This window comes from Streptomyces viridochromogenes, from assembly GCF_001270495.1.
Taxonomy (GTDB): Bacteria; Actinomycetota; Actinomycetes; order Streptomycetales; family Streptomycetaceae; genus Streptomyces; species Streptomyces viridochromogenes_A.
Genome location: NZ_LGUR01000219.1, coordinates 55,191 through 112,086 on the forward strand (window position 1 = coordinate 55,191; position 56,896 = coordinate 112,086).

At 71.5% G+C, this 56,896-nt stretch carries 50 protein-coding genes (2 of these 50 only partly in view); 32 read left to right on the forward strand and 18 right to left on the reverse strand.

Features of this window, described 5'->3' with window-relative positions; translation table 11 throughout:
• The 9 genes from ADK36_RS29995 to ADK36_RS30035 form a co-directional block, all read left to right on the forward strand.
• Positions 1-1,866: the 3' portion of a hypothetical protein gene (locus ADK36_RS29995; RefSeq protein WP_048581243.1), read on the forward strand. It extends 627 nt beyond the left edge of the window; the window shows 1,866 of its 2,493 coding nt (coding positions 628-2,493); the start codon falls outside the window, past its left edge; the stop codon is at positions 1,864-1,866.
• A 97-nt stretch (positions 1,867-1,963) separates the two neighbouring features.
• Complete coding sequence (locus ADK36_RS30000) at positions 1,964-2,758, forward strand: TIGR03084 family metal-binding protein (RefSeq protein ID WP_048581244.1); 795 nt, start codon at positions 1,964-1,966, stop codon at positions 2,756-2,758.
• On the forward strand, positions 2,755-4,458 hold the full coding sequence (locus ADK36_RS30005; RefSeq protein WP_048581245.1) for an acyclic terpene utilization AtuA family protein: 1,704 nt from the start codon (positions 2,755-2,757) through the stop codon (positions 4,456-4,458). Before ADK36_RS30000 ends, ADK36_RS30005 begins: the two co-directional genes overlap by 4 nt.
• The gene (locus ADK36_RS30010) at positions 4,455-6,053 is read left to right on the forward strand and encodes an acyl-CoA carboxylase subunit beta (RefSeq protein WP_048581246.1); all 1,599 of its coding nucleotides are present in this window, start codon (positions 4,455-4,457) and stop codon (positions 6,051-6,053) included. The genes ADK36_RS30005 and ADK36_RS30010 overlap by 4 nt, the downstream gene beginning before the upstream one ends.
• Before the next feature lie 10 nt (positions 6,054-6,063).
• On the forward strand, positions 6,064-7,908 hold the full coding sequence (locus ADK36_RS30015; protein ID WP_048581247.1) for an acetyl/propionyl/methylcrotonyl-CoA carboxylase subunit alpha: 1,845 nt from the start codon (positions 6,064-6,066) through the stop codon (positions 7,906-7,908).
• A 56-nt stretch (positions 7,909-7,964) separates the two neighbouring features.
• Positions 7,965-9,104 carry an acyl-CoA dehydrogenase family protein gene (locus ADK36_RS30020; RefSeq protein ID WP_048581248.1) on the forward strand — a complete coding sequence of 380 codons (1,140 nt, stop codon included), beginning with the start codon at positions 7,965-7,967 and terminating at the stop codon, positions 9,102-9,104.
• A gap of 59 nt (positions 9,105-9,163) precedes the next feature.
• A complete protein-coding gene (locus tag ADK36_RS30025; RefSeq protein WP_048581249.1) occupies positions 9,164-10,741 on the forward strand; it encodes a 4-coumarate--CoA ligase family protein in 1,578 nt (525 codons plus the stop codon).
• Positions 10,738-11,472, forward strand: a complete 735-nt coding sequence (locus ADK36_RS30030) for an enoyl-CoA hydratase family protein (protein WP_048581250.1) — start codon at positions 10,738-10,740, stop codon at positions 11,470-11,472. The genes ADK36_RS30025 and ADK36_RS30030 overlap by 4 nt, the downstream gene beginning before the upstream one ends.
• Positions 11,460-12,083 carry a TetR/AcrR family transcriptional regulator gene (locus ADK36_RS30035; RefSeq protein ID WP_048581251.1) on the forward strand — a complete coding sequence of 208 codons (624 nt, stop codon included), beginning with the start codon at positions 11,460-11,462 and terminating at the stop codon, positions 12,081-12,083. The genes ADK36_RS30030 and ADK36_RS30035 overlap by 13 nt, the downstream gene beginning before the upstream one ends.
• A gap of 11 nt (positions 12,084-12,094) precedes the next feature.
• On the opposite strand, the gene ADK36_RS30040 is transcribed toward ADK36_RS30035, so the two are convergent.
• On the reverse strand, positions 12,095-13,546 hold the full coding sequence (locus tag ADK36_RS30040; protein ID WP_078942747.1) for a serine/threonine-protein kinase: 1,452 nt from the start codon (positions 13,544-13,546) through the stop codon (positions 12,095-12,097).
• Between the two features lie 266 nt (positions 13,547-13,812).
• Positions 13,813-14,913, reverse strand: a complete 1,101-nt coding sequence (locus ADK36_RS30045) for a citrate synthase 2 (RefSeq protein WP_048581253.1) — start codon at positions 14,911-14,913, stop codon at positions 13,813-13,815.
• 322 nt (positions 14,914-15,235) lie between these two features.
• Here ADK36_RS30045 and pdxH point away from each other — a divergent pair, with 322 nt between their 5' ends.
• From pdxH to ADK36_RS30065, 4 genes are all read left to right on the forward strand, one after another.
• A complete protein-coding gene (gene pdxH, locus ADK36_RS30050; RefSeq protein ID WP_048581340.1) occupies positions 15,236-15,904 on the forward strand; it encodes a pyridoxamine 5'-phosphate oxidase in 669 nt (222 codons plus the stop codon).
• Between the two features lie 331 nt (positions 15,905-16,235).
• Entirely contained in the window at positions 16,236-16,646 is a 411-nt protein-coding gene (locus ADK36_RS30055) for a RidA family protein (RefSeq protein ID WP_048581254.1), read from the forward strand.
• Entirely contained in the window at positions 16,639-17,103 is a 465-nt protein-coding gene (locus ADK36_RS30060) for a GNAT family N-acetyltransferase (RefSeq protein WP_048581255.1), read from the forward strand. The genes ADK36_RS30055 and ADK36_RS30060 overlap by 8 nt, the downstream gene beginning before the upstream one ends.
• A gap of 175 nt (positions 17,104-17,278) precedes the next feature.
• Positions 17,279-18,727, forward strand: a complete 1,449-nt coding sequence (locus tag ADK36_RS30065; RefSeq protein WP_048581256.1) for a PAS domain-containing protein — start codon at positions 17,279-17,281, stop codon at positions 18,725-18,727.
• Between the two features lie 31 nt (positions 18,728-18,758).
• On the opposite strand, the gene ADK36_RS30070 is transcribed toward ADK36_RS30065, so the two are convergent.
• Positions 18,759-19,514: an SIS domain-containing protein gene (locus ADK36_RS30070; RefSeq protein WP_048581257.1), complete on the reverse strand. Its 756-nt coding sequence runs from the start codon at positions 19,512-19,514 to the stop codon at positions 18,759-18,761.
• Positions 19,515-19,896: 382 nt separating this feature from the next.
• Here ADK36_RS30070 and ADK36_RS30075 point away from each other — a divergent pair, with 382 nt between their 5' ends.
• Positions 19,897-20,589, forward strand: a complete 693-nt coding sequence (locus ADK36_RS30075) for a metal-dependent transcriptional regulator (protein WP_048581258.1) — start codon at positions 19,897-19,899, stop codon at positions 20,587-20,589.
• 671 nt (positions 20,590-21,260) lie between these two features.
• Entirely contained in the window at positions 21,261-22,148 is an 888-nt protein-coding gene (locus tag ADK36_RS30080; RefSeq protein ID WP_048581259.1) for an alpha/beta fold hydrolase, read from the forward strand.
• 132 nt (positions 22,149-22,280) lie between these two features.
• Here the strand turns inward: ADK36_RS30080 and ADK36_RS30085 are convergent, their stop codons facing one another.
• From ADK36_RS30085 to ADK36_RS30095, 3 genes are all read right to left on the reverse strand, one after another.
• A complete protein-coding gene (locus ADK36_RS30085; protein ID WP_053199668.1) occupies positions 22,281-23,882 on the reverse strand; it encodes a hypothetical protein in 1,602 nt (533 codons plus the stop codon).
• A complete protein-coding gene (locus ADK36_RS30090) occupies positions 23,879-24,649 on the reverse strand; it encodes an ABC transporter ATP-binding protein (RefSeq protein WP_048581261.1) in 771 nt (256 codons plus the stop codon). The genes ADK36_RS30085 and ADK36_RS30090 overlap by 4 nt, the downstream gene beginning before the upstream one ends.
• A 121-nt stretch (positions 24,650-24,770) precedes the next feature.
• Positions 24,771-25,433: a bifunctional DNA primase/polymerase gene (locus ADK36_RS30095; protein WP_107083686.1), complete on the reverse strand. Its 663-nt coding sequence runs from the start codon at positions 25,431-25,433 to the stop codon at positions 24,771-24,773.
• Between the two features lie 320 nt (positions 25,434-25,753).
• Here ADK36_RS30095 and ADK36_RS30100 point away from each other — a divergent pair, with 320 nt between their 5' ends.
• Positions 25,754-27,139: a hypothetical protein gene (locus ADK36_RS30100; RefSeq protein WP_048581262.1), complete on the forward strand. Its 1,386-nt coding sequence runs from the start codon at positions 25,754-25,756 to the stop codon at positions 27,137-27,139.
• A 202-nt stretch (positions 27,140-27,341) separates the two neighbouring features.
• Positions 27,342-29,219 (forward strand): hypothetical protein, encoded by a 1,878-nt coding sequence (locus ADK36_RS30105; protein WP_053199670.1) that lies wholly within the window; start codon positions 27,342-27,344, stop codon positions 29,217-29,219.
• A 46-nt stretch (positions 29,220-29,265) separates the two neighbouring features.
• On the opposite strand, the gene ADK36_RS30110 is transcribed toward ADK36_RS30105, so the two are convergent.
• Positions 29,266-30,579, reverse strand: a complete 1,314-nt coding sequence (locus tag ADK36_RS30110) for an ABC transporter substrate-binding protein (RefSeq protein ID WP_048581264.1) — start codon at positions 30,577-30,579, stop codon at positions 29,266-29,268.
• Positions 30,580-30,696: 117 nt separating this feature from the next.
• On the opposite strand from ADK36_RS30110, the gene ADK36_RS30115 reads away from it, so the two are divergent.
• Both ADK36_RS30115 and purU read left to right on the forward strand, forming a co-directional pair.
• A complete protein-coding gene (locus ADK36_RS30115) occupies positions 30,697-31,197 on the forward strand; it encodes an SCO4402 family protein (protein WP_048581265.1) in 501 nt (166 codons plus the stop codon).
• 85 nt (positions 31,198-31,282) lie between these two features.
• Complete coding sequence (gene purU / locus ADK36_RS30120; protein WP_048581266.1) at positions 31,283-32,164, forward strand: formyltetrahydrofolate deformylase; 882 nt, start codon at positions 31,283-31,285, stop codon at positions 32,162-32,164.
• 168 nt (positions 32,165-32,332) lie between these two features.
• Here purU and ADK36_RS30125 read toward each other — a convergent pair whose 3' ends face one another.
• A complete protein-coding gene (locus ADK36_RS30125; protein ID WP_107083687.1) occupies positions 32,333-33,796 on the reverse strand; it encodes an MDMPI N domain containing protein in 1,464 nt (487 codons plus the stop codon).
• Positions 33,793-34,377, reverse strand: coding sequence for a sigma-70 family RNA polymerase sigma factor (locus ADK36_RS30130; RefSeq protein WP_048581267.1), 585 nt, complete (start codon positions 34,375-34,377; stop codon positions 33,793-33,795). Before ADK36_RS30130 ends, ADK36_RS30125 begins: the two co-directional genes overlap by 4 nt.
• A gap of 369 nt (positions 34,378-34,746) precedes the next feature.
• Between ADK36_RS30130 and ADK36_RS30135 the strand changes: the two genes are divergently transcribed.
• Entirely contained in the window at positions 34,747-35,127 is a 381-nt protein-coding gene (locus tag ADK36_RS30135) for an STAS domain-containing protein (RefSeq protein WP_030048523.1), read from the forward strand.
• 151 nt (positions 35,128-35,278) lie between these two features.
• Positions 35,279-35,791 carry an EF-hand domain-containing protein gene (locus tag ADK36_RS30140; RefSeq protein ID WP_048581268.1) on the forward strand — a complete coding sequence of 171 codons (513 nt, stop codon included), beginning with the start codon at positions 35,279-35,281 and terminating at the stop codon, positions 35,789-35,791.
• Positions 35,792-35,845: 54 nt separating this feature from the next.
• Here the strand turns inward: ADK36_RS30140 and ADK36_RS30145 are convergent, their stop codons facing one another.
• Positions 35,846-37,351, reverse strand: coding sequence for a class I adenylate-forming enzyme family protein (locus ADK36_RS30145; protein ID WP_048581269.1), 1,506 nt, complete (start codon positions 37,349-37,351; stop codon positions 35,846-35,848).
• 193 nt (positions 37,352-37,544) lie between these two features.
• On the opposite strand from ADK36_RS30145, the gene ADK36_RS30150 reads away from it, so the two are divergent.
• The 3 genes from ADK36_RS30150 (at position 37,545) to ADK36_RS30160 (ending at position 40,527) form a co-directional block, all read left to right on the forward strand.
• Positions 37,545-38,678 carry an acyl-CoA dehydrogenase family protein gene (locus tag ADK36_RS30150; protein WP_048581270.1) on the forward strand — a complete coding sequence of 378 codons (1,134 nt, stop codon included), beginning with the start codon at positions 37,545-37,547 and terminating at the stop codon, positions 38,676-38,678.
• 3 nt (positions 38,679-38,681) lie between these two features.
• On the forward strand, positions 38,682-39,557 hold the full coding sequence (locus ADK36_RS30155; protein WP_048581271.1) for an acyl-CoA dehydrogenase family protein: 876 nt from the start codon (positions 38,682-38,684) through the stop codon (positions 39,555-39,557).
• Positions 39,558-40,065: 508 nt separating this feature from the next.
• Complete coding sequence (locus ADK36_RS30160) at positions 40,066-40,527, forward strand: ATP-binding protein (RefSeq protein WP_048581272.1); 462 nt, start codon at positions 40,066-40,068, stop codon at positions 40,525-40,527.
• A 369-nt stretch (positions 40,528-40,896) separates the two neighbouring features.
• On the opposite strand, the gene ADK36_RS30165 is transcribed toward ADK36_RS30160, so the two are convergent.
• On the reverse strand, positions 40,897-41,823 hold the full coding sequence (locus ADK36_RS30165; protein WP_048581273.1) for a cyclase family protein: 927 nt from the start codon (positions 41,821-41,823) through the stop codon (positions 40,897-40,899).
• A 95-nt stretch (positions 41,824-41,918) separates the two neighbouring features.
• Between ADK36_RS30165 and ADK36_RS30170 the strand changes: the two genes are divergently transcribed.
• The 3 genes from ADK36_RS30170 (at position 41,919) to ADK36_RS30180 (ending at position 45,171) form a co-directional block, all read left to right on the forward strand.
• A complete protein-coding gene (locus ADK36_RS30170) occupies positions 41,919-42,830 on the forward strand; it encodes an SDR family NAD(P)-dependent oxidoreductase (RefSeq protein WP_048581274.1) in 912 nt (303 codons plus the stop codon).
• 140 nt (positions 42,831-42,970) lie between these two features.
• A complete protein-coding gene (locus ADK36_RS30175; RefSeq protein ID WP_048581275.1) occupies positions 42,971-44,122 on the forward strand; it encodes an acyl-CoA dehydrogenase family protein in 1,152 nt (383 codons plus the stop codon).
• On the forward strand, positions 44,122-45,171 hold the full coding sequence (locus ADK36_RS30180) for a Zn-dependent alcohol dehydrogenase (RefSeq protein WP_048581276.1): 1,050 nt from the start codon (positions 44,122-44,124) through the stop codon (positions 45,169-45,171). The genes ADK36_RS30175 and ADK36_RS30180 overlap by 1 nt, the downstream gene beginning before the upstream one ends.
• Here ADK36_RS30180 and ADK36_RS30185 read toward each other — a convergent pair.
• Positions 45,161-46,219 (reverse strand): GlxA family transcriptional regulator, encoded by a 1,059-nt coding sequence (locus ADK36_RS30185; RefSeq protein WP_234329926.1) that lies wholly within the window; start codon positions 46,217-46,219, stop codon positions 45,161-45,163. The two genes, ADK36_RS30180 and ADK36_RS30185, sit on opposite strands and share 11 nt — an antisense overlap.
• Positions 46,220-46,290: 71 nt before the next feature.
• Between ADK36_RS30185 and ADK36_RS30190 the strand changes: the two genes are divergently transcribed.
• Entirely contained in the window at positions 46,291-47,601 is a 1,311-nt protein-coding gene (locus tag ADK36_RS30190) for an MFS transporter (RefSeq protein WP_048581277.1), read from the forward strand.
• A 105-nt stretch (positions 47,602-47,706) separates the two neighbouring features.
• Here the strand turns inward: ADK36_RS30190 and ADK36_RS30195 are convergent, their stop codons facing one another.
• The 6 genes from ADK36_RS30195 to ADK36_RS30220 form a co-directional block, all read right to left on the reverse strand.
• The gene (locus tag ADK36_RS30195) at positions 47,707-48,351 is read right to left on the reverse strand and encodes a flavin reductase family protein (protein ID WP_234329927.1); all 645 of its coding nucleotides are present in this window, start codon (positions 48,349-48,351) and stop codon (positions 47,707-47,709) included.
• 109 nt (positions 48,352-48,460) lie between these two features.
• Entirely contained in the window at positions 48,461-49,384 is a 924-nt protein-coding gene (locus ADK36_RS30200) for an enoyl-CoA hydratase/isomerase family protein (protein ID WP_048581344.1), read from the reverse strand.
• A gap of 25 nt (positions 49,385-49,409) precedes the next feature.
• Positions 49,410-51,635, reverse strand: a complete 2,226-nt coding sequence (locus ADK36_RS30205; protein WP_048581279.1) for an acetate--CoA ligase family protein — start codon at positions 51,633-51,635, stop codon at positions 49,410-49,412.
• Positions 51,636-51,791: 156 nt separating this feature from the next.
• Entirely contained in the window at positions 51,792-53,300 is a 1,509-nt protein-coding gene (locus tag ADK36_RS30210; protein WP_048581280.1) for a flavin monoamine oxidase family protein, read from the reverse strand.
• Positions 53,301-53,460: 160 nt separating this feature from the next.
• Positions 53,461-54,651, reverse strand: a complete 1,191-nt coding sequence (locus tag ADK36_RS30215; protein ID WP_048581281.1) for a flavin-containing monooxygenase — start codon at positions 54,649-54,651, stop codon at positions 53,461-53,463.
• Between the two features lie 181 nt (positions 54,652-54,832).
• On the reverse strand, positions 54,833-55,153 hold the full coding sequence (locus ADK36_RS30220; RefSeq protein WP_048581282.1) for a GYD domain-containing protein: 321 nt from the start codon (positions 55,151-55,153) through the stop codon (positions 54,833-54,835).
• Positions 55,154-55,355: 202 nt separating this feature from the next.
• Here ADK36_RS30220 and ADK36_RS30225 point away from each other — a divergent pair, with 202 nt between their 5' ends.
• From ADK36_RS30225 to ADK36_RS30240, 4 genes are all read left to right on the forward strand, one after another.
• Positions 55,356-55,784: a hypothetical protein gene (locus ADK36_RS30225; RefSeq protein ID WP_048581283.1), complete on the forward strand. Its 429-nt coding sequence runs from the start codon at positions 55,356-55,358 to the stop codon at positions 55,782-55,784.
• 154 nt (positions 55,785-55,938) lie between these two features.
• Complete coding sequence (locus ADK36_RS30230; RefSeq protein ID WP_048581284.1) at positions 55,939-56,385, forward strand: DoxX family membrane protein; 447 nt, start codon at positions 55,939-55,941, stop codon at positions 56,383-56,385.
• Positions 56,385-56,819, forward strand: a complete 435-nt coding sequence (locus tag ADK36_RS30235; RefSeq protein WP_048581285.1) for a Zn-ribbon domain-containing OB-fold protein — start codon at positions 56,385-56,387, stop codon at positions 56,817-56,819. The genes ADK36_RS30230 and ADK36_RS30235 overlap by 1 nt, the downstream gene beginning before the upstream one ends.
• A 23-nt stretch (positions 56,820-56,842) precedes the next feature.
• On the forward strand, positions 56,843-56,896 hold the 5' portion of the coding sequence (locus ADK36_RS30240; RefSeq protein ID WP_048581286.1) for a GNAT family N-acetyltransferase. 552 nt of this gene lie beyond the right edge of the window; 54 of the gene's 606 nt are visible here — the first part of the coding sequence; it begins with the start codon at positions 56,843-56,845; its stop codon lies off the right edge, out of view.

A 56,896-nucleotide genomic window follows, 5' to 3' on the forward strand; every position in this document is an offset into this window, starting at 1 on the left:
GACGAGGAGAGGGACAGGCAGGCCGAGGAGAACCCGCACCGGTTCCGCGGCAGCCCGCGGCGGCCCCTGGAGGTCCGCGGCTTCTGGGAGCACAACACCCGGGCAGAGGGCCTGACCACCCGGCACCTGTGTGCGGGACTGCTCACCGTGGCCATGCTGCTGGTGGTTCCTCCACTCCAGTACGACCTGCGCGAGGGCGACGCGACCGCGGCCATGACGGTGTTCGTGCTGACCCTCCTGATGGCTGTCCTCGTGGTGATCGACGGGCCGTACTTCCGGGTCAGGGGGTCCGAGGAGAGGCCGCGGCGCAGGCGCCGGTGGCCGCTGCGGCACGCGCGGGCCGCCGTCGGTGCCTGCGTGGTGGTGACGGCCCTCGCCATGCTGTGCTGCGCGGTACCGGAGCGGGACTGGGATGTCGAGCGGCTGCGTTCGGGCATGTTGCCCGGGATGGGCGCGGAGGCCAACTACGTCGTCATCGCCCAGGGCGTCGGGATCGGACTCATGGTCCTCGGCTGCCTCGCCATGATCGCCGCCAGGGACGGGACGGCGTCACGGACGACCTTGTACGGGCTGCTGGGGCCCGTGGTCGGGGTACTGGCCTGCTTCATCGGGTGGCTCTATACGGCGGCGTTCTCCGTGTGGGCCCAGGGCTGGCTCACCCCGGACGGTGATCCGTACGCGGCCGCCATCCCGCGCGCGGTCCAGGTGATCGCCGGTGCCTTCCCGGTGGTCGTGCTGGTCGGCGCGGTGGTGGGCGGGGTCGCCGCCGCGGTGACGGCCGTACGCCGACCCTGGACGAAGGGGACCGCTTCCGCCCCTGGAGCCGCCGGAGCCGGCCAGGATCCGGACACCGGCCGCCACACGGAGCACGATCCCGACGACGCGGACGACAACCGCCGACAGCGGCGGACGCTCCAGTTCGCGGAGTACGCGGGCACCCGGGGCCTGAACTGGTACGACCGGGGCCTGGCCACCCTGGCGGTCCTCGTCGTGCTGCTGACCTGCGCGATGTACGGGGCGTACTGGGTGGGCGACGGCTCCCTGCTGCTCGGCGTCCGCGAGAGGACGGTCGGCGCGCTGAAGCAGCTGACGACCCTCGGGGCGGTCATCCTGGCGGGTCTGCTCGTCGTGGCCGTGTTCGCGGTACGGGCCATCGTGCTGAGGCCGGAGATGCGCAGGAACGCGGGGCTCGCCTGGTCGTTCGGGGCGTTCTGGCCGCGTGCGGCGCACCCGTTCACCCCGGCGGCCTGGGCTGTGCGCACGGTTCCCGAACTGGTGCACCGTATCGAGTACCTGCTGGGCGAGAACGACCGCAGGCGCATGCTGATCCAGGCGCACTCCATGGGATCCGTGATCGCCGTGGCGGCCCTGTGGCAGGTACGGCCCGAACTGCGCTGGCGCATCGCCCTGCTGACCACCGGCAGCCCCGTCGGCGCGGTGTTCCGCCGCCACTACCCGGGCTACGCCCCCGCAGCGTCGATCCAAACCCTGGCCCAGGGCCGGCCCGACCTCTGCCCCCTGCACGCTTGGATCAACGTCCACCGCACCACCGACCTGCTGTCGGGACCCGTCTTCGAGGGGATGCCGGAGGGCAGTGGCTCGAAGGACGAGGCATGGCAGGACGGTGTGAACCCGATGGCGGTGCCCACCCCGACCGGACCGCAACGCACCCCCGCCCAGCCGGTCTTCTGGCCGCTGGAGCGCCACAACGGCTACCGCCGCGCCCCTCGGTTCCAGGAGATCCGGACCGACCTGCTCACCGCACTGCGGCAGGCACAGCCCCCGCCCCCGCCTCCGGCATCGGGCCTTCCGGCTTCCCGTCGGCCGGGGGAGGCGACCGGGCCCGAAGCGGCGACGCGGACCTGATTAATGCAAGCATGCTTGCTTGTTTCTGCTCCCGCTGCCATGCTCCTCACCACGCCGCACCACCCCGCAAACCGCCGTGCCCCGAGGGGAGCGCACCGTGTCCGATCCGACGTCCGTGTTCGACGATCTGCGCGAGGAGAGCGAGGAACTCGACCGATTGATAGCCGAGTTGAGCGCCGATCAGTGGGCGCTCGCCACTCCGGCACCCGGTTGGAGCGTCGCCCACCAGATCGCACACCTCGCCTGGACGGACCACTCGGCGCTGCTGTCGGTGACCGACGTGGAGGCGTTCCACACACTGGTCGAGAAGGCGCTGGTGACGCCGGGGTCGTTCGTCGACGAAGGGGCGGAGGAAGGGGCCGCTCTCCCGCCCGCCGAGCTGCTGGCGCGGTGGCGGGAAGGGCGGGCCGCTCTCGACACGGCGTTGCGTGACGCGCCGCAGAGAGGCCGCTTCCCCTGGTACGGCCCGCCCATGTCCGCCGCCTCCATGGCCACGGCCCGACTTATGGAGACCTGGGCCCACGGTCTGGACGTCGCCGACGCACTGGGTGTGGTGCGCACACCCACCGACCGGCTGAGGCATGTGGTGTGGATCGGGGTGCGGACCCGCGACTTCGCCTTCGGGGTACACGGGCTCCCGGCGCCGCTCGACGACTTCCGCGTCGAACTCGTCTCGCCCTCCGGTGAGGTGTGGGCATACGGCCCCGAGGACGCCCCGCAGCGTGTCACCGGCCCGGCCCTCGACTTCTGCCTCCTGGTCACCCAGCGCGCCCACCGCTCCGACCTCGCCCTGCACGCCGAAGGCGCTGACGCCGACCGCTGGTTCGACATCGCCCAGGTCTTCGCCGGTCCGCCGGGCGAGGGCCGCGGGCCGAAGGGGGCCGCGCGGTGACCTCCGCGCCCCGTGCGCTGCGGATCGGCAACGCTTCCGGCTTCTACGGCGACCGCTTCGACGCCATGCGCGAGATGCTCACCGGCGGCGAACTGGACGTCCTCACCGGCGACTACCTCGCCGAACTGACCATGCTGATCCTCGGCCGCGACCGGCTTAAGGACCCCGGCGCCGGATACGCCCGCACCTTCCTGCGGCAACTGGAGGACTGCCTCGGGCTGGCGCAGGAGCGGGGTGTCAGGATCGTCGCCAACGCGGGCGGGCTCAATCCGGCCGGACTGGCGGACGCCGTACGGCAGTTGGCGGATCGTCTCGGCATCCCCGTCAGGGTCGCCCACGTCGAGGGCGACGACCTCACCGCCGCCCACCCCGGCAGCCTCGCCGCGCACGCCTACCTCGGCGGCTTCGGGATCGCGGCCTGCCTGCGCGAGGGCGCCGACGTGGTGGTGACCGGGCGGGTGACCGACGCGGCCCTGGTGACCGGGCCCGCCGTCGCGTACTTCGGGTGGGGGCAGGAGGAGTACGACCGGCTCGCGGGCGCCGTCGTCGCCGGACATGTGCTGGAGTGCGGGGCGCAGGCGACCGGCGGCAACTACGCGTTCTTCCACGACGGGGCCCATGACCTCGGGAAACTCCGTCGCCCCGGCTTCCCCCTCGCCGAGCTCCACGACGACGGCACCTGCGTCATCACCAAGCACCCCGGCACCGGCGGCTTCGTCGACGTCGGCACGGTGACCGCCCAGCTGCTGTACGAGACGGCGGGCGCCCGGTACGCGGGACCGGACGTCACCGCCCGTCTGGACACCGTACGGCTCACCCAGGACGGCCCAGACCGGGTACGGATCGACGGCGTACGGGGCGAGGCCCCGCCTCCGGCCCTCAAGGTCGGCGTCAACCGCCTCGGCGGCTTCCGCAACGAGGTCACCTTCGTGCTCACCGGCCTCGACATCGAGGCCAAGGCCGCGCTCGTGCGCGAGCAGATGACCGACGCGCTCGCCAAGTCGCCGCCCGCCGAGATCCGCTGGGACCTCGTCCGCACCGACCGGCCCGACGCTCCGGCCGAGGAGACGGCGAGCGCACTGCTGCGGCTCGTCGTGCGCGACCGGGATCAGCAGGCCGTCGGACGGGCCCTGAGCGGGGCCGCGATCGAGCTGGCACTCGCCAGTTACCCCGGCTTCCATGTGCTCGCGCCACCCGGAAAGGGCTCGCCCTATGGGGTCTTCAAGGATGTGTACGTCCCCCATGGTGTCGTCGACCATGTGGCCGTCCTCTATGACGGACGCCGGGTTCCTGTGACGCCGGCCCACGACACCGCCGTACTCGACGACGTGCCCGCACCACCCCTGCCCCAGCCCCTGCCATCCGGCCCGACCAGGCGCGCCCCCCTCGGTCTCGTCGCGGGTGCCCGCAGCGGGGACAAGGGCGGGAACGCCAACGTCGGTGTCTGGGTGCGGACGGACGACGCCTGGCGCTGGCTCGCGCATGAGCTGACCGTCGAGCGATTCCAGCAGCTGATCCCCGAAAGCGGTCCGCTGAAGGTCACCCGGCACGCACTCCCCGACCTCCGCGCCCTCAACTTCGTCGTCGAAGGAATCCTCGGCGAGGGCGTCGCCGCCCAGCACCGCTTCGACCCGCAGGCCAAGGCCCTCGGCGAATGGCTGCGCAGCCGCCACCTCGACATCCCGGAGATCCTCCTGTGACCGTCCTCGCCTCTTCCCTGGACCCGAAGAGCCCCGAACAAACGGCCAACCGCGAGGCCATGCTCGCCAAGCTCGCCGAACTCGACACCGAACACGCCAAGGCCCTGGCCGGCGGCGGCCCCAAGTACGTGGAACGCCACCGCAAGCGCGGCAAGCTCCTCGCCCGGGAGCGCGTCGAGCTGCTCCTCGACCCGGACACGCCGTTCCTCGAGCTGTCGCCGCTGGCCGCCTGGGGCAGCGACCACACGGTCGGCGCGTCACTCGTCACCGGCATCGGGGTCGTGGCGGGCGTGGAGTGCCTGATCACCGCCAACGACCCGACCGTGCGCGGCGGAGCGAGCAACCCCTGGTCACTGAGGAAGGCCCTGCGCGCCAACGACATCGCCCTCGCCAACCGCCTGCCCGTCGTCAACCTCGTGGAGTCGGGCGGCGCCGACCTGCCGTCCCAGAAGGAGATCTTCATCCCCGGGGGCGCGATCTTCCGCGACCTGACACGGCTGTCGGCGGCCGGGATCCCCACCGTCGCGGTCGTCTTCGGCAACTCGACGGCAGGCGGAGCGTACGTCCCCGGCATGTCCGACCACGTGATCATGGTCAAGGAGCGCGCCAAGGTGTTCCTCGGCGGCCCGCCCCTGGTGAAGATGGCGACCGGCGAGGAGAGCGACGACGAGTCGCTGGGCGGGGCGGAGATGCACGCGCGCGTGTCGGGTCTCGCCGACTACTTCGCGGTCGACGAACCGGACGCCCTGCGCCAGGCACGCCGCGTGGTCGCCCGCCTCAACCACCGCAAGGCGTACGGCGATCCGGGCCCGGCGGCCCCGCCCAAGTACGACGAGGACGAACTCCTGGGCATCGTCCCCGGCGATCTGCGCACCCCCTTCGACCCGCGCGAGGTCATCGCCCGCATCGTCGACGCCTCCGACTTCGACGAGTTCAAGCCGATGTACGGCACGAGCCTGACCACCGGCTGGGCAGCCCTGCACGGCTATCCGATCGGCGTGCTGGCGAACGCCCAAGGGGTCCTGTTCAGCGAGGAGTCCCAGAAGGCGGCCCAGTTCATCCAACTGGCCAACCAGCGGGACATCCCCCTCCTCTTCCTGCACAACACCACCGGCTACATGGTCGGCAGCCAGTACGAGCAGGGCGGCATCATCAAACACGGCGCGATGATGATCAACGCGGTCAGCAACAGCCGCGTGCCCCATCTCTCCGTCCTCATGGGCGCGTCCTACGGTGCCGGCCACTACGGCATGTGCGGCCGCGCCTACGACCCCCGGTTCCTCTTCGCCTGGCCCAGCGCCAAGTCGGCCGTCATGGGCCCCCAGCAGCTCGCCGGGGTGCTCTCGATCGTCGCCCGGCAGTCGGCGGCCGCGAAGGGGCAGCCGTACGACGAGGAGGGCGACGCGGCGCTGCGGGCGATGGTGGAGCAGCAGATCGAGTCCGAGTCCCTGCCGATGTTCCTGTCCGGGCGGCTGTACGACGACGGCGTCATCGACCCGCGCGACACCCGCACGGTCCTCGGCATGTGTCTGTCCGCCATCCACACCGCGCCCTACGAGGGCGCGCGCGGTGGCTTCGGCGTCTTCCGGATGTGAGGGATCACCAGTGATCACTTCTGTGCTCGTCGCCAACCGGGGCGAGATCGCCTGCCGGGTCTTCCGCACCTGCCGTGAGTTGGGAATCCGGACGGTCGCCGTGTACTCGGACGCCGACGCGAACGCCCTCCACGCACGCGTGGCCGACACAGCGGTACGGCTGCCGGGGGCGGCGCCCTCCGACACGTATCTGCGCGGCGACCTGATCGTGAAGGCGGCGCGCGCGGCCGGCGCGGACGCCGTGCACCCCGGCTACGGCTTCCTCTCCGAGAACCCCGGCTTCGCCCGCGCGGTCCTCGACGCGGGACTCACCTGGATCGGGCCGGCCCCCGAGGCGATCGAGGCGATGGCGTCCAAGACGCGCGCCAAGGAGCTGATGGGCATCGAGCCGCTGCGCGAGGTCACCGAGGCGGACCTGCCGGTGCTGGTGAAGGCGGCCGCGGGCGGCGGTGGGCGCGGTATGCGCGTCGTACGGCGGCTCGCGGACCTGGACGCCGAACTCGGGGCCGCGCGTGCCGAAGCCCACAGCGCCTTCGGTGACGGCGAGGTGTTCGTCGAGCCCTACCTGGAGGACGGCCGCCACGTCGAGGTGCAGATCCTCGCCGACACCCACGGCACGGTGTGGGCGCTCGGCACCCGCGACTGCTCCCTCCAGCGGCGTCACCAGAAGGTGATCGAGGAGGCCCCGGCGCCCGGCCTGACCCGCGAACTCACCGACTCCCTCCACGAGATGGCCGTACGCGCCGCACGTGCCGTCGGCTACGTCGGCGCCGGAACCGTCGAGTTCCTCGTCGCCGGCGACACCGCGCACTTCCTCGAGATGAACACCCGCCTCCAGGTCGAACACCCCGTCACCGAGGCCGTGTACGGCGTCGACCTGGTCGCCCTCCAGATCCGGGTGGCCGAAGGCCACGCCCTCGAAAGCGAGCCCCCACGCGCGCGTGGCCACGCCGTCGAGGCCCGCCTCTACGCCGAGGACCCGGCCCGCGGCTGGGCCCCCCAGACCGGCACCCTGCACCGCCTCGCCGTCCCCGAAGGCGTCCGCCTGGACACCGGCTTCACCGACGGCGACGAGATCGGCGTCCACTACGACCCGATGCTCGCCAAGGTCGTCGCGCACGCCGCCACGCGCGGGGAGGCGATCCGCAGGCTGGCCGGTGCGCTGGCCGGCGCCGCCGTCCACGGCCCGCCCACCAACCGCGACCTCCTCGTCCGCTCCCTGCGGCACAAGGAGTTCACGGCCGCCCGTATGGACACCGGCTTCTACGACCGCCACCTCACCGAACTGGCCGAGCTCGCCCCCGACCCGCACGCGCCCCTCGCCGCGGCCCTGGCCGACGCCGGGACCCGCTCCCGCTTCGGCGGCTTCCGCAACGTCCCCTCCCAGCCCCAGACCAAGCGCTACGAGATGGCGGGGGAGGAGATCGAGGTCCGTTACCGCCACACACGCGCGGGCCTGGAGGCGGACGGGGTGCGCGTCGTACACGCCGACGCGCGTCTCGTCGTACTCGAAGCGGACGGCGTACGAAGGAACTTCGAGGTCACCCGCTACGGCGACGAGATCCACGTCAACACCACCCGCCTCACCGCACTGCCCCGCTTCCCCGCCCCGACGGCCCAGCACGCGCCGGGCTCGCTCCTGGCCCCCATGCCGGGAACGGTCGTCCGTGTCGCCGACGGCCTGACCGAGGGAACGTCCGTCGAGTCCGGTCAGCCCCTGCTGTGGCTGGAGGCGATGAAGATGGAACACAAGATCACAGCACCGGCCACAGGCACGCTGACGGCCCTGCACGCCATGCCCGGACAACAGGTGACGGTCGGCGCCCTACTGGCAGTGGTGCAGCCGACCCCATAGGCGCGCGGGGAACTGCGCGAGCAACCACCAACAATCCGCCGCCGGAAGGAGCCCCCATGCCCCCCGCTCTCGAATCCGAGGAACACAAGGCCCTCCGCGCCGCCGTCTCGGCCCTCGGCAAGCGCCACGGCCGCACCTTCGACCGTGAAGCCCTGTGGTCGGAGGCCGCGAAACTCGGCTATCTGGGTGTCAACCTTCCCGAGGAGTACGGAGGCGGAGGCGGGGGCGTCGCCGAACTCTCCATCGTCCTCGAAGAACTGGGCGCCGCAGGCTGCCCCCTGCTGATGATGATCGTCTCCCCGGCGATCTGCGGCACGGTGATCGCCCGCTTCGGCACGGACGAACAGAAACAGCAGTGGCTCCCCGGCCTCGCCGACGGCACCCGCACCATGGCCTTCGGCATCACCGAGCCCGACGCCGGCTCCAACAGCCACCGCATCACGACCACGGCCCGCCGCGACCCGGACTCCGGAGACTGGCTCCTCACCGGCCGCAAGGTCTTCATCTCCGGCGTCGACATAGCCGACGCGACCCTCATCGTCGGCCGCACCCAGGACGCCCGCACCGGCAACCTCAAGCCGTGCCTCTTCATCGTCCCGCGCGACACCGAAGGCTTCACGCGACGCCAGATCGACATGGAACTCGACGCCGCGGAGAAGCAGTTCGAGCTGACCCTCGACGACGTACGGCTCCCCGCCGACGCCCTCGTCGGCGACGAGGACGCGGGCCTCCTCCAGCTGTTCGCCGGCCTCAACCCCGAACGCGTCATGACGGCCGCCTTCGCGATCGGCATGGGCCGCTACGCCCTCGCCCGTGCCGTCGAGTACGCGCGCGAGCGGACCGTCTGGAAGGCCCCCATCGGCGCCCACCAGGCCATCGCGCACCCTCTCGCCCAGGCGCACATCGAGCTCGAACTGGCCCGCCTGATGATGCAGAAGGCGGCCCACCTGTACGACGCGGGGGACGACGTCGGCGCTGGTGAGGCCGCGAACATGGCCAAGTACGCGGCGGGGGAGGCCTGTGTGAAGGCGGTCGACCAGGCCGTGCACACCCTCGGCGGCAACGGCCTCACGCGCGAGTTCGGGCTCGCCTCGTTGATAACCGCGGCCCGCGTGTCTCGTATTGCTCCGGTGAGCCGGGAGATGATTCTCAACTACGTCTCCCACCAGACCCTTGGCCTGCCCAAGTCGTACTGACCGGTATTCGACCGGTGTCCGACCGGTATCGGACCGGCACCGTGTCGCGAGGAGGAACCGTGTTCCGCAGCGAGTACGCAGACGTCCCGGCCGTAGAACTCCCCATCCATGAAGCCGTACTGGGCCGGGCCGCCGAGTTCGGTGACGCACCCGCGCTCATCGACGGCACGGACGGCACCACCCTCACCTACGAACAGCTCGACCGCTTCCACCGGCGCGTCGCCGCCGCCCTCGCCGAGGCGGGCGTCCGCAAGGGCGACGTCCTCGCGCTGCACAGCCCCAACACGGTCGCCTTCCCGACCGCCTTCTACGCGGCCACGCGCGCGGGTGCCTCCGTCACGACCGTGCACCCGCTGGCCACCCCCGAGGAGTTCGCCAAGCAGCTGACGGACTCGGCGGCCCGCTGGATCGTCACCGTCTCACCGCTGCTGGAGGTGGCACGCCGGGCAGCCGAACTCGCGGGCGGCGTCCAGGAGATCTTCGTGTGCGACAGCGCGCCGGGACACCGCTCGCTCATCGACATGCTGGCCTCCGCCGCCCCCGAACCACAGGTCGACATCGACCCCGTCGCGGACGTCGCCGCCCTGCCGTACTCGTCGGGCACCACGGGCACCCCCAAGGGCGTGATGCTCACCCACCGCCAGATCGCCACCAACCTCGCCCAGCTGGAACCCACCATCCCGGCAGGCCCCGGCGACCGCATCCTGGCCGTGCTGCCCTTCTTCCACATATACGGCCTGACCGCACTGATGAACGCCCCCCTGAGGCTGGGCGCCACGGTCGTCGTCCTGCCCCGCTTCGACCTGGAGACCTTCCTCGCCGCCATCCAGAACCACCGCATCACCGGCCTGTACGTGGCCCCGCCGATCGTCCTGGCCCTCGCCAAGCACCCCCTGGTCGAGCGGTACGACCTCTCGTCCCTGAAGTACATCGTCAGTGCCGCCGCGCCCCTGGACGCGAAGCTCGCGGCCGCCTGCTCGCAGCGCCTCGGCCTGCCGCCGCTCGGCCAGGCGTACGGCATGACGGAACTGTCCCCCGGCACCCACGTCGTCCCGCTGGCCGCCATGCACGACGCGCCCGCCGGAACCGTCGGCAGGCTCATCCCCGGCACCGAGATGCGCGTCGTCTCCCTCGACGACCCCGACAAGGACCTCGGCACCGGCGAGTCCGGCGAGATCCTCATCCGCGGCCCCCAGGTCATGAAGGGCTACCTCGGCCGCCCCGACGCCACCGCCGCGATGATCGACGCAGACGGCTGGCTGCACACCGGCGACGTCGGCCATGTCGACGCCGAGGGCTGGCTGTTCGTCGTGGACCGCGTCAAGGAACTCATCAAGTACAAGGGCTTCCAGGTGGCCCCCGCCGAACTGGAGGCCCTCCTGCTCACCCACCCCGGCATCGCCGACGCCGCGGTCATCGGCGCCTACAACGACGACGGCAACGAGGTCCCGCACGCCTATGTGGTCCGCCAGCCCGCCGCCACCGGCCTCTCCGAAGGAGAGGTCATGATGTACGTCGCCGAACGCGTCGCCCCTTACAAACGCGTCCGCCAGGTCACCTTCATCGACGGCGTCCCGCGGGCCGCCTCCGGCAAGATCCTGCGCCGCGAACTGCGGGCACTGCGGGAGGACGCATGACGCTGGTCGGCCGCACGCGCGCGCGTGGCGTCGAAACCCTCACCCTCGACTCCCCGCACAACCGCAACGCCCTGTCGGCGGCGCTCGTGGGCGAGCTGACCGACGCGCTGACGGACTGCGGCAAGGACGCCGACGTACGCGCGATCGTCCTCACCCACACCGGCAACACGTTCTGCGCGGGCGCCGACCTGCGCGACCCCCCGCCCCCGGACGACCTGGTGGCGTTGCTCCGGCTGATCGTGGAACTGCGCAAGCCGGTCGTCGCCCGCGTCACCGGCCACGTCCGCGCGGGCGGCCTCGGCCTGCTCGCGGCCTGCGACATCTCGGCCGCGTCGGCACAGGCCACCTTCGCCTTCACGGAGGTGCACATCGGCGTAGCCCCGGCCGTGATCTCCCTCCCGCTGCTGCCCCGCACGGACGCCCGCGCCCTGGCCCGCTACTACCTCACCGGCGAACGCTTCACCGCCCCCGAGGCGGCCCGCATCGGCCTGCTCACGACCGAGGGTGACGACGTCGACGAGGCACTGGCCCCCCTCCTGGGCGGACTGCGCCGCGCCTCCCCCCAGGCCCTGGCCGAGACGAAGGCCCTGCTCACGGCTAAGGTGCTGGAAGCCTTCGACCGGGACGCGGCCGACCTGACCGCACTCTCGGCCCGGCTGTTCTCCTCCGCGCAGGCCCGCGAGGGGATGACGGCCTTCCTAGAAAGACGGGATCCGGAATGGGTGGTGTGAGCACAGTCGGCGACCGCGTGGACCGTACCGACCGCGTGCCCAAACAGGACCGCAGCCGCGCCACCCGGCAGCGGCTCCTGGAAGCCGCCGTGGCCTGTCTCGCCGAACACGGCTGGGCGGGCTCCACGGTCTCCGTCGTAGCCGAACGCGCCGGGGTCTCCCGAGGCGCCGCCCAGCACCACTTCCCGACCCGCGAGGACCTCTTCACCGCGGCGGTCGAGTACGTCGCCGAGGAACGCTCGACGGCCCTGCGCGCCCTGTTCCCGCAGGGCGCCGCGGGCGACCGGCGCGCGGTCGTCGCCGCCCTCGTCGACCTCTACACCGGCCCCCTGTTCCGCGCGGCCCTGCACCTGTGGGTGGCCGCCTCGAACGAGGAGCAGCTACGACCCCGGGTCACGGAGCTGGAGGCCCGCGTGGGCCGCGAGACCCATCGGATCGCGGTGGACCTGCTGGGCGCCGACGAGTCCGAGGCGGGCGTTCGGGAGACGGTCCAAGGACTCCTCGACATGGCCCGCGGGCTGGGCCTCGCCAACCTCCTCACCGACGACGCCGGTCGCCGGGAACGGGTGGTGGCGCAGTGGGCCCGGCTGCTGGACGAGGCGTTGGGCTGAGCAGGGGACAGTCAGTCGTCGCCCTCGCCGCTGTCGTCGCCGTCGTCGTCCTGCTGCACCGCGCGTTGCTGCTCCTGCTCCAGCCTCGCCCGCTCCTGCTCCCGCTTCTCGCGCTCCCGCCGCTCCTTCTCCTGCTTCTCGTCGTCCTGCCCTTCCTGACCGACGCTCGTCTCCACCGCGTCCGGGCTCGGGGAGGCGACCGGGGAGGGTGACGACTCCAGGGGGGACGCGGAGGCGGTCGCGGGTATGGGTGTGGGTGTGGAAGCGGACGGGCTCGGCGGGGCCTCCGATTTCGTGCCCTCCGCGCCGGTGTTGTCGGGAGAGAACCACAGCATGCCGATGAGCATCGCGGCCATGAAGAGCGCCGCTGCCGCTGCCGTGACCGCCACGCGGGTCCGGGACTGCGAGCTGGGCTTGGATCTCGATCCGGATCGGGGTCTGGCCCCGGGGCTGGTTCCGGGGCCGGCTCCGGGTCTTGTTCTGGTTCTGGATCCGGTTCTGGATCCTGCGGCGGACGCTGTCCCCTGGGCGGACGGCAGCATGTACGTAGTCGGGTTGCTGGTCTCACCCACCCGCTGCGATCCGGGGGCGGACGCCGCCGGAGCCGTCGCGTCGGGCAGTGGCTCGGGGCGCCCCTGCCAGGCGCCGTCGGCGAACCAGTCGGCGGCCCGCTGGGCGGCGGGCCGGTGCTCGGGCTCCTTGGCGAGCAGGCCGAGCAGGTAGCTCTCGAAGGCGGGCGGGAGGCCCGGGACGCCCAGCTCGCGGGGCGGCACGGGGACGGCGTCCAGATGCTGGTGCAGGATCGCCACCGCGGTGTCGGCCTGGAAGGGCGGGCGGCCGGTGAGGAGTTGGTAGAGCACACAGCCCAGCGCGTAGACGTCGGAGGCCGGGCCCGCCGGCTGCCCCAGGGCGCGCTCGGGGGCGAGGTACAGACTCGTGCCGACGATCTGGCCGGTGGCGGTCAGCGCGGCGCCGGGATCGTCGAGGAAGCGGGCGATCCCGAAGTCACCGATCTTGAGGGTGCCGTCGGCGTCCAGGAGCAGGTTGCCGGGCTTGATGTCCCGGTGGACGATGCCCTGCCGGTGCGCGGCGGCCAGTCCCGCGGCGGCCTGGGCGGCGATCCGGGCCACGCGTTCGGCGGGCAGCGCGCCGGACCGCACCAGCGTCGTGGCGAGGCTGTCGCCCCGGACGAGCTCCATCACCAGGAAGAGCCGGTTGTCGTACTCGCCGAAGTCCCGGACGCCCACCACGTTCGGATGGTCGATCCGCGCCGCCGTCTGCGCCTCCAGCCGGAACCGGGACGTGGCGGTGGGGTCGGAGTCCTGGGGCAGCAGCAGCTTGACGGCCACATCCCGGGCGAGCGACTCGTCGTAGGCCCGCCAGACCTCCCCCATCCCCCCGCGCCCGATCGGCTCGCTCAGCCGGTAGCGGCCCGCTATCAGCACCTGATCCCCATCCCTCATGCCGTGACGTCTCGATCGCCGCAGGCCGCAACTCACCACGTGGGGACGGGTGATGGTGGGATGCCGCAGCCGCCCCAGCATACTGGCGGAGTGGATCAGTCACGTTCCGTACGGCGTCGGCACCGGACAGCGTTCCGGCCGCCGCCGAGCGGCATCACGCGGAGCTGACCGGCTCCGCGTGATGACCGGCCCGCCGGAGGGGATCCGGGGATTCGTGGGCTGCCGGGGCTGGGTGAGGACTGGTGACGCTGGTGAAGGCCGGGGGATCAGTGCGCGATGTCGGCGTAGCCCTCGACCTCGCGCGGGTCGCGCGGGCCCGGGCCGATGTAGCGCGCGGAGGGGCGCACGAGCCGGCCGGTGCGCTTCTGCTCCAGGATGTGCGCCGACCAGCCCGCCGTACGGGCACAGGTGAACATGGACGTGAACATGTGCGCCGGGACCTCCGCGAAGTCCAGCATGATGGCGGCCCAGAACTCCACGTTGGTGGCCAGGACCCGGTCCGGGCGCCGGTTGTGCAGCTCCTCCAGGGCCGCCTTCTCCAGGGCCTCGGCGACCTCGAAGCGCGGGGCGCCCAGCTCGCGGGCGGTGCGGCGCAGGACCCGGGCGCGCGGGTCCTCGGCGCGGTAGACGCGGTGGCCGAAGCCCATGAGGCGTTCGCCCTTGTCGAGCGTCTGCTTCACATACGCCTCGGCGTCGCCGGTGCGCTCGATCTCCTCGATCATGTGCAGAACACGGGAGGGGGCGCCGCCGTGCAGCGGGCCGGACATGGCTCCCACGGCACCGGAGAGCGCCGCGGCCACGTCGGCGCCGGTGGAGGCGATGACGCGGGCCGTGAAGGTGGAGGCGTTCATGCCGTGCTCGGCGGCGGACGTCCAGTACGCGTCGACGGCGGCCACGTGCTTGGGGTCGGGCTCGCCGCGCCAGCGGATCATGAAGCGCTCGACGACGGACTGGGCCTTGTCGATCTCGCGCTGCGGAACCATGGGCAGGCCCTGGCCGCGCGCGGACTGGGCGACGTAGGAGAGGGCCATGACGGCGGCGCGGGCCAGGTCGTCCCGGGCCTGCTCCTCACCGATGTCCAGGAGGGGCTTCAGCCCCCACACCGGGGCCAGCATGGCGAGCGCGGACTGGACGTCGACGCGGATGTCGCCGGAGTGCACGGGAATCGGGAAGGGCTCGGCGGGCGGCAGACCGGGCCGGAAGGCGCCGTCCACGAGCAGTCCCCAGACGTTGCCGAACGAGACATGACCGACCAGATCCTCGATGTCGACGCCCCGGTACCGGAGTGCGCCGCCCTCCTTATCCGGTTCGGCGATCTCCGTCTCGAACGCGACGACTCCCTCGAGTCCGGGTACGAAGTCGGACATCAGGCGGCTCCTCGTGAGGTGTGCGACGGATGGGGTTGTGGGTGGAACGACCACACGTCGGTCGACAGAGATGGGCGTACGCCGGTGGTTCCACGGTCACGGACTCGGAATCCGGCCCTTGCCGGTCTCCGGGCCTCGGCGGACTCGCGGTCCGGGGCGTATCCGTGTGATGCCCCGTTCGGCCGACGGTCATCCAATCGAAACAACAACAGCACGATAACCCCGAGTGCCACCCTCCGGGAGGTCTTGCGGCACTCAGTGCCACCCCGTGACGAAGGACACCGTCCCGGACGGCGCCCGCCGCATACGGCAAGATGACGGCGTGACCGACCGAGACGCCGTCCCCCTCGACCCCGCCGCGATGCGCAAGCAGTACCGGGCCGAGGGCCTCGCCGAGAACGACCTGGCCGCCACTCCGGTGGAACAGTTCGCGCGCTGGTTCAAGCAGGCCGCGGCGGAGGCCCACCTCTTCGAGCCGAACGCGATGATCGTCTCCACCGCGGACGCCGAGGGCCGGCCCAGTTCCCGTACGGTCCTGCTGAAGCAGTTCGACGAGCAGGGCTTCGTCTTCTTCACCAACTACGGCTCCCGCAAGGCCCGCGACCTCGCCGAGAACCCGTACGTCGCCCTGCTCTTCCCCTGGCACGCGATGGCCCGCCAGGTCGTCGTCACGGGCGTGGCGCGGCGGACCGGGCGCGACGAGACCGCCGCGTACTTCCGCACCCGCCCGCACGGTTCCCAGCTGGGAGCCTGGGCCAGCGCCCAGTCCTCGGTCGTCGCCACCCGCGCCGACCTCGACGCCTCGTACGCCGAGCTGGCCGCGCGCTATCCCGAGGGCGAGCAGGTGCCGGTGCCGCCGCACTGGGGCGGCTTCCGGGTGGCGCCGCAGGCGGTGGAGTTCTGGCAGGGGCGGGAGAACCGGCTGCACGACCGGCTGCGGTACGTGGCGGAGCAGGACGGGAGCTGGCGGGTGGAGCGGCTCAGCCCGTGAGGGCGGCGCCGGCTCCGCGAACGCAGACGACCCGCGAACTCGGGTCCCTCCGCCGGGGCGGAGGAGCCGGCCGGACGTTACCGGCGAGCTCGCGGGTCGGGTGACTGCTGGGATTGGGCCGGCTGCACGCGTCTGTCACGTGCTGGTCCGGCACCGCACTGGGTGGGGTGACGGGCCGCTAGCCCGCAGCCACCTCACGCGTCCGGTATTCATACATCTGCCGAACCACCTCCCTTCTCGTGTACCGCACACCCTAAGAAGTGGCTCTGCCCCGATCAACCGCTTTTTTCGTGATGGACGTATCAGCACCCTCGCACCTAGCGTTCCGATCATGACGGAGCAGCATGTGGGGCGGGTCGCGATTCTCAGTGGTTCGACCTTCGAGGAGCAGATCGGGTACGCGCGTGCCGTGGTCGACGGGGACTGGGTGCATGTGTCGGGGACTACCGGGTTCGACTACGCGACGATGACGATCTCCGAGGACGTGGTGGAGCAGGCCGAGCAGTGTCTGCGGAATGTGGGGGCCGCGCTGGCGGAGGCGGGGGCCTCGTTCGCGGATGTGGTGCGGGTGCGGTACCTGCTGCCCGAGCGGGAGGACTTCGAGCCCTGCTGGCCCGTGTTGCGGCGTTACTTCGGGGAGGTGCGGCCGGCGGCGACGATGATGATGTGCGGGCTCGCGGATCCACGTATGAAGATCGAGATTGAGGTGTACGCGAGGAGGGGAAGCGGGTCTCATGTCTGATCTTCGGATCGTGCCGGTGGACGGTGACGTCATGCTTCGGGAGTGGCGGCACGTCCACAACGTGATCGTGCCGCCGGACGAGCTGAGCCTCGACGAGGTACGCGAGCGCGGTGGGCGGCATCAGCTGCGGAACGCGTATGCCGGGGACGCGCTCGTGGGCTGCTCGACCGTACGGCCGCCGGAGGGCGACGAGGGCGTGGCGACCGTCATCGCGCGCGTGCTGCCCGAGTACCGGGGCCGGGGGTTCGGGTCCGCGCTGTACGAGGACGGGCTCACGCACGCGCGCGTGCTTGGTGCGCGGGAGATCCGGACCGTGGTCCTGACCGCCAACGGGGACGGGCTCCGGTTCGCCGAGAAGCGGGGGTTTGTGGAGGTCGACCGGTATGTGGCGCCGGAGGACGAGAACGAGGTGTGGCTGACGTTGCGGTTGGCGGGCTACGAGGTCAGCGGGGCGTGATGGTGGGGCGGGGCGCGTGCGGCCGGTTTCCCGGGATTTCCGCCGTACAACGATTCCTTCAATCTTGTGGGAACTCGGTGTGTGCTGCGTCACGTTCCAGTTAGATGATTGCGAGTGAGCGCACCGACGCGTCGTACGTGCGGACGCAGCTTGGCAGGCTTGGCAGGGGGTCCAGGTGAGTGCTTCCCGGCGTAGTGGGACCACCGACGAGCTGGGGCCGGACGAACCCGAGCGGGACGGTCCGGAGGGTTCGGCGGGTGGTTCGGAGGGTTCCGCAGGCGGTTCTGATCTGCTGGCCGCACTGCTGGACGGGATGGACGCTGCCCTGTGCGCCTTCGACGCGGACGGGGTCGTCACCCATTGGAACCGTGAGGCGGAGCGGATCCTCGGGTGGAGTGCGACCGAGGCCGTGGGGCGGCGCGGGTTCGCCGGGTGGGCGGTGCGCGAGGCCGACGCCGAGGAGGTCGAGGCGCGGCTGATGTCCGCCATGGACGCTCCCGGGCGGCAGGTGCACGAGTTCGCGCTGCTGACCAAGGACGGCGGGCGGGTGCTCGTACGCACGCAGTCGGCGGCCGTACACGGTCCGGACGGGAAGCCGGCTGGGGTGTACTGCGCTTTCAGCGAGGTGCACGCGCAGATCGATCTGGAGAGGTCGATCGCGCTGAGCGAGGCGTTGTTCGAGGACGCGTCGTGGGGTGTGGTGCTCGTCGACGCGGATCTACGGCCGGCCGTGGTGAACGCTCACGCGGCCCGTGCGCTGGGTATCGGGCGCACGTCCGTGCTCGGGCGGCCGCTCGGGGATCTGCTCGCCCAAGGAGTCGAGGAGTTGGAGAGCGCGCTCACCCATGTGCTGGCGGAGGGTGCGCCGCCCGCGCCCGCCGAGATCTGGGTGAGTGTACGGACGCCGGAGGGCGAGCGGCGGCGGTGCTGGCGGTGCGGCTTCGTACGGCTGGCCTCGCCGCTCGCGGAGGAGCCGGTGCCGTTGGGGGTGGGCTGGCTCTTCCAGGACATGACCGAGGCCAAGCAGGCCGAGCAGGAGGCGGCCCTGCTGCGGTTCCGGGCCAATCAGCTGCATCGGGCGGCGCGGGCCGCCTCGGAGTGCGAGGACCCGGCGGACGCGGCGACCGTGCATCTGGACTTCGCGCTGGCCGGGTTCGCCGATCATGCGCTGATCGACCGGGTCGCGGGCGGGGCGGTAGCGGATCCGCATATGGACGAGGATGCGGAGCCCGCCGGGCCGGTACGGCTCGTCCGGGTCGCCGTGACTCCCTCCGGTGCGCCGGGGCCGAGTCTGCTCGGCGGGGAGGCCGGGTTGCCGGTGCGGTACGCCGAGGGGCATCCGGCGTTGCAGTGCGTGGCGCGGGCCGGGTCGGTGCGGGCCGACGCGGGCAGCATGTCGGCGGAGCAGGCGCGGGCGTGGGCGGCGGGGCGGCAGTGGCCCGCGGACGCGGTGCACGCACTGTGCGCGGTGCTGCGGAGCCGGGGGCGGACGCTGGGGGTCGTGACGTTTCTGCGGGGCGCGGGGCGGAGTGCGTTCGAGCGGAGCGACGCGGTGTACGCGGAGGATGTGGCGGTGCGGATCGCTTCCGCGCTGGATCTCGCGGGGGTGCTGGGCCCGGAGTAGCGCGGCTCCGGGCCGGGCGGCGCCTCCCGCCCTATCGGCGGTAGAAGATCCTGTCGCCGTACTGTTCGAACACCCGGTTGTTCCAGTCGAGGCCGCCGTCGACGTTGCCGGAGCGCAGGAGCGGGGGCTCGATGCCGCGGGCGGCCAGGGAGGCGGCCGCGGTGGCCGTGACGGCCTGGAGGAGGGCCGTCGTGACGACCGTGGAGGCGGGGGCGAAGGGGGCCGGGATCGTGTCGAGGGTGAGTTCCGCGTCGCCGATCGCGATCTTCGAGTCGAGGACGATGTCGCAGTGGTCCTTGAGGTAGGTGCCGGAGACATGGCGGGACTTCGTCTCCGAGGCGTACGCCACCGAGGTCACGCCGATGACCCGGACGCCGAGGGCGCGGGCGTTCATGGCCATCTCCACGGGGAGGGCGTTGCGGCCGGAGAGGGAGATGATCACCAAGGCGTCGCCGTCGCGGAGCGGGGAGCTGTCGAGCACCGCGCTCGCGAGGCCGTCGACGCGTTCGAGGGCGGAGCCGAGGGTGGCGGGCATGACGTCGACGCCTACGGCGCCGGGGACCGCGAGCAGGTTCATCAGAGCGAGGCCGCCGGCGCGGTAGACGAGGTCCTGGGCGGCGAGGGAGGAGTGGCCGGCGCCGAAGGCGAAGAGCCGGCCGCCGGAGGCGACGGTGTCGGCGAGCAGGGTGCCGGCTGCCTCGATGTTCTCGGCCTCCTCGGCACGGACCCGCTGGAGGAGGCCGATCGCGGCGTCGAAGAACTGGTCGGCCGGCTTGCTGTCGCTCATGCGGGGCCCTCCGGGGTGGCGGGGTGCTGGGGTGGGGGTGCGTTGCGGATCACCGTGCGGTCTGGACCAGTGTGGTGTCAATACGGGGGTGCCTGTGGCGGCCTGGTGCCGGTGCGCGGGGGTTCGCGGCTGTGTCTGCGGCGCCTGCGCGGGTTCGGTGGGGGTGCGCGTAGAGCCTGCGGGCGGCCCTCCGACACGTCCCCTCACCGCCGTACGCGGCTGCCGCGCCGTGGGGGCGATGGGCGCTGGGAAATCGCTGGTTTCGGCGGCGCGGCACGGTTGTCCGTGGTATCCGGCAGAATTGAGTACAGGGCCAGCGCACGCGCCGTGGAGCTGTCTCGCTTCCGGCTGAGCTAATCGCAGAGCTAATCGAGGGGCACGTATGTCCGGACTGATCGACACCACGGAGATGTATCTCCGCACCATCCTCGAGCTGGAGGAGGAAGGCGTGGTCCCCATGCGCGCCCGTATCGCCGAGCGGCTGGACCAGAGCGGGCCCACCGTCAGCCAGACGGTGGCGCGGATGGAGCGTGACGGGCTGGTGTCCGTGGCGTCCGACCGGCATCTGGAGCTCACCGACGAGGGGCGGCGCCTGGCCACCCGCGTCATGCGCAAGCACCGTCTCGCCGAGTGTCTGCTCGTCGACGTGATCGGGCTGGAGTGGGAGCAGGTGCACGCCGAGGCGTGTCGCTGGGAGCACGTCATGAGCGAGGCCGTGGAGCGGCGTGTGCTGGAGCTGCTGCGGCATCCGACCGAGTCGCCGTACGGCAACCCCATCCCGGGCCTCGAGGAGCTCGGCGAGAAGGACGGCGCCGATCCGTTCCTGGACGCGGGCATGGTCTCGCTGGCTGATCTGGACCCGGGGGTCGAGGGCAAGACGGTCGTGGTCCGGCGTATCGGCGAGCCGATCCAGACCGACGCGCAGCTGATGTACACGCTGCGGCGGGCCGGTGTGCAGCCCGGCTCGGTGGTGAGTGTGACCGAGTCGGCGGGTGGTGTGCTCGTGGGCAGTGGTGGTGAGGCGGCCGAGCTGGAGGCGGACGTCGCCTCGCATGTGTTCGTCGCGAAGCGCTGAGCCAACGGCCTTTCCTTTCGTGTAACTCCCGGCGGGCGAACGGGAGTTGTGGCGATCCGTCGATCTCGCCCATTCCAAGATCCAGTACGCCGAATCGCAGCGCTCCGCCGATTCGCGTGCCAGTCTGTCGCGTGAGGCATACGACCTGAGAGCTCTTGGCCGTGATGGACAGCGATGCGTCCGGCCGGGGAAGGGGCGGGCGGATGTGCCGTGGACATGGAGAGGGCCCCGGCGCCGTGTGGCGCCGGGGCCTGTCCTCCCCTGTGTTGACCCGGAGCCCCGAGCTCTCAGGGTCATTCCCCTCGGACCGGTTTCCCCGAGCGGTCCGCCTCCCGGTGAAGATCTCCCCTCGGCGGTGCCGATCAATCCTTGGGAGGGGTCACTCGAATGAGGGGTGTTGGCCGCGGAGACGGCATTTTCGAATAGGGGTTCGATAGTCTGCGGGTGACGGGTCAGGCGGAACGTGCGCTTCATGGGTGTGCGCATAAGATCACGTCAGACACACAGGACATACACATCGTGTGCGACGGCACCGCCGACGCCTGCACCGCAGGTGGCGAGCGGTGCTCGCACGAGCGACGGCAGATACGGCAGATACGGCAGGCAGGACACGGTTCACAGGACCGGCCGGCTCGAGCGGTCCGAGCGGAGCTAGGGGGGTGCCAGGACCAATGGCGCGGCGCATCGACGTGACCGGGAAGGGCGGGGTACGTCTCGCGGCCTGGGAGTTCGGCGACCCTCCCAAGACCGACCCCGCCAGGGAACCCGACGGCACGCCAGGCGTGCTGTTACTGCACGGCCTCATGGGCCGCGCCTCGCACTGGGCCTCCACCGCCCGCTGGCTCTCCGAGCGGCACCGCGCCGTCGCGCTGGACCAGCGTGGCCACGGCCGTAGCGACAAGCACTCGCAAGCCGCCTTCACGCGTGAGGCGTACGTCGACGACGCCGAGGCGGCCCTCGAACAGCTCGGTCTCGCCCCGGCCGTCCTCATCGGCCATGCCATGGGTGCGCTGACCGCGTGGCAGCTCGCCGCCAAGCGGCCCGACCTGGTGCACGGCGTGATCATCTGCGACATGCGCGCCTCCGCGCTCGGCTCGGCCTCGCAGCGGGAGTGGGCGGACTGGTTCAGGTCCTGGCCCGTTCCCTTCGCCACGCTTGCCGATGTGCGGAAGTGGTTCGGTGAGGACGACCCCTGGGTGGAGCGGCCGAACGCCGCGCGGGGCGAGTTCTACGCCGAGGTGATGCACGAGTGCGAGGACGGGTGGCGGCCGGTTTTCGACCCGGACCAGATGCTCGACTCGCGGAAGGCGTGGGTGTTCGACGCGCACTGGGAGGAGTTGGCGCAGGTCCGGTGTCCTGCGTTGGTCGTGCGCGGGCTTGACGGGGAGTTGGGGCGGGCCGAGGCGCAGGAGATGGTGCGGGTGCTGCCGCGCGGGCAGTACGCGGAGGTGGCCGACGCCGGTCATCTGGTGCACTACGACCAGCCGGAGGGGTGGCGCGCGGCGATCGAGCCCTTTCTGGATGTGGTGCGCTCCGCCGGGGATGCCGGGCGCCTGTGAACTCGGGGCCTTCTGGCTGATGGCGGCTGCGGGTGGGTCGTGGTCGCTCGTGCCCACGCGGCGGAGCCGCACATCGAGGCAGCCCCGCGCCCCTGACGGGGCGTTGCAGGCCCTCTGCACCAGCCAGATCCGTCAGCCCTTGCTCACCGCGGTGAGGATCTCCGGCAGGCGGGCCGCCGTGCGCGGCGCCGCCAGCCGTAGGCCCAGCCAGGTGGTCCCCGCGCCGTACGCCGCGCCCGCCGGCAGCAGTAGCCAGGTCCAGGCATCCCCGTCCTCGCTCACGTTCAGCCAGATCGTCAGCGCGATGACGGGGGCACAGAGCAGGGCCGCCGCGATCATGCCGCCGAAGATCGAGATCCAGGCCAGGCCCGTCTGACCCGGGGCCACGTTCTTGTAGCCCTCCTGCGGGATGGAGTACGGGAAGCGGGCCGACGTCCAGGCGCCCGTCGCCAGCATCGCGCCGAGGAGGGCGAAGGACAGGCCGAGCGCCTCGGGGAGCCTGGCCCAGTCGCCGAGGAGTGCCGTCGTCAGGACGGTGACGAGGGTGGCGTAGGGAAGAGTGATCAGCAGGAGCGCCAGGGCCCGGCCGCGCAGCTCCACATAGGCGTCCCGGGGAGAGGAGATGGTCAGGGCGACCATCCAGAACGCCGACGTGTCCTGCCCGAACTGGTTGTACATCTGGATGCCGAGCATCCCGGCCGCGAAGCAGGCGAAGTAGATCGAGCCGGTGCCCTGGAGGGCGTTGAACAGCGGCACGATCAGGCCGATGGCGAGCGAGGTCACCCAGGCCGCCTTGGTCTTCGGGTCGCGCCAGACGTAGCGCAGGCTGCGTTCCATGACGGTGCCGGTGCGGCCGGCCGGCAGGAGGCGGGTAAGGCCCGTCGGTTTGCGTTCGGGTATGGCCGCCTCGGTGACCGCCTGGAGCGTGGAGCCGTCGGGTGAGGTCATCAGCCGGGTGAGGTGGCGTGACCATACGGTGATCAGGGCCATCAACGCGGCCGCTGTGAGCGCGAGTTGGAGGAACCCGGTCCCGTACGAACCCTCGCTCACCGACCGCACCGCCCCGATCGCCGACGCCGGCGGCACCCACCGCAGCACGTCCGCCGCCGGATCGAGCTGGGCGAGCCCCGACGAACCCAGGCGCTGCGCCCCGAAGTTCACCACCTGCGCCCCGAGCGCGATGACCAGCCCGCTCAGCACCGCCAGATCGCGTCCCTTACGGCTGGTCAGCAGCCGGATGTTGGCGGTGGCGACGGCCCGGGCGAGCGCCACGCACACCAGCAGGGACAGGACGACGGCGACGACGCCGACGACGTAGGCCAACCCGCTGTGCGCGACCGCGATCACCGAACCGGTGAACAGGCACAGGGTGAACAGGGGGCCGATGCCGACCAGCGAGGCCGCGAGCAGGGCCCGTACCAGGGGCCGGGGGCGCAGCGGCAGCATCACCAGCCGGGTCGGGTCGAGAGTCTCGTCCCCGCCGGGGAAGAACAGCGGCATCACGGCCCAGCCGAGCGCGAGGACCGCGACCAGGAGGATGACCACGGAGCCGGCGTGCGCGGTCCCGCGCAGCATGATCAGCCCGAGGAGTTGCAGCGCGGCGAAGAGGAGCGCCACGACCGCCGAGGCGATGTAGGCGGCCCGCCGCCCACCGGACTGCCGCAGCCCGTTCCGCAGCAACGACAGCTTCAGCCGTACGACGACCTCGGTCACGCCCGTCACTTCGGTGCTCATCGGGCCCCGCCGCCCAGCCAGTCCAGGTCGGTCCCGGCGGCGCGGCCGTTCGCGCCGACGAGTTCGAGGAACGCCTGCTGCAGCGAGGCCGCGTCACCGCGTACCTCGGCGAGGGGGCCGTGGGCCCGGATGCGTCCGGCGGCCATGACCGCGACCCAGTCGCACAGCGACTCGACGAGTTCCATGACATGGGAGGAGAACACGACGGTCGCGCCGGAGGCGGTGTAGCGCTCCAGGACGCCGCGGATGGTCTGGGCGGAGACGGGGTCGACGCCCTCGAACGGCTCGTCCAGGAACAGCACTTCGGGGTTGTGCAGAAGCGCGGCCGCGAGCCCGATCTTCTTGCGCATACCGGTCGAGTAGTCGACGACCAGCTTGTGCTGCGCCCCCGCCAGATCGAGTACGTCCAGCAGCTGGGTGGCCCGCTTGTCGACCTCGGCGCCGGGCAGCCCGCGCAACCGCCCGGTGTACGCGAGGAGTTCCCGCCCGGAGAGCCGCTCGAAGAGCCGTAGCCCTTCGGGCAGCACCCCGATCCGCGCCTTCACCTCGACGGGGTCCCGCCAGACGTCGTGCCCGACGACTTCGACGGTCCCCTGATCGGGCCGCAGCAGCCCGGTCACCATGGAAAGAGTGGTCGTCTTCCCGGCCCCGTTGGGCCCAACCAGCCCGATGAACTTTCCAGCGGGCAACTCCAGATCAATCCCAGCAACAGCAACCTGCTGCCCGAACCGCTTCCAGAGCCCGCGCACACTTACGGCCGACGTCATGGAGTCAACCTAGAAGGGGCGCGGGGCTGTTTCCATATGCGGCTCCGCCGCGTGGGCGCGAGCGACCACGCACAACCCGCAGTCTCCAACCGGGATCAACCCGGCAGATGAGGAGGCGCTTTCAGCGATCCCGGCCGCAGGCATACGCGAGCGGCGAGATCAACTCCTCCGCATCCGGCAGCCACCGGTTCGCCGGCGTAGGCCGGCAGGCCCACTGCACAGCCCCCCGCGACCCGAACCGCGTCGGCGGCCCGGCGACCCACGCCCCCTCGCCGAGCGCGACGAGGTCCAGCGACCCGACCGACCACCCCAGCTTGCGCACCAGGTCGGGAACCTTCACCGACGCACCGGGCAACACGAAGAAGTGCATCCGACGATCCGGCGTCAACGTCACCGGCCCGAGCGTCAGCTCCATCCGCTCCATACGGGCCAGCGCGAGAAACCCGGCCGTCTCCGGGACGGAAATCGCGTCGAAGGTGCGCCCCGTCGGCAGCAGGATCGACGCGTTCGGCTGCTTCTGCCACATCCGGCGCGCGACCGTCGCGCTCCCGGTCGCCTGCGTCTCCCAGTCGGGGCGCGCGGGGTGCGCGCCGGGCGCGGGGCACGCGGTGTCGCCGCAGGAGCAGAGCTGCGCGCCCTCGACGGCCTCCAGCCAGGTCCCGGGGAACACGTCCCAGTGACGCTCCTCGGCATAGCGAACGGCGGTCTCCAGCAGCGTTTCGCCGCGCTGCTTCGGAATCTGTGCGGCTTCGGTGGCCGGGATCGTCTCTTCCACGCCCAACACAACTCCCGCACCCACCTCGGGTTACGGGCGTAGCGCGCGCGGGGGAGGAGCATTGATTCCTCATCTGGGGCGCATGGGTGCATGTGTGGGGGCGCGCGGGAGGATCCGTCGCCGGAGCTGGGTAGCCCACTGTGGGGTCGGCTTCCGCCTTTACCCCGGCAATCCTCGCAAGCCTCGCATTTTCGGTATGACGACGGGGCATTGATCTTCACGGCCGGAAATCCTGCGGTGCACAGCCAGTGCCCCCGCGCCGGACACCGGCGGTGAAGGACACGTCAACTCGGTGCGTGGGCAGGCACCGCAGCCACAGGGGGTACGCCATGGCCGCAAGGCCTCTCGTCGCGCGACAGCCGAACGAACGGCTGCAGGCGCTCATCCAGGAAGCGGGCTGCTCGAACGCCGGGCTGGCTCGCCGGGTCAACATGTGCGGCGCCGAGCACGGTCTCGATCTGCGCTACGACAAGACCTCCGTGGCCCGTTGGCTACGAGGACAGCAGCCGAGGGGGCGGGCGCCGGCGATCATCGCGGAGGCGCTCGGCCGCAAGCTGGGCCGTACGGTCACGATCGACGAGATCGGCATGGCCAACGGCAAGAACCTCGCGTCCGGCGTCGGTCTCCAGTTCTCGCCGACTGTACTGGGGGCCATTGAGCAGGTGTGCGAGCTGTGGCGCAGCGACGTGGGGCGCCGGGACTTCCTGTCCGGCTCGTCCGTCGCCGCGTCCGCGCTGGTCGAGCCCAGCCGCGACTGGTTGATCTCGTCGCCGGACTCGCAGGTGTCGCGCTCGGCCGGACCGCGCGTGGGGCAGTCCGACGTGGCGGCCGTGCGTGCGATGACGCAGGCACTCGTCGACCTTGATCACCAGTACGGCAGCGGGCATGTGCGCCCGGTCGTCGTGCACTACCTGAACAGCGTCGTCTCCGGGCTGCTGGCGGGGTCGTACCGGGAGGCGGTCGGTCGGGAACTCTTCGCCGCCGTCGCGCGGTTGACCGAGCTCGCCGGGTACATGGCCGTCGACACCGGCCAACCGGGACTCGCCCAGCGGTACTACATCCAGGCGCTCAGGCTGGCGCAGGCCGCGGGAGACCGGGGGTACGGCGGGTATGTACTGGCCGCCTCCATGAGCCATCTCGCCGCGCAGCTCGGAAACCCGCGGGAGATCGCGCAGTTGGCGCGGGCGGCGCAGGAGGGGGCGCGGGGGCGCGTGACCCCGCGCGCGGAGGCGATGTTCTATGCGGCGGAAGCGCGAGGGCATGCCTTGATGGGTGACGCGCGGGCCGCCCAGGTGGCCTCCGGACGGGCCGTGACCGCGCTGGAGACGGCGGATCCGGAGTCCGGGGACGACCCGACCTGGATCGCGCACTTCGACGAGGCGTATCTCGCCGACGAGTTGGCGCACTGCCACCGCGACCTCGGCCAGGCCGAGGCGGCGGCGCGGCGCGCGGAGGAATCGCTGGCCGGGCTCCCGGAGACGAAGGCGCGACGCCGGGCGATCGGCTATGTGCTGCTCGCCACAGCACAGGTGCAGCAGCGCGAGATCGAACAGGCCTGCCACACCGGACTGAAGGCCGTGGAACTCCTGGAGACCCTGCGTTCCAACCGGGGCGCCGAGTATCTGGACGACTTCCAGCAGCGGCTGGAGCCGTACCGGGACGAGCCGGTGGTAAGGGAGTTCGGGGCGCGGCTGGATGTCCAGGCAGCGGCGTGAAACCAAGGGGTACGAGGGCGTGAACGGCAGGGAAATGAAGGCGCCGGTGCGGAAAGGGGGGCGTATGTAGCGGATGGGGGGCCGGGATTGTTACGGCGGTCACAGCGATGCAGGTCACGTCTTGAGCTGCGTAGCACGCGGATCGGCGGACCCGGTAGCGTGACCCGACGATTCACAAGGTCCCCCATTAGTAGGAGTCCCGGTGACGCAGAGTGGACGGGGCGAGGAGCCCTCGGCGCGACCCGCGCGCGAAGGCATCGTGCTGCCCTCCGACGGCGGTGAGCCGCTGCTGCCGGGCATGATCGGTGGGCAGAGCGGCCAGCCGACGTCGGTTCCGGCCGCGCCGCCGGCCACGCCCCAGCCCTCGGCACCGCCCGGCGGCCAGTCCTGGGGCAGCCCCTGGGGGCCCGAGCAGACCCCGCCCGCGCAGTCGCCGCAACCGCCGGCCGCGCCGGGGCAGACCTGGGGAACGCCGCCCGGCCAGTCCTGGGGCGGGCAGCAGGAACAGCAGCAGCCGTACCCGGGCGGCCACGCCGGGGCGTCGCCGTCGCCGGCTCCGTGGGGCGCGGCGCCGGATGCCGCCGGGGGCACGCCGTCCGAGTCGGCCCAGCCGTTGCCGCCGGAGGGTGTGTCGTACGGCGGGGGAGCGCAGGGCACGCCGTCGTACGGCCAGGGGGCGCCGGCCGGCGGAGCGCCCCTGCCGGCGCGGCAGCAGTACCCGCAGCAGCCCCAGCAGCCGCAGCCGCCGTACGGTCAGGGCGGTGGCCCGTCGGCTCCGCTGCCTCCGGCCGGCGGCCAGGCGTACGGTGCTCCCGGCTTCGACGGTGCGCTGCCGCCTGCCCAGCAGGGCGGCCAGAGCGCGCCGATGCCGCCCGCCGGTCCCGGTGCCGGTGGCTTCGGGGCCCCGTTGCCCCCGGCCGACGAAGGCGCCACCCAGTACATACCGCCCGTCGCCGCGCCGCCCGCGCCCGTAGCCGACGAAGGAGTGACGCAGTACATCCCGCCGGTGGGGCCCGGGGCGCTGCCCCCCGAGGTGCCCGGTGAGAGCACGCAGATCCTGGGGCGGGCCCGGCAGGGCGGCGGCGCCGGTCCGCAGGGCGGCGCCGGAGCGATGCCGGCGGCCGCTTCCGGGACCGACGCGGACGCCACTCAGTACATCCCGCCCGTGACCGGCCAGCCGGGCGGGGCGGCCCAGCCGGGGCCGGGGCGGCAGCCGCTCTCCGACTTCGACAACCTCTTCCGCAGCGAGCCGGGCGGCGAACCCCCGGCCGCGGCCACCCAGCAGCTGCCGCGCTTCCAGCAGCCCCAACCGCAGCCTCAGGGCCCGCGCGAGACGGGGTACTTCCCGCCCGGCCCCCACGGACAGCACGGGCATCACGGACAGCCTGGCTCGCACGGCCCGAACGCCGACGACATCGGCGGGGGAGGCCGCGGCGGCCGTCGTACGGGCTCTCGGGTGCCGCTCATGGCTGCCGTGGGCGTCGGCATCGCCGTTCTCGGCATCGGTGCGGGCGCGATGCTCGCCGGTGGGGGCGGGGACGACCAGAAGAGCGACGACAACAGGCCGGTGTCCGCCACGGCTCCGGCGACCGAGGGTTCCCCGTCGCCGTCCGAGGACCCGGCCGAGCAGCAGGCGATCGCGCTGGACAAGCTTCTGGCGGACAGCGGCGACAGCCGTACCACCGTGATCAAGGCCGTGGCCGCTGTGAAGTCCTGCGGCAACCTCCCGCAGGCCGCCACCGACCTGCGGGGCGCGGCCAAGCAGCGCAACCAGCTGGTCACCGACCTGTCCAAGCTCTCCGTCGACCAGCTCCCGAGCCACACCGAGCTGACCACCGCGCTGACCAAGGCGTGGCAGGCGTCGGCGTCCGCCGACAACCACTACGCGGCGTGGGCGGACCAGGTGGCGGCCAAGAAGGGGCAGCTCTGCAAGAAGGGCCAGGCCCGTTCCACCGGCCAGACCCAGGCCGGCAACCGGGCCAGCGGCACGGCCAGCGCGGAGAAGAAGGCGGCCGCGCAGCTGTGGAACACGATCGCCAAGAAGTACGGGCTGACGGAGCGCCAGCCGACGCAGCTGTAGAACGGGCGCCGGGCGGTCTGTTCAGTGCGGTTCAGGGCAGTGCAGTTCAGTTCAGCTGGGCGCTCTGGAGTGTCCGCGTCACGTCGATGAAGCCCTTGCGGGCCGCCACCAGCCTGCCCTCGCGTACGACCTGGAGGGTCACCTTGCGGTTGACCAGGCGGGGGTAGCCGACGGCGGCCAGGACGTCCTGGAACTTCCACTGGAGGGTCGGCGTGAGCCCGCCCGTGGAGACCTTCAGGCCCTTGTTCAGGGCCTCTCGCACGGAGTCGGCGGTGACGGCGCCGTCGCCGAGCGACTCGACGACCTTCTTGAACGCCGTGTACGCGATCCACGTGGTCTGCACTCCGGCGTCCGCGGGATCGATGCGGTTGTCGCCGAAGGCCTGCTCGCTGATCACCTTCTTCATCGGGTCCCAGCGCGGATCGCTCGCGACGGGGTACCAGCCGGTGATGTACGACCCCTCGTAGGGGCTGGACGCCCCGCCGTTGGCGTTGATCACGGTCTGGTCGACGCTGCCGAGGACGGTGGCGGTGCGCACATCGGCGTGGTCCTCGCGGGCGCGCCGGAAGGAGTCCATGAAGGTGGTGGTGCGATCGCCGAGGGCGGGCACCACACATCCCGGGTCCGACAGGTCGGTGGTGGAGGAGTGCCGGAGCGCCCGCTCCGACTGGCCGCCGTACTCGGTGGCGTCCTCCTCGGCGAGCTGGTCGGCGGCGCTCGGGTGCCCGCCCGCCCTGAGGCCGGAGTTGAGCAGCGGCGGCAGCTCGTCGCCCGCGATGCTGTCGGGACGTACCAGCGCGATGCGGCCGCAGGAGCGGGCCAGTTCCCGGCCGAGGCCGGCCAGGAGGGTGGGCTGGCCGCCGTTGACGGGGTAGGAGAGCGGGCTGGTGAATTCGGCGTTGGTGATGCCGTAGCCGCCTATGTACGGGATTCCGGCGCCCTCCAGCGAGGGCAGGAAGGTGTCGCCGTACTGGCTGTAGGAGCCGAGGACGGCGACGACGTTCTCCTCGATCGCGCGGTCGGCGCACCGGGCCGCGGCCACGCTGTCGTTGCGGTCGTTGCAGGTGAGAACCTTGAGCTTGCGGCCGCCGATGCCGCCGCGGGCGTTGACCCAGCGGGCGTACGCCTGCGCGAAGGCGGGCATGCCGGGCTTGTTGGTCGCCTTGGTGTTCTCCGGCGCCCAGGTCATCACGGTGATCGTGTCGTCCCCGGAACCCCCCGTGGTACCGGGGATGACACCACATCCGACGGCCAGCGACGCGCACGCCACCAGTGCCCCCGCAGCGCGTGCGGAGGCTCGGACGGGCCGGTTGGTGATCGTGGGGAGGACGGTGCTGCGGGTGCGTCGCCTGCCGGTCATGGATACGCACGATTCCGCCACACCACTAACCCGAGCGTGACCCTTGGTTATCCTTCAGTGACGGGAAGGTGAATTACGGGGGTCGGTGAGGCGCCTGTGAGGGGGAACGTACGATCGATGACCGTGCAAGGTTCGGATAGCTCTTCCCGTCGCGCCCGTCGCTCCTCCACCATGGGCGGCATGCCACTCAACGACATGCCGTGGTGGCGCTGGCGCAGCAATGTGCGCTCCGCGCTGCACATGCTCTCCGATCCGGTCTTCCAGCGTGAGGTCTGGCTGGCCGGCGTCGACGGATACGGCGACGTGACCGACGCCGTGTACCGCCTCGTCGAGGACACCTGGCTGGACAACTGGTCCGCCGAGAAATACGTCGGCACGATCTTCCGTGACTCGCAGGAGGCGGCGCTCGTCGACACCGCCGTGCTGCGCGTGCTGCGGATCATGCATCAGGTCGGCCCGGACGCGCAGGTCGCCGCGTACCTGGAGAACCAGGGGTGGCCGGAGGCGGTGCGGGCGGCGCGCGACGCGCATGTCCGGATGGCCATGGCCGACGGCGAGGACCCGGACGCCCCACCGCGGACACTGGAAGTGCTGGCGATCATGACGCGGTCCGCGTAGGCGGTCCGGGCAGAGGGGCGGGTACGCGGTCCGGGTAACGGGACGGCTGTCCCGTGCGGGGGCCGGATATGGGACCCTGTGCTGCATGAACCAGCAGTCCAGCCGAGCCGCGGTCTCCTCCGACCAGTACGTCCTCACCCTCGCCTGCCCCGACAAGCAGGGCATCGTGCACGCCGTGTCGAGCTACCTCTTCATGACCGGCTGCAACATCGAGGACAGTCAGCAGTTCGGCGACCACGACACGGGACTGTTCTTCATGCGCGTCCACTTCTCGGCGGAGGCGCCGGTGACGGTGGACAAGCTGCGGGCGAGCTTCGCGGCGATCGGTGACGCCTTCCAGATGGACTGGCAGATCCACCGGGCCGAGGAGAAGATGCGGATCGTGCTCATGGTCAGCAAGTTCGGGCACTGCCTGAACGACCTGCTGTTCCGGGCGCGGATCGGGGCGCTGCCGGTGGAGATCGCCGCCGTGGTGTCCAACCACACCGACTTCGCCGAGCTCGTGGGGTCGTACGACATCCCCTTCCACCACATCCCGGTGACCAAGGACAACAAGGCCGAGGCCGAGGCCCAGCTGCTGGAGATCGTGCGGGAACAGGGCGTGGAGCTGGTCGTGCTCGCCCGGTACATGCAGGTGCTCTCCGACGATCTGTGCAAGGCGCTCAGCGGGCGGATCATCAACATCCACCACTCCTTCCTGCCGAGCTTCAAGGGTGCGAAGCCGTATCACCAGGCGCACACGCGCGGTGTGAAGCTGATCGGGGCGACGGCGCACTATGTGACCGCTGACCTCGACGAGGGGCCGATCATCGAGCAGGAGGTCGAGCGGGTGGGGCATGACGTCACGCCGGACCAGCTCGTGGCGATCGGCCGCGATGTGGAGTGCCAGGCGCTGGCCCGGGCGGTCAAGTGGCATGCCGAGCGGAGGATCCTGCTGAACGGGCGGCGGACGGTCGTCTTCGCCTAGTCGCTCGGAGGTACTGGTTCGGGGGCGGCCGCGGGTAGTCGTTGGCTGATCGCGCAGTTCCCCGCGCCCCTTGGAAGGTACGTGCAGTGGACGTGCTTTTAGGGGCGCGGGGAACTGCGCGACAAGCCCCCACTCACCCGCAGCCGCCCGCGAACCCCCGACCCACCCCTACATCCGGCTCAAGCTCGCCGCAGCCAACAGCACATCCCTGATCGCGGCACGATCACCCACCTGCCCCGCCGCAGCCTCCGCAGGAGCCACGTGGCCCGCCGCCAGTCGGCAGAACTCCGCGCCGTCCAGGGCGACATGGGCCACCTCGTGCTCGGCGGAGCCCACCGCCGCCGGGGAGTCCAGCGGGATCAGCCACTCCCCGCCACCCGAGCCCTCGATCTCCAGGCGGAGGCTACGGCCGGGCTCTCCCGCAGGGACAAGGTGCCGACCCGGTGCCGGCGCCGCCAGCCCCGCGCGGCGCCGAGCCGACAGCACCGTGGGCAGCATGCGGGCCGCGAGGCCGACCATCTGGTGCAAGTCGCTGCCGGACGGCGGCTCGTACGGGTAGTCCACCGCCTCGGCGATGTCCTCGGCGTGCACCCAGCACTCGAAGGCGCGGTCCAGCATCGCGTCGTGCAGCGGCAGCTCGAAGTCGCCGTACGGGACGGACAGTTTCCCCCTGCCGCCACCCCCGTCCCCGCCCCCGCCCGTGAAGGACACCGTGCGGACCAGGGCGTGGGTCTGCTCCCGCCAGGGTGCGCGGACGGCGCGGGTCGGCGGGAAGTGCGAGGCCCGCCAGTACGCGTCCGTGCGCGCGGCCGGGGTCGGGCGGTCGGCGGTCACCTCGCCCATCGGGTCCTCCAGGCCCAGGGCGATCGCCACCAGCCCGTCGACCGTCAGCAGATGGGCGATGACCCCGGCGACGGTCGTGCGACGGCTCGTCGGCTCGTCCTTCTCGAACCACCGCAGCCGCACGGGCGCGTGCCACTCGGCGTCCCCGAAGTCCTGGAGCAGGGCGTCCAGGCGGGCCGTCTCCGCGTCGTACGGCGTCGCCCACTCGGGAACCGGGATGCGCGGTGGGCGCCGCTCCAGGCAGCCCTCCAGGACGCGGGCGCGCAGGGAGGGGGCCAGGTCGAGGCTCTCGGCGGGGTGCAGCAGGCCGACGGCCTCGCGCAGCCGCCGCGCCTCGTCCGCGCAGAGGCCGCAGTCGCCGAGGTGCTCCTCGACGGCCGCCGTCTCCTCCGTCGAGCAGGCGGCCAGCGCCCACGCGCCGAGGAGCGACTTCAGGACGCGGTGTTCGAGGACGAGCGGGGCGGGGCGCGGCGTCGGGTCGCCGAGGTCCTCCAGGGCGGGCAGCGGGCGTCCGGTGTCCTCGACGGAGGCGCGGGGGAGCGGTATGCGGGGCGGCTGGTCCGGGCTCGGGTCCGGGGTGGGGCGCTGGTCGTCGCCGTTGCCGCCGCTCATGCCGTCGGCTCCGCTGGTGGCGTCTCTGGAGCCGTTCTCGCCCTTCGCCCCCTTCGCCCTCTCGGTTCCCTCGGTCTCCTTGGGCTCCTTGGTCTCCTGGGTTTCCTTGTGCTCTTCCTGATCTTCTTCCGGGTCCCGGTCCGGATCCCTGTCCGGAAACCGCTGTGCCTCGTTCACGCCGCACCTCCGTAGCCCGGCGGCGCTCCCGGGGCGGCTCCGGCGTCGTGGGCGGTGGACAGCAGTTGCAGGCCCAGGCGGAGACGGCGGCGGGCCTCGTCCTCGGTGACGCCGAGGTCGGCGGCGGTCTGGCGGTAGTCGCGGCGCTGGAAGTAGGCCAGTTCCAGGGCGGCGCGCAGCGGGACGGGCATGGACTGGACGATGTAGTCGGCGCGGGCGGCGACCGAGGCGTGCCGCACCTTGCGCTCCAGTTCCTCGGTGGAGCCCTGGCCGGCCTGGGCGAGGGCGGCGGTCTCGGTGGCGCGCAGTCGCTGCACGGCGAGGCGGTGGGTCAAGGTGGCGACCCAGGAGCGCAGCGGGCCCTGCTTGGGGTCGTAGGCGTCGGGGTGCTCCCAGACGTGGGCGAAGACGTCGCGGGTGAGGTGGTCGGCTGCGCGCTCGTCACCCAGCACGGTGTGGGCGAGGCCGTGCACGAGCGAGGAGAACCGGTCGTAGAGCTCGCCGAGGGCGGCCGCCTCGCCGCGGGCGAGCCGCTGCTGCATCTTGCGGTCCCAGCGGGGCGGTGCGTCCTTCTTCGCCATACGGCCCCCCTCACCGGTCCGTGCTGTCCAGCGTGCGTCCTCCGTCTCCCTGAATGTAGTCGGCACGTCTGACAACGCACGCCCCTTTGTCGCAATGTGCGCCCCTTGTTGAGCCATGGCTGGTGACGCACCTCGCACTCGTGGTAGAGGACTTCGCACTCGGATCACCCACGGACCCCACTCGGACCCGCCCCCGGTCGGCTACCCGGCCACCGCGTGATCAGACTCGATCGAACAGGATCGAATGCGATTGAAACAAGCCTTTTCTGATCGGTGACCGTTTTCTGGAGGGTGTTTCAGGGAACAGCCGCTGGGCAGCCGCGCTGCAAGGAAGCGTAGGTATCACTTCCGGTTCGGCGAGCGAGGGGCGTGGTGGTGACGTTGAAAGTGACCGGCGGCGAGCGAGGCGACTGGGCTGTGCTCCAGGTGTCGGGCGAGCTGGATCTGGTGACCTCGCCGGTGATGCGTCAGCACATCCATGACGTGGTGGCCGAGGGGCGCCACAGCCTCGTCCTCGACCTCTCCGAGGTCATGTTCTGCGACTCCAGCGGCGTCGGTGTCCTCATCGCCGCCCGCCGCCTCATCCGCTCCTGCCAGGGCAGCCTGCGGCTGATACTCCCGGCGCAGGGCGCGGCCGACGGGTCGCACGTCAACCGCGTCCTGGGGGCGCTGGGGGTACGCCGGCTCTTCGAGGTCTACCCGGATGTCGCGGCGGCGGTCGCGGACGACACTCGTCCGCTGTCGGCCTGAACAGCCCCGATGACCGTCGGTAGTGCCACACGGTTGCCCCGAAATTCCCCCGGTCTTGGCACAACCGCCGCTTTCCCGCGCCCGGAGGCCCCCCGGCGTCGTACGCTCCGTGCAGAGGTACCCCACGTGACGTAAGGCGGCCCGATAAGACATGGTCAGTAGCGAGTACGAGCGCAGGAGCGCCGCCCGGTTCGCCACCTTCGACCAGGACGGCAACGGCTACATCGACCGGGAGGACTTCAGCGCGGCGGCCAAGGCGCTGCTCGCGGAGTTCGGCATCGCAGCCCGGTCCGACAAGGGTCAGGCGCTGTACGGCGGAGCCGAGGCGTTCTGGCAGGGCATGGCCGGGATCGCGGACCGGGACGGCGACCAGCGCATCACCCGCGAGGAGTTCGTGAACGGCGCGGTCAAGCGGCTGCGGGACAACCCGGACCGCTTCGCCGAGATCGCCCGCCCCTTCCTGCACGCCGCCCTCGACCTGGCCGACTCCGACGGTGACGGAGCCGCCACGGTCGCCGACACCGTACGCGTGCTCGGCTGCCTCGGCGTCCAGCAGGACGTGGCCCAGGCGGCCGCCGGCTCGCTCGACACCGACGGCGACGGCAAGGTGGCGGAGGACGAGATCATCACCGCGTTCGCCCGCTACTTCACCGTCCCCGAGTGACCCTGACCCCTGTGGGACCGGCTCCTGTGGGTCTGATCCCTGTGGGACTGATCCCTACGTCCCCGAGAAGCGCTCCCTGAGCTTGTACTTGAGCACCTTGCGCAGGGTCTCGTTGCGTGGAAGGGCGTCCACCACCTCCAGCTGCTCCGGCAGCTTGTGCGTCGACAGCCCTTCCCCGCGCAGATACGACGTCAGCGCCTCCAGGGTCAGCTGGTCCGCGCCGGCCGGCTGTTCCACGACCGCGCAGACCCGTTCCCCGCGCTCCGCGTCCGGCAGCCCGATCACGGCCACGTCCCCGACCGCCGGATGCCGGTGCAGCAGGTCCTCGATCTCCTTCGCCGAGACGTTCTCCCCCTTGCGGATGATCACGTCCTTCAGGCGGCCGGTCAGCACCAGATGCCCGCTCTCCGTCAGATACCCGAGGTCACCGGTCCGCAGGAACCCTTCCTCGTCGAAGGCCGCCGCTGTCTGCGCCGGGTCCAGATAACCCCGGCACACCGTCTCCCCGCGCAGCCGCACCTCCCCCTCCACGATCCGTATCTCCATCTCCCGCGGCGGCCGCCCCTCGGTCGTCGCCAGGTTCTCCGCCGTGTCGTCCGGCGCCCCCATCGTGATCATCGGCACCTCGGTCATGCCGTATCCGTGCGTCAACTGCACGCCCATCTCGCGGACCACGGCGTGATAGAGCTCCGGCGGCTTCGGCGCGCCACCGCCCGCCAGCAGCCGCAGCGAGGGAACGGCCTTCACACCGTCCGGCTGCCGGCGCTGCTCCGCCAGGAACATCGAGTAGAACGCCGTCGACCCGCCGGCGATCGTCACACCGTGTCCGCGGTACCGCTCCAGCGCGTCCGGCAGCGCGAACTGCTCGAACATCACCGCGGGGAAGCCGTACAGCAGGACCATCACCATGTAGTCCGGGCCGCCTATGTGCGCGTACGGAAAGGCGATCGACCCGATGTCCTCGGCGGTCGGACGCAGCGCGTGTGCCAGGCAGGAGCCGCCCGCGATCAGTGACCGGTCCGTGTGCAGCACGCCCTTGGGGTCGGACGTCGTCCCCGAGGTCCAGTAGATCCAGCGCACCGACGTGCCCTGGTCGGGCGGTGCGGGCAGGACCGACGGATCGCCGTCCGGCAGGGTGTCGTACGCCTCGAAGATCCCCTTCGCGCCCAGCCGCCGCGCCATCCCCGTGTGGTCGAAGCCCCGCCACTCGCCCGGCACCGCGAAGAACTCCGCCTTCGACTCCCGCAGCGCGAACCCGACTTCGCGGTCCCGGTAGAAGGGGATGACCGGCGACTGCACGGCGCCGAGGCGGGCCAGCGCGAAGGACAGCACGGCCGTCTCGATACGGGTGGGCAGCTGCCAGGCGACGACCGTGCCGGGGCGTACGCCCATGTCGTACAGGCCCGCCGCCACACGCTCGGCACGCGCGCGTAGATCGCCGAAGGACAGGGTGCGGTCGTCCTGGAGGAGGGCGGGGCGGCCGGGGGTCAGTTCGGCACGGCGTGCCACCAGTTCCCAGAGTGTGCGCGAGGAACCCAGGGCGTGTGCGGTGTCGGTCACGACAACCCCCTCTGGCTGACGGTGTGTCAGATCTCGCCGAGAGCGTAGGGCTCGACGCCTTGTCGGTCCAGGGGTGCGGGGCTAGCCTGCTCATAAATCTGACGGACCATCAGATAGATGATGTCAGGTGACGTCAGGTGACGTCAGGTGACGTCAGGTGACGTCAGGTGATGTCAGTGATGGCAGGTGATGGATGGACCTCACGTACACACCCGAAGAGGACGAGTTCCGGGCGCGGTTGCGGGAGTGGCTGGGCAGGGTCCTTCCGGCGCTCCCGCCGAAGCCGTCCCCCGACGACTGGCCCGGACGCCGTGCCTACGACCTCGGCTGGCAGCGCAGGCTGTACGACGCCGGGTACGCCGACGTCCACTGGGACGCGTCCCCGACCGTACGGCTGATCTTCCTGGAGGAGACCGAGAAGGCGGGCGCGCCCTATGTGGGGGCCAACTTCGTCGGGCTGCTGCACGCGGGGCCGACCATCGCAGCCGAGGGAACCGCCGGGCAGCGGGCGCGCTGGCTGCCGCCGATCCTGCGCGGGGACGAGGTCTGGTGCCAGGGCTTCAGCGAGCCGGACGCCGGATCCGACCTCGCGGCACTGCGCACGCGCGCGCGTAGGGACGGCGACGACTATGTGGTGAGTGGGTCCAAGATCTGGACCTCCCATGCCGAAGTCGCCGACTGGTGCGAACTGTTGGTCCGCACCGACCCCGAGGCGCCCAGGCACCGCGGGATCAGCTGGCTGGCCATGCCCATGGACGCGCCGGGCGTCACCGTCCGGCCGCTGCGGACCCTCGCCGGGTCGGCCGAGTTCGCAGAGGTGTTCCTCGACGAGGTGCGGGTGCCGGTCGCCAACCGGGTCGGGGACGAGAACGACGGCTGGCGCGTGACGATGGTGACCCTGTCCTTCGAGCGCGGCACGGCCTTCGTGGGCGAGGTCGTCGCCTGCCGCCGGGTCCTGCGCGAACTCGCCGCCGAGGCGCACAAGAACGGGCGCTGGGACGATCTCGTACTCCGGCGCCGGCTGGGGCGGCTGAACGCCGAGTTCCGGGCGCTGTGGCGGCTGACGCAGTGGAACGTGAGCGAGGCGGAACTGGGCGGTGGGGTGCCGGGCGTGGGGGGTTCGGTTTTCAAACTGAGGTATTCGCATGCCCGCCAGGACCTCTACGACGCCGCGGCCGACGTGCTGGGGCCGGAGTCGCTGGACCTCGGCCGGCCGTGGGTGCTCGACCGGCTGTCCTCGCTGTCGTACACCATCGCCGCCGGTACTTCGCAGATCCAGCGGAACATCGTGGCCGAGCGGATCCTCGGGCTGCCGAAGGGGCGGTGACGGATGAGGTTCCAACTGACCGAGGACCAACGGGCGTTGCGCAGCGGCGTGCGGGAGATGCTGGCGCGGCGCTTCGGCCCGGAGGCGCTCAGGGCCGTCCTCGCCGAGCCCGGCCGCCTGGACCGGGCCCTGTGGCGGGAGCTCGGCGCGGCCGGCTTCTTCGCGCTACGGCTGCCGGAGGCGCGGGGCGGAGTCGGACTCGGCCTGCCCGAGGCGGTGTTGGCCTTCGAGGAGGCCGGGCGGGCGCTGCTGCCCGGGCCTCTGGTGGCCACGCACCTCGCGGCCGGGGCGGTGCCGGGCGCGGCCACCGGGGAGACGGTAGTGGCGGACGTCGGCAACGGGCTGGTGGAGTGGCTCGCGGAGGCGGACGTCGTACGAGGGGCCGTGGCCGGGGCCGTACCGCTGCGGTCGGTCGACCCGCTGACGCCCCTGCACCGGGTTCCCGCGGGCACGGGCGTGGCCCCCGTAGCCGTACTCCTCACCGCGGCCGAACAGTTGGGCAGCGCCACACGCGCGTGCGAGCTGGCCGTGCAACACGCCCGGACGCGTGAGCAGTTCGGGCAGCCGATCGGGGCCTTCCAGGCCGTGAAACATCTGTGTGCGGAGATGCTGGTGCGGACGGAGACGGCCCGTGTCGCCGTCTACGCGGCGGCCGTCACGGCCCACCCGGCCGACATCGACACCGCCCGGCTGCTCGCCGACGAGGCCGCCGTGCGCGGTGCCCGCGACTGCCTCCAGGTGCACGGCGGCATGGGGTTCACCTGGGAGTTCGAGCTCCATCTGCATCTGAAACGCGCATGGGTGCGGACTCATCGTGCGGGGCCAGCTACGGAGAGTGAGGAGAATCTGGCGGCCGAGCTTCTCGCCGAATCGGCCTGAAGGCCGCTGGTCTGCGATGTCGTCGACGGCCCCGGCGCGGATGTCGCGGATTGTGGCATACCGGAATTACGGAGCGTTGATATCGGGTTGTGTCCTACGCGTGACTCGTCACGGCCTGGAGTCGGCCGTCCGCTCCGGTACCTTGTGTGAGATGCGAGTGGTTCCGAGCACGAGCCATCCCGGAGTTGCCCTCGAGGCGGCTCCGGATCCGGCGGTGCGCGCCGCTGTTCGCAAGGCGGGAGGGCGTTCTGCCCCCGCCTGTTCGACTCCCCACGACAAGCGTCGCACAGTATGCCGCAGGGGTACTCCTTCGCGCTGGAATATGCCCGAAGCGCTTGTTGGGGTGACTGTACGTCAACCATGCTGTCAGCTAAGGGATTCACGTTCCGTGACCCTGGCTTTGGCCATTGTTCTGGCCATGAAGAGAATGGCTAGGATCGTGGCCCTCGTGAGGCGCGGGGCTATGTGTCCGCCGGTTCGGATGGTGTGAGCGGTGCAGGTGCTTCAAGTGCAGCTGGAGATCCGGCCCGACCCCGCTGAGGTGGGGCGAGCCCGGCGGTGGGCGCGCTCGCGCCTCGCCGGGTCCGGGATAGAGGCCGACGGGCCGCTCGCCGAGACCCTGATCCTGCTCGTCTCCGAACTGGTCACCAACGCCGTGGTGCACACCGGCTGTCCGGCCGTGCTGCGTCTGTCGCTGCCGGGAGCGGCCCAGGACTGCGCCACCGTACGGCTGGAGGTGGCCGACCGCAGTGGCCGGGCGCCGGTGCCCCGGTGTGCCGACGGTGACGCGACGGGCGGCCGTGGACTCGCCCTGGTCGACGGTCTCGCGGACCGGTGGGGCTGGAGCTCCGAGGGGGCCGGCAAGCGGATCTGGTGCGAACTGGACCGCGCCGCGGAGTCGGCGGCGTCCGCGTCCGCCTACGGGAGCGGGGCGTCGGCGTACGAGGGGCTCGCGTACGAAGCGGTGTGACGGGCGCACGGCGCCACAACTCCGCCGGGTTCGGTGCACGGTTGCAGAAAGCGCTGTCCCTCCTGCTCGGGTCGCCATGGGTGCGCCCGGGCATGCTTCTGTGCGCGCCTGCCGCAAATAGGGCTTAAGTAACAAATCCCCGAGTGGGTGTTGACGCCGCGTGTCCGGTTGATCACGCTTGTGGTCAGCGATTCGCCGCGAGGGGACGACGAGGGCTTCGGTGACGGAAGCCCTTGCCGAGTGTGGGTCGTGATTCGGCGTCGGTTCTCTCAGGGCAGGGGGCGGGGAACCGGGGCGGGAACGCCGGAGTCGGATGGCGGCGCGGTGCCGTGCTCGGGGCGGCCAGGGCCGCGCCGCCAGCCGACCTCGTCAGAGCACGGCCACGGGTGCGACGGGAGTCCCTGTCCCGCCGACGAAGGGCTCGGGCATCGCCGACAGCAGGAACGCGTAGCGGCCCTCTTCTCCACAGGCTGTGGACAACTTTTCGAGATTCCAGTTCTGGCCCTGGAGCATCCCCATTTCCACCAGGTCGAGCGCGTGCACCGGAAGCCACAAATCCTCTTTCTCCGGCGGAAATATCTCAAACGTGAGGGTGTCGTTGGCCACCGCCGCCACATCGCGCGCGTGGAACCACTCCGGGGTCCGGATCGACAGCCCGGGTGAGGGATAGCCGTACCCGTGCTTGTCACCGGCGAGATACACCTGGATCTGCCCCGTCCGTACGAGCACGATGTCGCCGGCGCGCACGCGCGTGCCCGCCAGTTCCTCGGCCGCCTCCAGGTCCTCCGGGGTGACCGCGTGCCCGCCGTCGAGTCGCGTGACGCCACGCGCGCGTGCCACGTCCAGCAGCACCCCGCGCGAGACGATGTGCCGCGCCTTGTCGATGCCGCTGAACTCGGCGCCGCCGTGCGGGGTGATGGAGCCGGCGGGGCGGCCGTTGTAGATCCGGCCCGAGTGCGAGACATGGGTGAGCGCGTCCCAGTGGGTGGCGGCCTGGAGGCCCATGGTCACGGCGTCGTCGCTGCACGCGACGGTTCCCGGGCCGAAGAGCTCCTGGTTGATCTGCACCATGGTGTGCAGGGGGTTCACGCGTCCGGGGATCATCCCGGTCTGCACGCCGTCCTGCTGGAGGGGGAGGGCGAGCGGGACGCGGCGGCCGCTCCGGACGCAGGCGGCCGCCTCGCGGACCACCTCGTCGGTGATCAGGTTCAGGGTGCCGATCTCGTCGTCGCCGCCCCAGCGGCCCCAGTTGTTCACGCGCTTGGCGATCTCGTGGAATGCGTCCGGCAGTGACATGAGTCCTCCCCGGGGCTTGTCTCCGCGTATCTGACGGGTCGTAGAATCAAGTCGAATCTAACGGACCGTCAGAAACTGCGGGAAGGGGCCGGGGCATGGGGAACTTCTTGGCAGGCAAGGTCGTCGCCGTGACGGGCGCGGGTCGGGGTATCGGGCGGGCCGTCGCGCTCGCGGCGGCCGCCGAGGGGGCGCGGGTCGTCGTCAACGACTACGGGGTGTCGGTGGAGGGTGCCTCACCCACCAGCGAGGTCGCCGAGGCCGTGGTCAAGGAGATCGAGTCGGCGGGCGGGGAAGCCGTCGCGGTCGCCGACGACATCTCCACGATGGCGGGCGGACAGCGGGTGGTCGACGTCGCGATGGCGTCGTACGGACGTATCGACGGTGTGGTCTGTGTCGCCGGGATCCTGCGTGAGCGGATGCTGTTCAACATGACCGAGGAGGAGTGGGATCCGGTGGTCGCCACTCATCTGAAGGGGACGTTCACGGTGTTCCGGGCCGCTTCGGCGGTGATGCGGAAGCAGCGGGCCGGGACCTTGATCGGGTTCACCAGCGGAAATCATCAGGGGTCGGTGTCGCAGGCGAACTACAGCGCGGCGAAGGGCGGGATCATCTCGCTCGTGCGGAGCGCTGCGCTGGGCTTGAACCGGTATGGGGTGACCGCCAATGCGGTGGCGCCCGTCGCCCGTACGCGGATGTCGGCCGGGGTTCCCATGGAGCTGACGGAGATCGGGGAGCCGGAGGATGTGGCCGCCCTGGTGGTCTATCTGCTGTCGGACGGGGCGGCGGAGCAGGGGATCACGGGGCAGGTGTACACCGTGGCGGGGCCGAAGATCGCGGTGTGGGCTCAGCCGCGGGAGCTGCGCTCGGCCTATGCGGTGGGGGGTTGGACGCCGGAGCGGATCGCGGAGGTTCTGCCGGGGTCGGTGGGGGTGGATCCGATGCCGATGCTGGAGCGGGTGCGGGAGATGCGGCGGGCTGCGGCCGAGGGGGCACGGCCCAACGCCTAATGGCTCGGGGCGGAAGGTCGTATGGCGGCTGCGGGTTGATCGTGGCTTGTCGCGCCCACGCGGCGGAGCCGCAAATCGACACAGCCCCGCGCCCCTGAAGAAGGGCGTTGTTCCAAGCCGGAGATTGCGAGGAGACCCCTATGGACTTCGGGTTCGCGGCGGAGGATGAAGCGTTTCGGTTGGAAGTGCGGGCGTGGCTTGAGGAGTACCGCAAGGACGCCCAGGACCGGCGGACTTGGGAACGGACTCTCGGCAAAGCCGGCTGGATAGGGCTTGGTTGGGCCGAGGGCGGTTACGGCAATCGGAGCGCCACCCTCACCCAGCAGGTCGTCTGGGCCGAGGAATACGCGCGGTCGGGGGCGCCGGCCCGGTCCGGGCATATCGGGGAGAAGCTTCTGGCGCCCACCCTCATCGCGCATGGCACCGAGGAGCAGAAGGCGCGGTTTCTGCCGGCGGTCGCGGCTGGGGACGAGTTGTGGTGTCAGGGGTACAGCGAACCCGGGGCGGGGTCGGATCTCGCGGGGGTTCGGACCAAGGCCGAGGTGGGGGCGGACGGGGCGTATCGGGTCACGGGGCAGAAGATCTGGACCTCTCTTGCTCATGAGGCCGACTGGTGTTTCGTGCTGGCCCGTACGGACCCCGGGTCGAGCCGGCATCACGGGCTGTCCTTCCTTCTCGTTCCCATGGATCAGCCGGGGCGTATCGAGGTGCGGCCCATTCGGCAGATGACGGGGACCAGTGACTTCAACGAGGTGTTCTTCGACGGGGCACGCGCGCGTGCGGAGCACGTCGTGGGGGGAGTGGGCGGTGGCTGGCGCGTCGCGATGAGCCTGCTCGGGTTCGAGCGGGGGGTGTCGACGCTGGCCCAGCAGGTCGGGTTCGCCCAGGAGTTGGAGCGGGTGGTGCGGGCCGCCGTGGAGACGGGGGCGGTCGGTGATCCCGTGGTGCGTGAGCGGCTCGTGCGGCAGTGGGCCGAGCTTCGGGTGATGCGCTGGAACGCGTTGCGCACCCTGGGGCGGTCCGGGGACGCCGGGGCGCCCAGCGTGACCAAGCTGCTGTGGGGTGGCTGGCATCAGCGGCTCGGGGAGCTGGCGATGCTGGTGCGGGGCGCGGCAGGTGGGGTCGGGCCGAAGGAGTGGTCGGCCTCCGTGCCGTATGAACTCGACGAGGCTCAGCAGCTGTTCCTGTTCTCCCGGGCCGACACCATCTACGGCGGATCCGATCAGGTTCAGCGCACGATCATCGCCGAGCGGGTGCTCGGCCTGCCCAGGGAGCCCAAGGGGGTCGTCTGATGCGCGGTGTGGTGTTCGACGGGAAGCGGGTCCAGGTCGTGGACGACTTGGCGGTGAGGGATCCGGGGCCCGGCGAGGTGCTGGTCGCGATCTCGGCCGCCGGGTTGTGCCACAGCGATCTGTCTGTGGTGGACGGGACCATACCTTTTCCGGTTCCTGTGGTGCTGGGCCATGAGGGGGCGGGGGTCGTGGAAGCGGTGGGTGTGGGGGTCACCCATGTCGGCCCCGGCGACCATGTGGCGCTGTCCACGCTCGCCAACTGCGGTACGTGCGCGGAGTGCGACCGGGGAAGGCCGACGATGTGCAGGCAGGCGATCGGGCGGCCCGGGCAGCCCTTCACCCAAGGAGGGCGGCCCGTCTTCCAGTTCGCGTCCAACTCCGCCTTCGCGGAACGGACCGTGGTGAAGGCCGTACAGGTGGTTCGCATCCCGAAGGACATTCCCATGCCGTCCGCCGCGCTGATCGGGTGTGGGGTGCTCACGGGAGTGGGGGCCGTCCTCAACCGGGCGAAGGTGGACCGCGGGGACAGCGTGGTCGTGATCGGGACCGGCGGTATCGGCCTCAACGTTCTTCAGGGGGCGCGGATCGCGGGTGCCCTGCGGATCGTCGCCGTGGACGCGAATCCGGCGAAGGAGGCGGTGGCGCGGCAGTTCGGGGCGACCGACTTCCTGACCTCGACGGAGGGCGTGCGGGAACTGCTGCCGACGGGGGCCGACCATGCCTTCGAGTGCGTGGGGCGGGTGGAGCTCATCCGGCAGGCGGTCGATCTGCTCGACCGGCACGGTCAGGCGGTTCTGCTGGGGGTTCCCCCGGCCGGCGCCGAGGCGTCCTTCGTCGTGTCGTCGATGTACCTGGACAAGTCGATCCTGGGGTGCCGGTACGGGTCGTCGAGACCGCAGCGGGACATCGCGCTGTACGCCGAGCTGTACCGGGACGGGCGGTTGTCGCTGGACGAACTGGTGACGCAGACGTATCCCGTGGAGGAGTTCGAGAGGGCGGCGGCGGACGCTGAGGCGGGGAAGGTGGCTCGGGGAGTGCTCACCTTCTGACCTGGACGTCGACGCGGCCCTCCGCGCGGAACGTGCGCCGATAGCTGGTGGGCGTGACGCCGAGCGCCGCCTGCAGGTGCTGCCGCATCGACTGGGCCGTACCGAATCCGGCGTCCCCGGCCACCTGGTCGACCGAGAGGTCGGTGGACTCCAGGAGGTGACGGGCGCGTTCGACGCGCTGCTGGGTGAGCCACTGGCCGGGGCTGACGCCGACCTCCTCACGGAAGCGGCGGGTGAAGGTGCGCACCGACATGGCCTCCTGGTCCGCCATGTCACGCAGCTGGATCGGCTCATGGAGGCGGCCCAGGGCCCAGGCGCGGGCCGTCGTCGTGGACGCCTGCTGCGGGTCGGGGACCGGGCGGTGGATGTACTGGGCCTGGCCGCCGTCCCGGTGGGGCGGTACGACGGTGCGGCGGGCCACGTCGTTGGCGACCGCCGTGCCATGGTCGCGGCGGACCATGTGGAGGCACAGGTCGATCCCGGCCGCGACACCGGCCGAGGTCAGCACCTCGCCGTCGTCGATGAACAGGACGTCCGCGTCGACCTCGATCTTCGGGAACAGCCGCTGGAAGCGCTCGGCGTCGGCCCAGTGCGTGGTGGCCGGGCGGCCGTCGAGCAGGCCGGCTGCGGCCAGGACGTAGACGCCGGTGCAGATGGAGGCGAACCGGGTGCCGGGGCGGACGTGGGCGAGTGCGGCGGCCAGGTCGTCGGTCAGTACACCGTCCTCGAAGACCGGGCCGAGTTCGTACGACGCCGGGACGATCACGGTGTCGGCGGTGGCCAGGGTCTCCGGCCCGTGCTCGACGTGGATGGCGAAGTCGGCGTCGGTCTGCACCGGGCCGGGCGGCCGGATCGAGCAGGTGACGACCTCGTAGAGGAGCCGCCCCAGCGCGTCCTTGGGGCGGCCGAAGATGCGGTGCGGGATGCCCAACTCGAAGGGGAGCAGGCCGTCCAGGGCCAGGACGACGATGCGGTGCGGGCGGAACTCGGGCTCGGGCTCGCGTTCGGGCTCGGGCTCGCGCTCCTGGTTCTCCGGCTCACTGCTCATGGCCCGATCCTAACGAATGCTGTCCTTCGGGCCAATGGCTTCACGGCCGCGCAGGCCCGAAGCTCGTTGTCGTGACGCAGACAACCGAAGCCACCGCCGCCACCGTCGACAGTTCCCCGGCCGGGCCGGGCCGCCCGCGCATCCACCGCGCCTGGTTCGTCGCCGCCGTCGCCTTCGTGACGATCCTCGGCGCGGCCGCCTTCCGCTCCCTGCCGGGGCTGCTCATCGACCCGCTGCATCAGGAGTTCGGCTGGTCGCGCGGCACGATCGGGGCCGCCGTCTCCATCAACCTGGCCCTGTACGGCCTCACCGCCCCCTTCGCCGCCGCGCTGATGGACCGCTTCGGCATCCGCCGCGTGGTCGCGTCCGCGCTCATCCTGATCGCGCTCGGCTCGGGCCTGACGTACTGGATGACGGCGGCCTGGCAACTGCTGCTGTGCTGGGGTCTGCTGGTGGGCCTCGGCACCGGCTCGATGGCGCTGGCCTTCGCCGCGACGGTCACCAACCGCTGGTTCACCGAGCGGCGCGGGCTGGTCACCGGCATCCTCACCGCAGCCTCGGCCTCCGGCCAGCTGATCTTCCTGCCCGTGATGGCCCTGATGGTCGACGGGGGCAACTGGCGCCCGGCCGCCGTCACGGTCTCCCTCGCGGCCCTCGCGGTCGTCCCCTTCGTCCTGCTGCTACTGCGTGACCACCCGGCCGACGTGGACCTGGAGCCGTACGGCGCGAAGGAGTTCGTGCCCAAGCCGGACCCCGTACCGGGCGCCGCCCGCCGCGCCGTGACGGTTCTGCTGAAGGCGGCCCGCACCGGACCCTTCTGGCTGCTCGCCGGCACCTTCGCGATCTGCGGCGCCTCCACCAACGGCCTCGTCCAGACCCACTTCGTGCCCGCCGCCCACGATCACGGCATGCCCGTCCCGGCCGCCGCCTCGCTGCTCGCGGTCATCGGCGTGTTCGACGTGATCGGCACGATCGCCTCCGGCTGGCTCACCGACCGCTTCGAGGCGCGCCGCCTGCTCGCGGTCTACTACGCCCTGCGCGGCGTCTCGCTGCTGTTCCTCCCGATGCTGCTCGCGCCGAGCGTTCACCCGCCGATGCTGTTCTTCATCGTCTTCTACGGCCTCGACTGGGTCGCCACCGTCCCGCCCACCGTCGCCCTGTGCCGGGAGCAGTACGGCGAGGACAGCGCGATCGTCTTCGGCTGGGTCCTCGCCTCCCACCAGGTCGGAGCCGCGCTGGTGGCCGTCCTCGGCGGGGTCGCGCGGGACGTCTTCGGCACATACGACGTCGTCTGGTACGCGTCGGGCGCGCTGTGCGCGGCGGCGGCGCTGATGGCGCTGGTGATCCGGCGGAGGCCGGCTCCCGTGGCGATGGCGGCCTAGGGAGGTCCGGACGCTCCGAGGCCCCGAGGCCCCGAGGCCCCGAGGCCCCGAGGCCCCGAGGCCCGGAGGTCCGGAGGTCCGGCGGTCCGGCTGTCCGGAGAAGGGCTAGAGGAACCGTCCCTTGTGGAACAGCAGCGGCGCCTCGTCCTCGTCGCTCGCCCCCAGGGCGTCCACCCGGCCTACGACGATGAGGTGGTCGCCCCCGGTGTGCACCGCGTGGATCGTGCAGTCGATCCACGCGAGCGTGCCCGCGAGGCGCGGTGAGCCGGAGACGGGGGCCGCGTCGTAGGTGACCCCCGCGAACTTGTCCGCGCCGCTCACCGCGAAGGCGCGGCACAACTCGCCCTGGCCGGCGCTCAGGACGTTCACACAGAAGACGCCCGCGCGGGCGATGCGCGGCCACGTCGTCGATGTCCGGCCGACCATGAAGGCGACCAGGGGCGGGTCGAGGGAGAGGGCGGAGAAGGACTGGCAGGCGAAACCGGCGGGGGCGGAGCCCGGGGCTGCGGCTGCGGCTGGGGTCGCTGTCGGGACGGGGGCCTGAGGGTCGTCGGTGGTTCCTGGTGCCGTGACAACGGCCACGCCCGTCGCGAAGTTCCCGAGTACCCGCCGGAACTCCGCCTGCCCGACCGGCGCCCGCTCGTCCTCGCCGACGCAGCGAAGTGCCGGGCGCGGCAGCGCCGTCACGGGCGATGCGTCGGCCGACCTGAGGTAACGGACGGCGGCGGCGGCCATTCCTGCGTGTCCCATCACATCGACCATTGAACCTGACGGCCCGTCAGATAGGAAGGGGTGCGACCGCCCTGGGCGGCGCGGGGAGCGGGCCGGGGCTACCCTCACCCTCCCCTGTACTCGATGCTCACCGCCCCCTGAACTCGGCGCTCCTGCGCTCCACGAAGCTCGCCACGCCCTCCCGCGCGTCCTCCGTCGTCATGTTGATCTCCTGCGCGGCCGCCTCCGCCGCGAAGGCGGTGGCGCGGTCGGTGTCGAGGGAGGCGTTGACGAGCTGCTTGGTGAGGGCGAGGGCGCGGGTCGGGCCGGTGGCGAGGCGCTCGGCCCACTCGCGCGCCGTCTTGTCCAACTCGTCGTCCCGGAGGACGCGGTTGACGAGGCCGAGCCGCTCCGCGTCCGCTGCGCTGAGCGCGTCGCCGAAGAACATCAGCTCCTTCGCCCGCTGGGGGCCGATCAGGCGCGGCAGGAGGTACGCCCCGCCGCCGTCGGGGACGAGGCCGCGTCGTACGAACACCTCGATGAACCTGGCCGATTCGGCGGCCAGTACGAGGTCGCAGGCGAACGCGAGATGCGCGCCGAGGCCCGCCGCGGTGCCGTTCACCGCCGCGATCACCGGCTTCTCGCAGTCGAGGACGGCGGCGATGAGGCGCTGGGCTCCGAGCCGGATCGTACGGGCCACGTCGCCGGGGACTCGGTCAGCGCCCACTCGCTCACCGCCCACCTGCTCACCGGCCCTCCGCTCACCGCCCACTCGCTCACCGCCCACCTGCTCACCGGCCCTCCGCTCACCGGCCGCCGACGGCCCTCCGGCGCCGCCCCGCAGATCCGCCCCCGTGCAGAAGCCGCGGCCCGTGCCGGTCAGGACGACGGCCCGGACGTCCGGGTCCGCGGAGGCTTCGGCGAGCAGGGTGATGATGCGTTCGCGCTGGTCAGGGGTGATGGCGTTGAGGGCTTCGGGGCGGTTGAGGGTGATGCGGCGGACCTGATTGTCAGTGGCGTGCAGTACCAATGACTCGACGGAATTTCCGGACACACGGGGGGATCCAGGCATGTTCACTTCCTCGTCGGTACGCATCTCAGCGGCACACGACCAACGCGTCCAGCGCCACCGCGCCCTGCCCCCTGGGCAGCACCATCAGCGGATTGATGTCGAGCTCCGCGAGGTCGTCCCCGAGCTCCAGCACCATGCGCTGCACCCGCAGGACGACCTCCACGAGCGCGTCGAGGTCCGCCGGGGGCCGCCCCCTGACCCCGTCGAGGAGGGCCCGCCCCCGCAGTTCCGCGCACATGTCCCGGGCCTGCTCCTCACCGAACGGCGGCACGCGTACGGCCGTGTCGTGCAGCACCTCCACGAGCACCCCGCCCAGTCCGACCGTCACGGTCGGACCGAACAGGTCGTCGTGCGCGGCGCCCACGACCATCTCGACACCCCGCTCGACCATCTGGCAGACCAGGACGCCGTCCAGGGAGACGTCCTCGTAGCGGGCGATGTCGGTCAACTCGCGGTAGGCGTCCCGGACCTGGCTGGCGGACGTCAGTCCGATCTTGACCAGGCCGAGCTCGGTCTTGTGGGCGATCCGCGCGCCGGACGCCTTCATCACCACCGGGTAGCCGACCAGCCCCGCAGCCCGCACGGCCGCCGCCGCGCTGGTCACCAACTGCTCGCGCGGGACGCGGATCCCGTACGCCCGCAGCAGCTGCTTCGCCGCGTGCTCGCTCAACTGCTCGCCCGGGCGTATCAATGCCTGCGCCTTGCGGAAGGACGGCGAGGGCGTGCGCGGGGCCTCGTCGAAGGGGGAGCGGTAGCCGGTGACGAAGCGGTGGTGGTCGAGGTAGGCACGGACGGCGGTGATGCAGTTCGCCACCGTGCGGAAGGTGGCCACCCGCGAGGACCCGAGCAGGACCTCGCGGTACGCGGGCTCGGTGCCGACCGGCGACCCCCACACCACGCACACCAGCTTGTCCGTCCGCTCGGCGGCGTCCACCAGATCCTGCACGAGCCGGTCGCTGAGCGGCGGGAAGGGGCCGGTGACGGGGCAGATCAGCACCCCGACCTCGGGGTCGGCGAGGATCGAGTCGATGATCTTCCGGCCGCGCCAGTCGCCGACCGGGTGCCCGCCGTTGTCGACCGGGTTGGCCACGCTCAGATACTCCGGTATCCACTGATGCAGCTCGGCCTGCCTGGCCTCCGACAGCGCCGGCAGCCGCAGCCCTGCCTCGGTCGCCAGGTCGGCGAAGTGCGCGCCCGTGCCGCCCGAGATCGAATAGACGACCACGCCGTCGGCGCGGGGCGGCCGCGCGCGGGCCAACAGGGTCGCGGTGTCCTGGAGTTCGTCCAGGCCGTCGACCCGGATCACCCCGTACTGCCGCATCGCCGCGTCCACCACCGCGTCCGCGCCGGTCAGCTTGCCGGTGTGTGAGGCGGCCGTGCGGGCGCCGGTCTCGGTGCGGCCCACCTTGACGGCGACGACGGGCACCTTGCGGCGGGCGGCACGGTCGGCGGCGAGCAGGAACGAGCGGCCGTCCTTGAGGCCCTCCACATAGCAGGCGATGGCGCCCACCTCGGGCCGCTCGGCGAAGTAGGAGATGAAGTCGGCGGTCTCCAGGTCGGCCTCGTTGCCGGTGGGCGCCCAGTGGGAGAGGCGGATGCCGAGCTCCTGGAGGGCGAAGACGGGGCGGCCCTGGTGGCCGGACTGGGTGATCAGGGCGATCGCGGGACCGTCCAGGTCGTCCCGGAACCGCTCGAAGGCGTTGAGGTTGGTGTTGGGTCCGAGCAGCCGCATCCCGGACCGCCGGACGGCGGCCGCGAGCCGGTCCTGGGCGGCGGCGCCCTCCTCGCCGGTCTCGGCGAACCCGGAGGCGAAGACGACGGCGAACTTCACCTTGGCCTCGGCCAGTTCCTCGATCACCGGAAGGGGATCGGCGACCAGCAGTACGGCGAGATCGACCTGCTCGGGCAGGTCGGCGACGGAAGGGCAGCAGGGGATGTCGAAGACGGACGGGCGGCTCGGATGCACCGGGTGGAGCCGGGCACCGACCCGCTCGGACCAGGCGATCAGCTGGCGGGTGACACCGGTGTTGGGCCGCCCCTCGGCGTCGGAGGCGCCGATCACGGCGACCGACTCCGGCCGGAAGAAGCGGTCCAGATCGGGCACGTCGGAGTACAGCGGACGGCCGCTGACGTCGAGATCGTCGACCTCGGCGGGCCGGCCGTGGACGGCGGGCCCGGGCTGCTCGCCACAGGCGATGACCCGGGCCCGGCGGGAGTCGGTGGTGAGGGTGCCGTGGGTTGATCCAAGCATCGGTCCGCCCGCTCCTGTGTGACAGCGATTAACTGACGCAGTGTCAGATTAAAGGAACTGACACCGTGTCAGGAACGGCTGTGCACGCAAAGTTGGTGGAGCGTCGGGCATGCCGCGGCGGGCCGTGCTCGGGCGACGCCGCTTGGCCGGTGTCGCTCACAGCACCGTCAACACCTCCTTCGCCACCCGCTCACCCGACCGCACCGCCCCGTCCATGAAGCCCATCCAGTGCGTGGATGTCTCCGTGCCGGCCCAGTGGATGCCGCCGACGGGTGCGCGCAGGGCGGGCCCGTACTGGGTCAGGACGCCGGGTGCGGCGATGGAGACGGGGCCACCGCGGGTGTAGGGCTCGTTGTTCCAGCGTTGCAGGACGAAGGAGGTGGGGGAGGCCGCTTTCTCGCCGAAGTACCTCGCGTAGTCCTTCAGCACGGCCGCCCGGACCTCCGCCTCGCTCGCCGCGTCCAGCTTCCGGGCCTCGTCGGCCTCGATGAAGCCCATCAGCGCGCCGTAGGAGGCGTCGGGCGGGGAGTTGTCGAAGGTGGAGCTGATCACGCCGGTGTCGCTGACGACCTGGCCGTTGAGGCCGTCGGCGCGCCAGAAGGGGGTGTCGTAGATCGCGATGGCCTTGCCGACCGAGGCCATCGGCAGGCGCTGGGTGAGCTGGTCGCGGGAGGCCGGCAGCACGGGGTCGTAGGTGATACGGGCGGCGATGGGCGGGGGTACGGCGACGACGACCTTCCTGGCGGTGACGGTGACGCCGTCGGCCGTGACGACGTAGCCGCCACCGGACCGGGCGATCGTGCGCACCGGGGCGCTGAGCACCACCCGGTCGCCGAGCGTGGCGGCGAGTTTGATCGGCACCAGCTGGGAGCCGCCGACGAAGCGCAGTTCCTGGGCGCCGTTCGCGGTCTCGGTGAGGCGTTCCAGGGTGCCGGGGTTCGAGGAGTTGCCTGCGGCGGCGATGTAGAAGAGGACGAACAGGAAGGAGAGTTCACGGGGCTCGGCCGAGAAGATCGACGTGCAGGCCACGTCGAAGAGGAACTTCGCCGACGGGACGACGGCGTTGGCGCGCAGCCAGGTCTCGAAGGTCTGCCGGTCCCATTCGTCGGCCTTCGCGGCGGTCCAGGGGGCGTCGACCGGGATCTGCTTGGCCAGGTCGTCGAGCGTGGCCTGCACGATCGCGGCGTTGGCGAGCCCGGCCGCGTCGATGGGCGGGACCGCGCCGAGGATGCCGTCGGTGGCGTAGGGGGTCTTCTTGCCGTCCTTGTAGAGGAGGTTGTCGCCGGTGTTGTAGGTGGTGAAGGTCTGGACGCCGAGCGAGTCGGCGAGGGCCTTGATGCGGTCCTGGGTGGGGCCGATGAACTCGCCACCGCCCTCGGTGACGCCACCGTTCGCCAGGTCCAGGCCGACGACCCGGCCGCCCACCCGGTCGCGGGCCTCCAGGACGACGACCGACTTGCCGGCGGCCACCAGGTCACGGGCCGCGGTGAGGCCGGCCAGGCCGGCGCCGACGATGGCGACGTCGGCCTGGCGGGTGGTGGCCGCCGAGGCCGTACCGGATCCGGTCGCGGTAAGGGTGGCGGCACCGGCCGCGGCGGCTGCGCCGCCGAGGAGGGAGCGCCGGGAGAGTCGGGGGTTTCGGGGGAACTGTCGTTCGCTTGCCACGTGCGTCCTCCGTCAGGGCGAGAGGGGGCGGAGCAGAGAAGGTGGAGCAGAAAAGTTGAACAGTGCTCACATTCTGGCCCCGTGCGGCGGCGCGGTACAGCTCTCCCGTCACAACTGACTCGCAAGTAACAGGGGATATACGTAAGAGAGTTGAGGGTGTCTATGTCACCGGCAGCCGGGAGACGCGTCGGCTGCCGTCTCGGGCGATGGCCTTCGCGATCTTCCGGGCGTCGATCGCCATCTCGCGGAGGTTGCCGCTGATGGGGTTGGTGTAGCCGGTGAAGTACAGGCCGGGGGCGTGGGCGGGCGTCCGGGCGCCCTGGACGACCGGCTTGCCGCGCGGGTCGAGTACGTCGAGGTGGCCGAGGAACCCTTCGAGTCCACGGACGTACCCGGTGGCCGCGATGACGGCGTCCGGGGAGACGCGGCTGCCGTCGGCCAGGAGCACCTTGTCGTCCTCGAAGCCGTCGACGGCGGCCACGATCTCGACACGGCCCTTGCGTACGGCGTCGATGAGGCCGACGTCGAGGACCGGGATCGCGCCGTCCTTGACCCGGCTGTAGAGGCCGGAGTCGGGGCGCGGCAGCCCGTGGGCCGACAGGTCCGGCACGCTGAGCCTGGCCACGGGCTTGGCGAGCCGGTCGACGAGCCCGACCGGCAGCCGCCGTACGAGGATGCTCGTGCGCTGGGCCGGCCAGCCGGCGGTGGAGCGGCGGACGATGTGCGGGGTGGTGCGGACCGCCAGCCGTACCCGTGCGGCGCCGCCCTCCACCAGGTCCACGGCGATCTCGGCACCGGTGTTGCCGACGCCGACGACCAGCACGTCACGGCCCGCGTAGGGGGCCGGGTTGCGGTACTCGCCGGCGTGCAGGAGCTCGCCGGAGTAGTCGGCGCGGCCGGGCCAGTCCGGGACGCGCGGGGTGTGGTTGTGGCCGGTGGCCACGACGACCGCGGCACCGGTCAGTTCACGACCGCCGGTCGCGCGCAGCAGCCAGCCGGAGCCGTCCGGTGCGGGCTCGATGCGGGACACCTCGACGCCGGTGACGATCTCCAGGTCGTGGTGCTCGGCGTACTTCTCCAGGTAGCGCACGACGTCGTCCCGCGACACCCAGCGCCCGAAACGACGCGGCATCGGCAGTCCCGGCAGGCCCGACAGCCGTCGGGTGGTGTGCAGATGGAGCCGGTCGTAATGGCGCCGCCACGACGCGCCGACCCGGTCCGACTTCTCCAGCACGACGGCCCGCAGCCCCTGGGCGCGCAGCGCCTGTGCGACGGAGAGTCCGCCGGGGCCGCCGCCGATGACGTAGACGGGGCGGTCCGTGGGGGTCGGGGACGCTGTGGAGTCGGCCATGTCCGGGAGCGTAATCACGCAGCCGGTTGATGGGTCTCGGTCAAGCCCGGAATTGGTTGCGGATCGATCACGGCTGTAGGAGGGGTGGGTGGGATCTGTGGCGTAGATCTCCTGGTTGTGGGGGTGGAGTGGGCGAGGGAGGGTGCGGGTGAGGGGCGAACTCGTCGCCGCGTCCGGGGAGTTACTCGCCAGGGGCGCGGAAGGTGACCTGGCGGCGGGTGGCCTTGTCGATCTCGTCCAGGGTGAGGAGCGGGGTGGCCTGGGTGTGGAGGGCGCCGCTGGCCTTGACGGTGAGGCTGACGGCGGCCATGGAGATCGCGTCGGGGAAGTCGATGATGCACACGAGGTCGTCCTCGCCGAAGGTGAAGTACATGGCCTCGACCTTGCCGCCGAGGTCGTTGACGACCCGGTCGACGGCGGCGCGGCGGCCGCTCGCGCCTTCCTTGAGCAGACCCTTCGCGCCGTCGGGCGTGTAGGTCGCCTGGATGAGGAACTTGGGCATGAGCTGCTTCCTGACCTCGCGTGTCCGGTACGCAGCATGACCTTCCCCCTGGCGCGGCGGCGGCCGCTCAGGGACGGGAAGGATTCACCCGATGGAGCCCGGAGCCCGGAGCCCGGACGCCGGACGCCATGGCTCATGTACTCGGGTGGGCCTGAGTACTTGCGCTCTGTCGGTGATCAGGCGAGGCGGCGACGCTCGGACCATGCGCCAAGGACATCGAGGACCACACGAACCGGACGGACCACACGGATCTGTTCCCCTGCTGCTGCCGTTCCTTGTGACGGCTGGAGTGTCGCTGGCGGGGTGGGCCGCCTGGCTGGGCTGGGATCAGCATCGCGACGTACAGCCCGACGGGAGCACGACCGGCCCCTACGAGGCGTGGCAGGTGATCGGGCTGGTGCTGACGCTGCTGGTGCCGGTGTCCTGGGCGGCCTGGCGTCACGTCACGGGCGCTGTGCTCGGCACCACGGCCGGTCTGACCGTTGCGGCCTGCTACGACTGGTCGGACGACGCCAGTGGCCTGTACGGGGTCGGGGTGGGGATGGTCATGCTCGGGACCTTCGCGGTGACCGCCGCCCTTTCCGCCGTGATCAGCTCCGTCATCGCTCCGCGCATCGGTCGGCCAGGCTGAGCCGGGCCGCGCACTGGCCGGCACCGATCCCTGGCAGGGGATGGCATGGGATGGCATGAGTCGGCGTCGATTCCTGGCATGCCACGGTGCCGGGGATCCGTCCCGGATGCACAGCGATTGTCAGGCTCCACTCATCTGACGTACCGTCAGATTCATGGACGCGATCTGGCTCACAGGTGCGGAATGGCTGGCCGTGCTCCGGATAGGCCTCGGGCTGTGGTGGCTGGAGAGCTGGCGGCACAAGGACAAGAAGAGCTGGTTCGAGGGGGCGGGGATCTCCTGGGCGGCGGACGTGGCGGCCAAGCATCGCTGGAACGCCGTACGGTCCGGCTTCGAGGCCGTCGTGGCGCCACGGCCGCGGACGATGGCGTACGTGGTGCTGTACGCGGAGCTGGCCCTGGGACTCGGGCTCATCCTCGGGTTCCTGACCCCGATCGCCCTCGTCGGCGGGCTGCTGCTCAACGTCCTCTACTTCACCCTCATGATCCACGACTGGGGCGAGCAGGGGCAGAACTCGATGATGGCGCTGATCTCGCTGGTCGCGCTGTTCGGGATGTCGTGGCAGTCGTGGTCGGTGGACAGCGCGCTGGGGCTGTTCTGATGAGCGCCCCGCTGAACGGCCCGCCGAACTCCCCGCCGAACGCCCCGCGCTTCGACGTTCCGGAAGCCGACGCCTTCACCCGTACGTACTGGGACGCGGCGGCCGAGGGGCGGCTGCTGGTGCGCCGCTGCCGCGCCTGCGGGCGGGCCCACCACTACCCCCGGGAGTTCTGCCCCCACTGCTGGAGCGAGGACGTCGACTGGGAGCCCGCGACCGGCCGGGCCACCCTCTACACCTGGTCCGTCGTGCACCGCAACGACCTGCCGCCCTTCGGGGAGCGGACGCCGTACGTCGCCGCGGTCGTCGATCTCGCCGAGGGGCCGCGGATGATGACCGAGGTGGTGGAGTGCGGGGACGCCGGGCGGCTGCGGGCCGGGACGGAGCTCTCGGTCGCCTTCCGGGACGGGGTGCCGGTGTTCCGTCCGGCCGGCTGACCGGCACGGGTTTCAATGGCCGTATGCCTCACGCCGACATACGCCCCGCCACCCTCCCCCTCCCCGACCTGCACGGC

What these genes read in the sequence shown, in the direction of transcription:
- ADK36_RS30020 (WP_048581248.1), top strand. Translation starts at nt 7,965, where the DNA reads ATGCCCCCCGCTCTCGAATCCGAGGAACACAAGGCCCTCCGCGCCGCC.
- ADK36_RS30030 (WP_048581250.1), top strand. Translation starts at nt 10,738, where the DNA reads ATGACGCTGGTCGGCCGCACGCGCGCGCGTGGCGTCGAAACCCTCACC.
- ADK36_RS30035 (WP_048581251.1), top strand. Translation starts at nt 11,460, where the DNA reads ATGGGTGGTGTGAGCACAGTCGGCGACCGCGTGGACCGTACCGACCGC.
- ADK36_RS30040 (WP_078942747.1), bottom strand. Translation starts at nt 13,546, where the DNA reads ATGAGGGATGGGGATCAGGTGCTGATAGCGGGCCGCTACCGGCTGAGC.
- ADK36_RS30045 (WP_048581253.1), bottom strand. Translation starts at nt 14,913, where the DNA reads ATGTCCGACTTCGTACCCGGACTCGAGGGAGTCGTCGCGTTCGAGACG.
- ADK36_RS30055 (WP_048581254.1), top strand. Translation starts at nt 16,236, where the DNA reads ATGACGGAGCAGCATGTGGGGCGGGTCGCGATTCTCAGTGGTTCGACC.
- ADK36_RS30060 (WP_048581255.1), top strand. Translation starts at nt 16,639, where the DNA reads ATGTCTGATCTTCGGATCGTGCCGGTGGACGGTGACGTCATGCTTCGG.
- ADK36_RS30070 (WP_048581257.1), bottom strand. Translation starts at nt 19,514, where the DNA reads ATGAGCGACAGCAAGCCGGCCGACCAGTTCTTCGACGCCGCGATCGGC.
- ADK36_RS30075 (WP_048581258.1), top strand. Translation starts at nt 19,897, where the DNA reads ATGTCCGGACTGATCGACACCACGGAGATGTATCTCCGCACCATCCTC.
- ADK36_RS30080 (WP_048581259.1), top strand. Translation starts at nt 21,261, where the DNA reads ATGGCGCGGCGCATCGACGTGACCGGGAAGGGCGGGGTACGTCTCGCG.
- ADK36_RS30085 (WP_053199668.1), bottom strand. Translation starts at nt 23,882, where the DNA reads ATGAGCACCGAAGTGACGGGCGTGACCGAGGTCGTCGTACGGCTGAAG.
- ADK36_RS30090 (WP_048581261.1), bottom strand. Translation starts at nt 24,649, where the DNA reads ATGACGTCGGCCGTAAGTGTGCGCGGGCTCTGGAAGCGGTTCGGGCAG.
- ADK36_RS30100 (WP_048581262.1), top strand. Translation starts at nt 25,754, where the DNA reads ATGGCCGCAAGGCCTCTCGTCGCGCGACAGCCGAACGAACGGCTGCAG.
- ADK36_RS30110 (WP_048581264.1), bottom strand. Translation starts at nt 30,579, where the DNA reads ATGACCGGCAGGCGACGCACCCGCAGCACCGTCCTCCCCACGATCACC.
- ADK36_RS30115 (WP_048581265.1), top strand. Translation starts at nt 30,697, where the DNA reads ATGACCGTGCAAGGTTCGGATAGCTCTTCCCGTCGCGCCCGTCGCTCC.
- purU (WP_048581266.1), top strand. Translation starts at nt 31,283, where the DNA reads ATGAACCAGCAGTCCAGCCGAGCCGCGGTCTCCTCCGACCAGTACGTC.
- ADK36_RS30130 (WP_048581267.1), bottom strand. Translation starts at nt 34,377, where the DNA reads ATGGCGAAGAAGGACGCACCGCCCCGCTGGGACCGCAAGATGCAGCAG.
- ADK36_RS30140 (WP_048581268.1), top strand. Translation starts at nt 35,279, where the DNA reads ATGGTCAGTAGCGAGTACGAGCGCAGGAGCGCCGCCCGGTTCGCCACC.
- ADK36_RS30150 (WP_048581270.1), top strand. Translation starts at nt 37,545, where the DNA reads ATGGACCTCACGTACACACCCGAAGAGGACGAGTTCCGGGCGCGGTTG.
- ADK36_RS30155 (WP_048581271.1), top strand. Translation starts at nt 38,682, where the DNA reads ATGAGGTTCCAACTGACCGAGGACCAACGGGCGTTGCGCAGCGGCGTG.
- ADK36_RS30165 (WP_048581273.1), bottom strand. Translation starts at nt 41,823, where the DNA reads ATGTCACTGCCGGACGCATTCCACGAGATCGCCAAGCGCGTGAACAAC.
- ADK36_RS30170 (WP_048581274.1), top strand. Translation starts at nt 41,919, where the DNA reads ATGGGGAACTTCTTGGCAGGCAAGGTCGTCGCCGTGACGGGCGCGGGT.
- ADK36_RS30175 (WP_048581275.1), top strand. Translation starts at nt 42,971, where the DNA reads ATGGACTTCGGGTTCGCGGCGGAGGATGAAGCGTTTCGGTTGGAAGTG.
- ADK36_RS30180 (WP_048581276.1), top strand. Translation starts at nt 44,122, where the DNA reads ATGCGCGGTGTGGTGTTCGACGGGAAGCGGGTCCAGGTCGTGGACGAC.
- ADK36_RS30185 (WP_234329926.1), bottom strand. Translation starts at nt 46,219, where the DNA reads ATGAGCAGTGAGCCGGAGAACCAGGAGCGCGAGCCCGAGCCCGAACGC.
- ADK36_RS30195 (WP_234329927.1), bottom strand. Translation starts at nt 48,351, where the DNA reads ATGGGACACGCAGGAATGGCCGCCGCCGCCGTCCGTTACCTCAGGTCG.
- ADK36_RS30200 (WP_048581344.1), bottom strand. Translation starts at nt 49,384, where the DNA reads ATGCCTGGATCCCCCCGTGTGTCCGGAAATTCCGTCGAGTCATTGGTA.
- ADK36_RS30205 (WP_048581279.1), bottom strand. Translation starts at nt 51,635, where the DNA reads ATGCTTGGATCAACCCACGGCACCCTCACCACCGACTCCCGCCGGGCC.
- ADK36_RS30215 (WP_048581281.1), bottom strand. Translation starts at nt 54,651, where the DNA reads ATGGCCGACTCCACAGCGTCCCCGACCCCCACGGACCGCCCCGTCTAC.
- ADK36_RS30220 (WP_048581282.1), bottom strand. Translation starts at nt 55,153, where the DNA reads ATGCCCAAGTTCCTCATCCAGGCGACCTACACGCCCGACGGCGCGAAG.
- ADK36_RS30225 (WP_048581283.1), top strand. Translation starts at nt 55,356, where the DNA reads ATGCGCCAAGGACATCGAGGACCACACGAACCGGACGGACCACACGGA.
- ADK36_RS30230 (WP_048581284.1), top strand. Translation starts at nt 55,939, where the DNA reads ATGGACGCGATCTGGCTCACAGGTGCGGAATGGCTGGCCGTGCTCCGG.
- ADK36_RS30235 (WP_048581285.1), top strand. Translation starts at nt 56,385, where the DNA reads ATGAGCGCCCCGCTGAACGGCCCGCCGAACTCCCCGCCGAACGCCCCG.